Raw genomic sequence first — 56,577 nt, 5'->3', positions numbered from 1 at the left:
GGCTTCCGAGATCAGGATGCCGAGACCGGCGAGTCCTGTCGGGTGGAACTGGTGGAACTCCATGTCCTCGAGGGGCAGGCCCTTGCGGAAGATGATGCCCATGCCGTCACCGGTGAGGGTGTGCGCGTTGGACGTCGTCTTGTACATGCGTCCCGAGCCGCCGGTCGCGAAGACGATCGACTTGGCGTGGAAGATGTGCAGCTCGCCGGTCGAGAGCTCGTAGCAGATGACACCGGTGGCAACCGGGCCGTCCTCGGTCTCGGTGATGGCGATGTCGAGCGCGTAGAACTCGTTGAAGAACTCGACGTCGTGCTTGACGCAGTTCTGGTAGAGCGTCTGCAGGATCATGTGACCGGTGCGGTCGGCGGCGTAACACGCACGGCGGACGGGTGCCTTGCCGTGGTCGCGTGTGTGGCCACCGAATCGACGCTGGTCGATCTTGCCTTCGGGCGTGCGGTTGAACGGCAGACCCATCTTCTCGAGGTCGAGCACCGCATCGATGGCCTCCTTGGCCATGATCTCGACGGCGTCCTGGTCGGCGAGGTAGTCGCCGCCCTTGACGGTGTCGAAGGTGTGCCACTCCCAGTTGTCTTCCTCCACGTTCGCCAGTGCGGCACACATGCCGCCCTGGGCCGCGCCGGTGTGGCTGCGGGTGGGGTAGAGCTTGGTCAGTACGGCCGTGCGGGCACGGGGGCCAGCTTCGATTGCCGCACGCATGCCTGCGCCACCGGCGCCGACGATGACCACGTCATAACGATGTTCCTGCATGAAGTCTGTGCTCCCCTAGCTCGCCGAGATATTGGGGTCGAAGGTGAAGATGACGTACGTGCCCAGGCCCATGATCAGGATCATCGAGAGAACGAGGATCGTGGTCAGCCAGAAGCGCGTGGAGTCCTTGCGGGAGTAGTCCGCGATGACCGTGCGCAGACCGTTACCGCCGTGCAGCTGTGCCAGCCACAACATCGTCAGATCCCAGAACTGCCAGAACGGGCTGGACCAGCGACCTGCGACGAACGCGAAGTTCAGACGGTGAACGCCACCGTCGAGCATCAGCATGATGAACATGTGGCCCAGGACCAGAACGATCAGGGCGACGCCGGAGAAGCGCATGAACAGCCATGCGTACAACTCGAAGTTGTTCCGAGCCTTCGCGCGCGGGGACCGCGGGTTGTCCAGGCTTGCGGGACGGTCGTATGAGGTGCCCAGGCTCTTGGCTTCGGGTCCGTGAGTAGTCGCCATGTCAGTGCTCCGCAAACATGTTGATGAGGATGCGTCCGGCGCCTGGGATCATCACCAGGAACCAGATCGTCAGAATGGTCCAGAGCATGACGCGCTGGTACTTCGGGCCCTTCGACCAGAAGTCCACCAACATCACGCGCACGCCGTTGAGGGCGTGGTAGAGGACTACGCCGACGAGGCCGATCTCCATGAGGCCGACGAGGGGGTTCTTGTACGTGTCGATGACGGCGTCGTACGTATCGGGATTGACCCGAACGAGTGCCGTATCGAGAACGTGTACGAATAGGAAGAAGAAAGTAGCGACGCCTGTGATCCGGTGTAGAACCCAGGACCACATTCCGGGGTCGCCCCGGTAAAGCGACCTCGTGCGCTCCTTCTGAGGAGCGGCTTCAGTCGTAGTACTCATCGAGTGCTGTGCCTCCAACGTCATTGGTGGACGCGTCGAGCCTGCAGAGAGCTTCGATGTACCTCAGCCCGGGCTCGACGGGATCCTGAACCGACTTGACTCAGACTCTAAACCTATGTGAAACCGGGAACTAATCAGATGCGGGATTCGTACGCGTACCAAACTCTTTGTAAGGTTTGCCTTTCCAATCTCACCTAGCCGGTTTCGGCGTGGTTTCTGCATCCATTCAGTCGGCGTGATTGGATAACGAACCATGGGTGACATCGACTGGAAGTTGTTGCGGCACAACGCGCAAGTGGTCATGCGGCAGGCTTATGCACCGTACTCGGGCTATGCAGTGGGTGCAGCTGCCCTGGTAGACGATGGTCGGATCGTCTCAGGATGCAATGTGGAAAATGTCTCATACGGTTTGAGCCTGTGTGCCGAATGCGGACTCGTCGGTAACTTAGCCGCCACCGGGGGCGGGCGGCTGGTTGCCTTCACGTGCTGCGACGCGAAGGGCTCGATTCTGATGCCATGCGGCAGGTGCAGACAGCTTCTTCTCGAGCACGGCGGGGGTGAGATGCTTGTCGACACGAGCAGTGGGTTCAAGCCGCTGAGCGAGCTGTTGCCTGATGCTTTCGGGCCGGAACAAGCAGAGGGGCTCCGCCATGTTTGACGCAGTTTCCATCATCGGCGCCAAGCGTGACGGCCGCGAGTTGTCGGGAACCGAGATCGACTGGATAGTTCAGGCGTTCACACAGGGGATCGTCGGCGACGAGCAGATGTCGGCGCTCGCGATGGCGATCTATTTCCGAGGAATGTCACGAGCAGAGACCGGCCGATGGACCGAGGCGATGATCGAATCCGGCGGGAGGATGGACTTTTCGGACTTGCCGCTGCCCACCGTCGACAAGCATTCGACCGGTGGAGTGGGGGACAAGATCACCCTTCCGCTTGCACCCCTCGTCGCTGCCTGTGGTCTTGCAGTCCCGCAGTTGTCGGGCCGCGGACTCGGCCACACCGGTGGAACTCTCGACAAGCTCGAGGCCATTCCAGGTTGGCGAGCCGAGCTCACGGCGACGGAGATGGTCGACATTCTCTCGGATCCGAAAATCGGCGCGGTGATCTGCGCTGCCGGAGCGAATCTGGCCCCCGCGGACAAGAAGCTCTACGCGCTGCGCGACGTGACCGGAACGGTGGAATCCATTCCGCTGATCGCAAGTTCGATCATGAGCAAGAAGATTGCCGAGGGAACCGGCGCCCTGGTACTCGACGTCAAAGTCGGTTCCGGAGCGTTCATGAAGGACCTCGGCGACGCGCGAAAGTTGGCACGCACGATGGTCGAGTTGGGCAACGACGCCGGCGTGCGTACAAGTGCTCTCATCACCGGGATGGACACCCCGCTGGGATTGACGGCTGGCAACGCTCTCGAGGTGCGTGAATCCGTCGAGGTGCTGGCAGGCGGCGGGCCGTCGGACGTCGTCGAGCTGACCCTGGTCCTGGCTCGGGAGATGCTGTCCGCGGCTGGGATCGACGGTATCGACCCCGCAGACAAACTGTCCGACGGCACAGCCATGGACCGGTGGCGCGCGATGATCGCCGCCCAAGGTGGGGACCCGCACGCAGCACTGCCGGTGGCCCGGCACAGCGACGTCGTCACCGCGGACCGAGACGGCGTACTGACCCGACTCGACGCCATGGCGGTCGGCATCGCAGCCTGGAAACTGGGAGCCGGACGCGAACGGCAGGGCGAAGCCGTTCAGGCCGGTGCCGGCATCGAGATGCACGCGAAGCCCGGCGACGTGGTCCGCGCCGGACAGAAGCTGATGACACTGCACACCGACACTCCCGAGAGATTTGATGCAGCGCGACGAAGCCTCGGCGGTGGATGGTCGATCGGGACCGATTCCGACACCGTTTCGCGACCGTTGCTCATCGAGCGAATTGTGGGTGATTCGCGTTAGCGTTGGCGAATGAACGCACCGGAGTTGACCACGATCCGCAGCGCACCCAAAGTTCTTCTCCACGATCATCTCGACGGAGGACTCCGACCCGAGACCGTTCTCGAACTGGCCGAGCAATGTGGCTACGACGAGCTGCCGGCGAATACGGCTTCCGAACTGGCGCAATGGTTCCGAACTGCCGCTGACAGTGGATCGCTCGAGCTCTACCTCGAAACGTTCGCGCACACAGTCGCCGTGATGCAGACCCCCGAAGGGCTCGCACGGGTGGCACGTGAGTGTGCCGAGGATCTGGCCGACGACAACGTCGTCTATGCCGAGGTCCGTTTTGCGCCCGAGCAGCACCTGGAACAAGGCCTGAGTTTGGACGAGGTCGTCGAGCACGTTCTCGAAGGTTTCCGGGCCGGCGAATCCGCTGCCAGGGTCGCGGGACGGGAGATCCGCATCGGCTGTCTCCTGACGGCGATGAGGCATGCCGCCCGGTCGCGGGAGATCGCCGAACTCGCGGTGCGATTCCGGGACCGCGGAGTGGTCGGGTTCGACATCGCCGGCGCCGAGGCCGGAAACCCACCGAGCCGGCACCTCGACGCGTTCGAGTACATGCGTGACGCGAACGCCCACTTCACGATTCACGCGGGTGAGGCTTTCGGGTTGCCGTCGATCCACGAAGCCATCGCCTTCTGCGGAGCGGATCGGTTGGGCCACGGCGTGCGGATCGTGGACGACATCGACGTAGGCGTGCAAGGTGGGGCAGAGTTGGGTCGGCTCGCGAACTACGTCCGTGACATGCGCATTCCCCTGGAACTGTGCCCGAGTTCGAACGTGCAGACCGGAGCCGTAGCCGCCCTGGCGGACCATCCGTTCGGACTCTTGGCGGACTTGCGCTTCCGAGTGACCGTCAACACCGACAACAGGCTGATGAGCGACACCACCATGAGCCGGGAAATGGCCGCGTTGGTCGAGACCTTCGGTTACGGATGGACCGATCTCGAACGCTTCACCATCAACGCGATGAAGTCGGCCTTCATCCCGTTCGACGAGCGCCTCGCGTTGATCGACGACGTCATCAAGCCGGGCTACGCCGTGCTCATCGGCTAGATGACGTGCGCCCGACTACTCAGATCGAAGCCGGGCCTCGAACTCGCGCTCGAGTTCGCGCCAGGCCTCGGATTCCTTGGTGAACGGCGCACTCGGAGCCATCCGCGACGGATCGGGGTTGAGGAGGTACGAGACGTACCAACCCAGCTCGTTCGACGCGGACAGAGCCTCCTCGGTGGAGTCGTCGTCGGCGAAATCTGCTGCATCGGTGAACAATTCGACTGCGAGTTCCAGCTGCTCGGCATCTACGACGTCCGGGCCCTGGGCGAGGTCGTCGGCGATACCGGGCAGAACGTAGACGTTCTCGTCCGTGACCTCGATTTCGAGTGAACCGTCGACGGCCGCATTCTGAATTTCGCCGTACGTACTGACCTGCGAGAGATCGTGTTCGTGGTTGTCGGCGAGGTAGCGAGCGAGTGCGCGCTCGCTACGGAAGACGGTGATCAGTCCGTCCTTGCCGAGGAAGATCGCCTGATCTCCCATGTAGCAGCGCAGAGTGTAGAACGTCTCGGCCGAGGTGATGATGCGGATCGGGTCGACACCGACCTCACCCCAGAAGGTCTCGACTTCGTCTTCGTCCTCTTCGAGGTCGTCTTCGTCGAATTCCTCGTCCTCGCCCTCCTCGGCGACATCGTCGGCGTCGACGGTGTTCTCGGCGGCAGCGAGCAGTTCAGCTTCGGCGACCGCCACAGCAGCTGCATCGACCTTCGGGGAGGTGACCACCTTGTCGATGGCGTCGAGAACGGCGTCCCAGTCCTTGACGATCGCAGCGCCGACCTGGTCCCACAGCTCCAGGCCTTCGCGGCCTTCGAAGGTGCCGGCGCCGGTGGCAAGCGCGCCGAGTACCGGATGGCCGCTGAAGAAGCGGATGACCGCGTCGAGTTCGCACACCTCACCGATGTTGCGAGCCATGTTCAGGGTGTCCTCGAGTTCCGAGACCACCAATGCCTCAGGGTCACCTGCGGCCAGTTCCGGCACGCCGACGAAGTCGAACGTGAAGTTCTCTTCCGGTTCCAACTCGGCTGCCGACAGTCCGGAGACGACGGCCCACGCCGGATGCTCGACCAGGTCGTTGTCGGAGTCCGTTCGGATGAAGGCCGCGAGTTCCGCGACGGAGGAGAACCCGTAGAGGTCTTCCTCATGGCCGAGAAACGCTTCCCACTCGTCGTCGCCCTCGCGCCAGCGAGGTGCCCACAAAGTGACGAGGTCTCCGTCGGTGAGTCCGATTTCGATAGGGACGATGTCTCCAGCCATGGGCGGAAGCCTATCCACCGCAGCGCGAAAGGCATAGCGGGGGTTCGTCACGTTTGTTTCAGGGCTACTCGGAGCTCACTGACCAGTCGCTCGCGTTCGTCGTTGGACTGTTGAACTGCCTGGTGAATCGTGGCCACCGTCAATGCGGCCACCGTCTGAGAATTCATCGCGGTGATTGCGTCGGTGATCCGTAGGTCGACCAGAGCGCCCAGCCCGTCGACAGTCGCCGTGACTATCCCACCCTCGCTCGAGACGACTACCCGAAGAGCGCCGACCCCGTCGACGGCGTCCTGCAAGAGTCCCGTCCGGTGTTTCGCCAGCTCCATGATTCGATCAATCTCGCTCATATCGAACGCATCCAGCTCGACGGAAGGTTCTGGCCCTCGGCGGCGTCGACATCGGCCAGTTCGTCTCGGGTCGGTAGACCGAGCCGATCGAGGATCGCTGCCGGGACTCCGGTCTCCTCGAGCTCCACACGATGGCGGGCGCCGGCTTCGATTGCTGCATGTGAGCACAGCGTGAGTATCTGCTGCGCCAACCGCTGCCCGCCGTACCGCAGTTCGTCCTGGCTGATCCGCAGGTCCACGGGCACGGCGTGCTCCGTGGCGCGGACCGCGATGGTTCTGGCGCGGTTGACGGCTACGGCTGTGATGATCGGCGGTGATTCGCGCTTGTTCTCGGGCATGATTCCCTGTCATTCCGTCGGACGGTAGAAGCCGTGAAAGCCCATGCCGCTGTTCGTGGTTCGGATGGCGCTGATCTCGACAGGATCGCCGGCTTCGACCATCTGACCGTTGCCGATCACCATGGCGACGTGTCCGTCCCAGACCGCGAGGTCGCCCGGCATCAGATTGTTCTGATCGACCTGGTTCCCGATTCCCTGTTCCTGAGCCAACCTCGGAATATCGACTCCGGCCTGGCCGTACGCCCATTGAGTCAGCCCGCTGCAGTCCAGACCGACTCCCGGCGTCGTGCCTCCCCAGGCGTACGGGACACCCTGTTGAGTGAGCGCGTTGCGTACGGCAGCAGCGGCCTCGGCGTTCGGTGCGGTGGCAATCGAGCCGTCGGGAAGTTCGACCTCAACGCCACCGACGGAACCGGAACCACTTGCGGAACCGGAACCACTTGCGGAACCGGAACCACTTGCGGAACCGGAACCACCCGCCGACTCGGAGACCCCAGGTGCGGGATCGGGTATCGGGACGGACGGGACGAGTGCGGACATCTTGTCGGTCGACCCGGCCAACTCACCGCGTACCCGCTCGATAACCGATACCGCGCGTCCGAGGTGCTCCAACGCGGCCGACAACAACATCAATTGGCCCGTCGGTGTCATCAGCGTCGGCCCGGCCTTGATCGCGAGTGTCAGAAAGGACTGGAGAATCTCACCGAGTTCGGTCATTCCCGCGTACACGGACGTTGTCGCTTCGTCCACGACGCCGGCGATGTCGGTCCCACGATCGGCGAGGTTTCGCGTCGACGTCTGCGTCTGCTCGGTTTTGGTCACCGCAGCGGTGAGTGCCGTGGACGAGCTCTGAGAGGACGCCAGTTCGCTCAGAGCAGCGCTTCCCAATTGGTATGCGATCTCGAGGGCGTCCGTGGCGATTCGGATGCCGACGTCGGGTCCACTTGCGCTGGGGGCACCAGTCCCGACAGTGTCGACCAGATCGATGATCGGTCGTGCGAGTGCGTCGACGTCGATCATGAGCGTGCGGCTTCGGTGAGAGCCCTTCGTACCGATTCCTCGGAGTCGAGATAGACGGCATGAGCGTCGAGGGCGGCCGACCGGACACTGGAAATTACAGTGGACAGTCGATCGATGTCGTCGATGTGCGCTTGTTGTGCCCGGCCCGCGACGCCGACGAAGTCGCCGCCGATCAGCCCGAGCACAGCGGACAGAGCCATGTGATCGCCACCCGCTGCGTCCTGTCGAGCTTGCGCGACGTTGTCGGCAACAGTGCCCAACCGCGTGGCGAACTCCGCGATGCTTTCAGTGTCCAGATCCAGATTTGTCAACTTGTCTTCCCCCCGTTGCGCTTACTCCTTCTTGGACGCCGCGCGGGGTGCTCCGGTTCCCGAGGAACTATTCTGATGGTCATGCAAACGCACGTAGTCGACCATCCGCTCGCGGCGGCCCTCTTGACGACAATGCGTGATGCACGCAGTGAGAACGCGACTTTTCGTTCCGCACTTCGCAGGCTCACGCACATGCTGGTCTACGAGGCCATGCGTGACGCGGAGGTCGAGGAGTTCCCGGTCGACACCCCGGTGGCAGCGACGACGGGCATCCGGCTCGCGAAGCCGCCGTTGTTGGTACCCGTGCTGCGGGCCGGTCTGGGCATGGTCGAACAGGCGAGTGCGCTGATTCCGTCGGCCGGCGTCGGCTTTGTCGGAATGGCACGTGACGAAGAGACTCATCAGCCGGTTCCGTACCTCGAATCCCTGCCAGCGGATCTGTCCGGGATCCCGGTGTTCGTGCTCGATCCGATGCTCGCCACCGGTGGTTCGATGGTGCACACCATCGACTTGCTGGTTGCGCGTGGCGCGACGGATGTCACGGCAGTGTGCGTCGTGGCCGCTCCGGCCGGCGTCGACGCGCTGGCAGCGTCCGGCCACCCGGTTCGTCTGGTCATCGCGAGCATCGACGACGGACTCGACGAGAACGCTTTCATCGTCCCCGGTCTCGGTGACGCCGGCGATCGGCAGTTCGGACCCCGCTAGAGCGAAAGGGCGAAGGTTCGGAGTTCGGCCAGCCGGGCCTTCGCCTGCTCTACTGCGTTCGCGAGATCGTCGCGGTTCGCCACCGGGACGACAACTTCGAGATAGCACTTGAGCTTGGGCTCGGTTCCGGACGGTCGCACCACCAGGCGGATCGACGGCCCGTCGAATATCACTGCGTCCGTGCGCATACCAGCGCGAACCTCGGCCAAGTCCTCGACGGTGACCGGCTCGCCCGCGAGTTGGCTTGGCGGATCGGCGCGTAGTCGTTTCATCATTTCGGCGATGTCGCTCGAATCCTCGACGCGGCGGGATACTTGGTCCCCACGATGCAGTCCGAATTCGACGGCATAGTCGCCTAGAACGTCCAACAGGGTTCTGTTGCTGCCCGCGAGGGTGGCAGCCAAGTCGGCCACCAGTACGGCAGCCGAGATTCCGTCCTTGTCCCGCACCACATCCGGATCGACGCAGTGCCCGATCGCTTCCTCGTAGGCGTAGACGAGTCCGTCGCCGGCGCGCGTGAGCCACTTGAATCCGGTGAGTGTCTGCGCAAACCTGGCTCCGCGGGCTTTCGCCAACTTCGAGAGCAGGGTCGAGGAGACGATCGTCGTCGCCACCAACGAATCTTCGGGCGCCGTGCTCAGTACGTGGTCGGCCAGGAGCACCCCGGTTTCGTCGCCGCGCAACATGCGCCACTGATCACCGTCGCGAACTCCGACGGCGCAGCGGTCGGCATCCGGGTCGAGTGCGATCGCCAGATCCGCGTCGACACTTCGGGCAAGGGCGAGCAGGCGGTCTGCGGCGCCGGGCTCTTCGGGATTGGGGAACTCGACGGTCGGAAACGTGGGGTCGGGATCGAACTGCTCCGCCACGACGTGCAGGTCCTCGAATCCTGCTGCTCGCAGAGCCGCGGTCGCAGTCTCACCCCCGACGCCGTGCATTGCCGTGAGCGCAATCCGGATCGAGCGGGCGTCGCCGTGCGGGAGGGTCGCGATGCGGGCGATGTACTCCTCGACCAGAGAATCGTCGGCCGGAATCACCGATGCTCGCGCGACGTCGGCGGCACTACCGATGCGAGCGATCTCGCTCTCGATTTCACGATCGGCGGGGGAGACGAGTTGCGCTCCGCCCGAGAGATACACCTTGTAACCGTTGTCGGCGGCAGGATTGTGGGAGGCGGTGATCTGGATACCTGCCGCTGCCCCGAGCCTGCGCACCGCGAACGCCACCAGCGGTGTCGGCAGTGGGCGGGGGAGCAGGGTCACCTCGAACCCGGCCGCTGCCATGACCTCGGCGGCGGCCAGAGCAAATGCCTCTGAACCGAGCCGGGCGTCGCGGCCGACCACAACGTGGGACCCGCCCTGGCAGCGAGCTGTCAGCCAGGCCGCCAGACCGGCCGTGGTCCGGATGACGACCGCGAGGTTCATGCCGTTGGGTCCGCCGCGTACCGGCCCGCGAAGCCCAGCAGTGCCGAACGTCAGCGGTGAGGAAAAGCGTTCGGCCAGTTCATGTTCGGAAAGGGCGGCTAATTCTGCGCGGGTAACCGGGTCCGGATCGGCGTCGATCCACTCGTTGACGTTCAGTGGTGTCACAGCTGCTCGACCAGTTGGCGCAGCAGCACTCCCATCCGGGCCGCCGAAGCTTTGCCTGCCGCCAGCACCTCCTGATGGTCCAGTGGGGCGCCCGTGATTCCGGCGGCCAGATTGGTGACCATGGAGATGCCGAGAACGCGGGCGCCGAGCGCGCGGGCCGCGATGGTCTCGTGAACCGTCGACATGCCGACCAGATCGGCGCCGAGTGTACGAAGCATTCGAATCTCGGCCGGAGTCTCGTAATGCGGACCGGGAAGCCCGGCGTAAACACCCTCGGCAAGGTCCGGGTCGATCGAGCGAGCCAGCGCACGCAGTTCCGGCGAGTAGGCGTCGACCAGGTCGACGAACTCTGCGCCGACGAGGGGAGAGCGGGCCGTCAGGTTCAGGTGGTCACTGATCAGCACTGGTTGTCCCACTGCGTAGTCCTCGCGGATACCGCCGGCCGCATTGGTGAGGATGACGGTGTCGGCGCCGGCAGCAATGGCTGTCCGGACCGGGTGGACGACGGTACCGAGATCGTGGCCCTCGTATGCGTGCGCGCGCCCGAGCAGCAGCAGGACTTCGGTGTTTCCGACGCGCACCGAACGAATGGTGCCCGCATGGCCGAGGGCGGACGGTGGGGCGAAGCCAGGAAGATCCGCCATCGAGACTTCGGCTGTCACGTCCGCACCGGCGTCGCCGAACACGTCTGCGGCATCGGTCCACCCCGACCCGAGCACGATGGCGACTGACGGTGACGAAGAGCCAGTCATGGCGGACAGAGCAGCGGCGGCGGCCTCGGCGATCGTTCCCATGTGAGCAACCCTACTGAGGAGTCGGGTCGGTTCGCCGGGTGAGTTGGCGGGCGTTACTCTCCCATCCATGCCTTATCTCGAACGCGACGGCGACGTATTCATCCTGTACCTCGGCAACGAGGGCGAAACGGACAACGAGAACCGCTTCGGCCCCGAGTGGATCGACGCTGTTCACAGCAAGTTGGACGAGGTCGAAGCGCACGAGGGTCCCGCAGCCCTGGTGACGACGGCGACGGGCAAGTTCTACACGAACGGCCTGGACACGACGTGGATCTTCGGCAATCTCGACGGTCTGCCCGGCTACCTGGACAAGGTCCACACCATCTACAGCCGTTTGCTGACCTTCCCGATGGCCACGGTCGCGGCCGTGCAGGGGCACGCGTTCGGCGCCGGCGCCATGCTCGCGTCCTCGCACGATTTCCAGATCATGCGCGCGGACCGCGGCTTCTACTGCCTCCCCGAGGTCGGACTGAACATGCCGTTCACTGTCGGCATGTCAGCACTGTTGAACAGTCGTCTGCCCAAGCAGACGGCAGTCGACGCGATGACGACGGGGCGTCGCTTCGGCGGTGCCGACGCACTTGCTGCGGGCATCGTGCAGGAAACGGTCGACGGAGACGGAGTGCTCGCCGCTGCTGTGGCCAAGGCGTCGGCACTTACGTCGACTCACGGCAAGAACTTGGCGGGAATCAAGGCAGGCATCCACCGCGATGCTCTTGCAGACCTCGCTCAGGTGACTGACAAGAGCAACTTCTCCTTCGGGTGAGACAATGATCGCGTGAACCAGAATGTCGACAGCGCAGTCAGGTCCGTAGAGGCCGATCTGATTGCGCTGTCGCATTCGATTCACAGCGACCCGGAACTCGCCTTCGAGGAGTTCCGCAGCGCTGCCAAAGTGTCGGACCTGCTGGCGCAGCACGGTTTCGCGGTCACTCACGGGATCGTCGATCTGCCGACGGCCTTCGATGCCACCTACGGCAGCGGAGAGTTGGTCATCGCGATCTGCGCCGAGTACGACGCGTTGCCCGAGATCGGTCATGCCTGTGGGCACAACATCATTGCCGCCGCCGCGGTCGGGGCCGGCATCGCGTTGGCTACCGTGGCCGACGAACTGGGTATCACAGTCCGAGTGATCGGTACTCCCGCGGAGGAAACCGGTGGCGGCAAGGTCCTGATGCTCGAGCGTGGTGCCTTCGACGGCGTCGGCGCTGCCATGATGGTTCATCCAGGGCCGATCGACATCATCGGTGCGACCTCGCTGGCCTTGGCGGACATCGCCGTGAGTTATCACGGTCGCGAGGCGCATGCGTCTGCTGCGCCGGAGTTCGGTCGTAACGCCGCCGACGCAGCGACGCTCGCTCAGGTGGCGGTCGGACTGTTGCGTCAGCACCTGCAGCCAGGTCAACAGATTCACGGAATCGTCAGTGACGGCGGCACGGCTCCCAACATCGTTCCGGCTCGGTCCGAATTGCTCTACTACCTGCGTGCCGAAACGGCCGCGTCGTTGGCCAATCTGTCCGAGCGTGCCGACGCGTGCTTCGCCTCGGGTGCACTCGGCACCGGGTGCACCCACGAAATCCGCACGGTATCGCCTACTTACACCGAGCTGACCCCCGATCCGTGGCTGGCGGCGGCGTACCGTGAACAGATCGTCGATCTCGGGCGGGTGCCACTGGCAGCGGAATGGGAGCGCTCCCGTCCACTGGGTAGTACGGATATGGGTAATGTGACCAATGTGATTCCGGGAATTCACCCGGTCATAGGCTTGGATTCATCGGGGGCAGTGACACATCAGCCGGAGTTCGCGGCTGCGTGTATCACCACCTCCGCAGATCGAGCGGTAGTCGACGGTGCAATTGCGTTGGCCCGCACTGCTGTCCGGGTAGCGTCCGATCCAGAACAACGCGCCCGTCTGTTGGAAGGGGTAGATCGCCGGTGAACGCGGCAATCGACACGTGGATTCACGCGCACACCGACGACCTCGTCGCGTGGCGTCGACACATCCATGCCAACCCGGAGTTGGCTCGCCGCGAATACGCGACCACCGAATTCGTCGCCACCCGCCTCACTGCCGCTGGATTGTCGCCGAAGATCCTTCCCGGTGGCACCGGTCTCACGTGCGATATCGGACCGGAGGGTCCACGAATCGCACTGCGCGCCGACATGGACGCTTTGCCGATGCAGGAGGCGACCGGAGCGACGTACTCGTCCACAGTCCCCGGTGTGTCCCATGCGTGCGGGCACGACGCCCACACCACCATCTTGCTCGGCGCCGGATTGGCTCTGGCCACGCTGCCCGAACTTCCCGTCGGGGTTCGGCTGATATTCCAGCCCGCCGAGGAAGTCATGCCTGGCGGAGCACTCGACGTCATCGCCGCGGGCGCGCTCGACGGTGTGTCCAGAATCTTTGCTCTGCACTGCGATCCGCGACTCGAGGCAGGCCAGGTGGGAATGCGCCTGGGTGCGATCACCTCTGCTGCCGACACGATCGAGGTCGTCCTCGACTCTCCGGGTGGGCACACGTCGCGGCCGCATTTGACCACGGATCTGATCTACGCGCTCGGCACCGTCGTGACCGGGCTGCCGGGAATGCTCAGCCGTCGTATCGATCCGCGTACCGGAACCGTCATGGTGTGGGGCGCGGTCAGCGCAGGTCAGGCGCCCAACGCGATTCCGCAGACCGGCATGATGACGGGCACGGTACGTACCGGCGATCACGACACGTGGGAGTTGCTCGAACCGCTCGTGGAAGAAATCGTCCACGGACTGCTCGCACCCACCGGCGTTCGCTACCAACTCAACTATCGTCGCGGAGTGCCTCCGGTCGTCAACGACGAGGTGTCCACTCGGATGTTCGAGGACGCCATCGCGACCGTCGGACAAGATGCTTTGGCGGACACCCCGCAATCCGGTGGTGGCGAAGACTTTTCGTGGTACCTCGAAACGGTGCCGGGTGCCATGGCGCGGCTCGGCGTGTGGTCGGGTGAAGGCGATCAGCTCGACATCCACCAACCCACTTTCGATCTCGACGAGCGAGCACTCGGCGTCGGTGTGAAGGTTCTGACGAGCCTGGTTCTGGGATAGTTCCGGTTCCCGTCGGGGGTACCGTTTTTCGTGTCGTTCGAGTGAAGGTACGGGCATGTCCATAGGTGTGGGAGTGCGAATCGGCACATTGGTGTCGACGGCTGTCGTTGCGTCGAACGATCCGGGTTCGGCCGATCCGGTGGTATTGGTTCGGGACACGATCCTCAATCAACGCAAGGACGGAACGACGGTGCTCGGTGGCACCGAGCAACTGGGTGCCGGCCGTGAGTTCGCCGAGAGCTGGTCGGGCTTTGTCGGTCGCGTCGGGGACCCGAGTGGCGTCGCGGGAACTGCCGATACTCGTTACCGCGCCGAGGATTTGGTGGCGACCTCGATTCGCTGTCTGTTGCAGGAATGCGAGCCGCTGCCCGATCGTGGTGGTCGAAGCGGGGGAGCGCCCGACATCGTCGCGACCTACCCGTCACGCTGGGACTCGTCGACAGCGGCCCTCATGCAGGATTCGCTGGTCTACGCGGGCCTCGAACGGGTCACACTCGTCTCGGATGCCGAGGCCGTGTCGGCGTGGTTCGAGTCGGAAATCGCGGCACTCGCCGGCACGCTCATCGGCATCTATCACGTGGACGACACCGGGGCAGCGGTCACCCTCGTGCGTTCTGGTGTCGCGGCCGGCCGTGCATTCGGCTTTGCCGGCGACGGGAGTTCGCCGAGTTCACGCCTCGCGACGGCTCTGGGTGCGTTCGGTTGGATGCCGGAGAACCTGGACGCCGTAGTCGTCACCGGTGACGGCGAACCGGCGACAGACAAAGCGGCCATGATGTCCATAGCGGCCGGGATTGCCGAAAAGCTCGGTGTCAGATGTGAACTCGGTCCCGGACCTGAGCAGTCGGCTGCGCTGGGAGCCGCAATTCTGGCTGCCGGATTCACCTCGACGTCGCACACTATCGTGCCGATCGGATTGCCGCCTTCACACGACGTGACCGAGGTGTTCGACACCCTGGGACGCGAGAAGGTGGCGGCAGAAACCGCTGCCGGGGTGGCGACCGCCGAGCCGGAAACTGCAGTTGTCGCAGGCGAATCGGAGTCGCGCGGTTCCAAGCGTGTGCTCATCGGCGTGACGGTTGTGGTGGTGCTCGCAGCACTGGCAGTGCTCGCGTATTTCCTGCTGCTTTGAGCAGGACAGCTATCTAATCGGTAACACCGTTACCCGGACCGACATTGCGGCTGTTTCTCGTCCGCAACTCTCGTACGTACTCGGCCGGCGCTCCGGCAATCTCGGCGGCGTCGGCCATCACACCGATGTAGCGGGCCGACGGCAGCCCGCCTTCGTACGCATCCATGACGTAGAGCCACGCAAGTACCGCGTCGCCGGCGGTGTCGACCCGCACGCGGATCTTGCGGTGCAGACCCAGTTCGGCACCTTCCCAGCGGTCCAGACTCACTTCGTCCTCTTCCGGGACGTCGTAGAGCACCACGAAAACACTGGAATCGGGATCTTCGACCACGGTGGCGAGAGCACCCTCCCAGCCGAGGTCCTCGCCGCTGAAGGTCAGGCGCCAGCCTCGCAGCCACCCTGTCCCGGACATGGGGGAGTGTGGGCAGCGCAACAACATCTGCTCGGGATGCATGTTGGAACCGTAGGCGGCATAAATCGACACGGGCGCAAGCCTAAACCGTGGTCCGAGGGTGTGGCGAAGCGGACCACCGGACGCAAGTAATCTGGTACAAGCACTGCGCGACACGTGGTGCTCGAATAGCGTGACATTGGTCGACGGGAGACCCCTGCCGGCCACGCGAGGACTTGGAGGACACATGACCCGGATCGTGATCATCGGTGGCGGACCCGCCGGCTACGAGGCGGCACTGGTAGCCGCGCAGCACGGGGCCACGGTCACCCTGGTCGATTCGGACGGCGTCGGCGGTGCGTGTGTGCTGTTCGACTGTGTCCCGTCGAAGACGTTCATCGCGTCCACCGGAATCCGCACCGACATGCGTCGTGCATCCGACCTCGGCATTACTCTGGATCCGGAGCAGGCTTCGGTGTCACTGCCGAAGATCCACTCCCGAGTCAAGAGTCTCGCGTTGTCCCAGTCCTCGGACATTCGCGCACGGTTGCAGACGGTAGGCGTCGAGGTTCTCTCCGGCACCGCCGAACTGACCGATCCACTCCTCGGCATGGCAGCACACCAGGTTCGCGCGACGCTCGGAAGCGGCGAGCAGAAGACCATCGACGCAGACGTCGTGTTGATCGCCACCGGCGCCAGCCCCCGCATCATCCCGGGAGCCGAGCCCGACGGTGAGCGAATCATGACGTGGCGCCAGCTCTACGACTTGGACGAGCTTCCCGAGCACCTGGTCGTGGTCGGTTCCGGTGTCACCGGTGCCGAGTTCGTCTCCGCGTACACCGAGATGGGCGTCAAGGTCACGCTCGTGTCCAGTCGCGACCGTGTTCTGCCCGGCGAGGATGCCGATGCGGCGCTCGTGCTCGAGGACGCCCTCGCCGAGCGCGGTGTCACCCTCGTCAAGCATGCCCGCGCGGACGCCGTCGAGCGCACCGAGAAGGGCATCGTCGTCAAGCTCTCCGACGGCCGCACGGTCGAAGGAAGCCACGCTCTGATGACCGTCGGTTCCGTCCCCAACACCAACGGTCTCGGCCTGGAGCGGGTCGGCATCGAGTTGGACAAGGGTGGATACCTGCGTGTCGACCGGGTCTCGCGCACCACGGTTTCCGGTATCTACGCTGCCGGTGACTGCACCGGACTGCTCCCGCTCGCGTCGGTGGCTGCGATGCAGGGACGTATCGCGATGTACCACGCACTGGGTGAAGGCGTCAGCCCGATCAAGTTGAAGACCGTCGCGTCGGCCGTCTTCACACGCCCCGAAATTGCAACGGTGGGTGTTTCGCAGGCAGCGATCGACAACGGAGAGGTGCCTGCGCGCACCGTCATGTTGCCGCTCAACACCAACCCGCGCGCCAAGATGTCCGGTTTGCGTCGCGGATTCGTGAAGATTTTCTGCCGCCCGGCTACCGGCGTGGTCATCGGCGGTGTTGTGGTCGCACCCACTGCTTCGGAATTGATCCTGCCGATCGCGATCGCCGTACAGAACAACCTGACGGTCAACGACCTGGCGCAGACGTTCTCGGTGTACCCGTCGCTGACCGGATCGATCACCGAGGCTGCTCGTCAGCTCATGCGTCACGACGACCTGGACTGACAACCGACCAGAGTCTTCTTACAATGTGGGAACTCTGTTTCACATACTGAAGTATTGGTGGGATAGTCGAGATACCGACCGAATCAAGGGTCGGTATCTCGGCGCTCTCCCGCCCCGTTGACCCAGGACGGCTCAGGGTGTTTTTCCTCTGACCTTCATTCTGCGTGCCTGGGAGCTTCATATGACACACGCCGCGCTGTCCGCTCGCATGGACGGACTCCGTAGTTCTGCAATTCGCGATCTGCTCACCCTGACTGCCCGGCCCGACGTCATCAGCTTGGCCGGCGGACTGCCCGATCCCGATTTCATTCCGCGGGAGCGAATCTCGAAGGCAGCCCACGACGCACTCGGTGACCCCTCGTCCGTTCAGTACGGCGAGACCTCCGGCCTGCTGCGCCTCCGTGAGGTGATCGCCGAGCGCGAATCATCCAAGATCGGGCGGACACTCGACGTGTCCGAAGTCGTGATCACCCACGGTTCTCAGCAAGGTTTGAGCTTGCTCGCGCAGGTCCTCCTCGACGCCGGTGACGTCGTGGTCGTGGAGGAACCGGCATATACCGGTGCGCTGCAGGTCTTTCGAACGGCGCAGGCCCGTCTCGTTCCCGTCCAGCTCGACGAGGACGGAATGGACACCGACGCGCTCGAAGCGAAACTCGACGCCGGTCTTCGGCCCAAAGTTGTTCACACCGTGAGCAATTTCCACAACCCGCGCGGCGCGGTGCTTTCGGCGCAGCGGCGAGCGCACTTGGCGGCACTGGCGGACCGATACGGGTTCTGGGTTCTCGAGGACGACCCGTACGGCGAACTGTACTTCGGCGAGAAACCGCCGGCACCGCTGGCGGCGTTGTCGGACAGGGTGATTCGGCTGTCCAGTGCTTCCAAAGTGTTGGCACCGGCGCTGCGCGTCGGCTGGCTGCACGGCGACCGAAAGGTCTGCGAGGCGGTCGAACTGATCAAGCAAGGCGCTGACCTGTGCGGGTCTTCGCTCACCCAGCAGATCGCCGCAGACCTCTTCTCCGACGTCGAATGGTTCGACGCGCATCTCGACGTGCTTCGAGCGGGGTACGGCGCGAGGGCGAAGGCGTTGGTCACGGCCGCCGAGACGGAATTGAGTGGGCGTGCACGCTTTTCCGAGGTCCGCGGCGGGATGTTCTGTTGGATGGATTTCCTCGACGACGTCGACACCACCGAACTCCTGGGTGCCGCGCTCGCGCATGGCGTGGCATTTGTCCCAGGTTCGGCCTTCGCGGTCGAAGCGGACCTTGGTCGAAGCGCTCGACTGTGTTTCGCGACGTATCCCGAAGCCGTGCTGGTCGACGCCGTCGGCAGGCTCCGGGACAGTGTCACCGCAGGTACAGCCTGACTTTGTCGATAGTGTTGCGGAGCAGATCGATCTCCGTACCGGACGGCGGGGTGGTGACGGTGACGTGGTCGGCGACGGCCAGATCCCATCCCGTCGCCTCTCGCACCTGATCGACCGAGATGCCTTCGTGGACACTGGTCAGCTCCAACTCGCCGCCGGGGCCCTGGTGTGTCAGGACACCGAGGTTGGTGAACACCTTTGTCACCCCTGCACCTGCCGGCATGATGCCCTTTCCGCTGGCGTGGGCGCGGGCGGGGCTGGGTGAGGTGCAGAAGTCGAGCTCGGCCGGAAAGGAACTGAGGTCGTGGCGACGCATCACGACGAAGATCTCGGCGGCGTTCGCGATGATCTCGACGGCCCCGCCTGCGCCGGGCAGTCTGACCGTCGGGTTCTTCCAGTCACCGATGAAACTTGTGTTCAGGCTTCCCGTTCGATCGATTTGAGCGGCCCCGAGAAATCCGACGTCGACGTTGCCACCTTGCAGGACATAACCGAAGAGCGCGGCCATACTGAGCACGGATTCGGCACCGGAGACCACGACGGAGTCGGCGATACCTTCGGCCATCGCCGACGGATGCGCGCCGCACACTCCGGATTCGTAGATCAGTTCTACGTCCGGATTCGACGTGTGGCGCGCGAGATCGACTGCGAGCGTGGGGAGCCCGACTCCGGCGAAAACACGGCGCTTACCCGCCAACTCGCGTGCCGCGACGGCGACGATCGTTTCGGTGGAGGTGGTGTTACCGCTGACAATCGTGGTGGTCACAGTCTGCTCCCGTAGTCGACAGGTGTGGAGAGTTTTGATTCGACCTCGAGATCCGACCAGTAGTCAGCTCCGAGCTTGGCGAGATATTCGTCGTGATCGCCGAGTGTGTACACCCATTCGTCGAGCCAATTTCTCAGCAACGAAGGGTCTTTGGAAATCTCGGTCCAGCGTCGGTAGAAGCCGCAATCGCGGTCGTAGTATCCCTGTGCGTACGACGGGTGCGCGCCGCGCGGGCAGACGACAACCGCGTCGACTGCATGCGAGGGAATCAGAGTTCGGCTCGGATCTGACCTGATGACCTCGTCGTCGACCAGCTCTTCCACAACGACGATCGCCTTCTTCGCGGCGTAAACGGCTTCTTGCTGCACCCCGGCGATGCCCCAGATCTGTGCGTTCCCGGACGTGTCCGCTCGCTGTGCGCCGATGATCGTCACATCCGGATTCAACGGCGGCACAACGTAGACGCTCCCGCCGCCGTACGGATCCTCGACGAGTCTCAGTTGTGGGTTGAGTGCGGGTAGATCACTACCGGCGTACGACCGCAGCGGGAAGAAGGGAAGCCTGGCCGCTCCCGCCTGATACCGGCACACCATGCCGTAATGACTGTATTCCTCGACTTCGAGGGGGAGCGGGTCCTGGTTCTCGATGCGTCTGCGTAACTCGTACAGAGAACCTGCGGAGCCGCTGGCGAAGAACGAGGCAACCAGCTTTCGGACGCAGCCGGCGGCGACGAGTTGATCGGAAACGATGTCCGGCGTCATCCGGCAGAGCGTGAGGTCCTTTCTGCCCTGCCGGATGATCTCGTGTGCCGCGGCAAAAGGAATGAGATGTGAAAATCCCTCCAGCGCAACGGTCATCCCGTCTTCGACGTATCGGCCGACGGCCTCTTTCATCGAGAGGGTCTTGTCCACGTGTGTACCTCTTCTTGTTCTTTCGCGCACTCGGTCGGTTTCGGAACTTGACATGTTCGGCCGGTGTGGCGCAACAATGTCGGGTGGAAATTCATCAGATCAACGCATTTCTCGCGGTGGCTGAGGAGCTACATTTCGGCCGTGCGGCGCAGCGGCTTCGGATTGCGCAACCGCCGCTGAGTCGAACGATCAGGCAATTCGAGAAACAGCTCGGTTCGCCGTTGTTCGATCGGAGCACTCGAACTGTGCGGCTCACTGCTGCCGGTGAAGCGCTGCTGCTTCCGGCGCGCGAGATTCTGGACGCGTGCCGGATGGCCGAGATCGCGGTGTCTGCGGCAGGCAAGGGAACGACAGGTCGCGTTCGCCTGGGTTTCGCGGGGACTTCTTCGCATCTGCTCGTCGGGCGGTGGGCGAAATTGGTGAGAAAGACCAATCCCGGTATCGAATTCGTGCTCGACAGTTCTGCTTTCGCGAACGAGGCGTTGTTGATGCTGCTCGATCGACGACTCGACATCGGGATGGTGCGGTGGACCGTACCGCCGCTCGGGATCACGTCGAGATTGATCGCCGAGGAGAACTTTCTGGTGGCCATGTCCAAAGACCACCCGTTGGCGTCGAGGGACTCGGTTCGGTTGATCGAATTGGAGTCCGAGAATTGGGTGACGCTTCCGGCGGAGCCAGGTTCGATTCTGCGGGAGTCTCTGCTCACTGCCTCGAAGAACGCAGGGTTCCTGGCTCGCATCGTGCAGACGGCACCGGATTCGATGTCGTTGATCGCGCTGGTGTCCGCGGAAATCGGATGCTCGTTGACCATTTCCTCGGTGGCCCAGAGCATCGTGAATCCTGATGTTGTCTTTGTTCCGGTCATGGACCCACCTCCTCCTCTTCAACTGCGTATCGCCTGGCGAGAGGGAGACGACAGACCTGCACTTCTCGAAGTGTTGAAATTGTCCGAGCAGGCGCTGCCGTCCCTGGCCTAGACGGTTGCCCGACCGGTAGGAATCTCACCCGCTTCGGACTTCGGCGAGTTCGCAATATCGACAAGAGTGTTTTCGAGTTCGAGTTCGTCGTAGTCCGCTTGTTCGGCCGTCGAGAGTTCGCCCGCGTTGTAGCCGGTACGTCGGAGCAGGAGCAGGGTGCAGATCAGCGAGACAAGGGCGTACAGCCCGGATACGATCGCGACCCCGACGATATTGCCTGACGTGTTGAGCATCCACTGCGCCAGTACGGGAGTTCCGCCGCCGACGACAAGGGAACACAATTGGTACGCCGTCGACAGACCGGTGTAACGGATGTTGGCGGGGAAGGCCCGAGCGAGAACGCCGGCGATGGCGCCGTAGAACATCGAGTGCGGGATCGTGGCCAGACACATCGCGACGACTGCGATGGTGAAGTTCCCGGTTCGGATCGCGAAGAACATGGCGGGCATGAGGACGAACTCCGGTATCACCATCAGGCACATGGCTTTTCGCATGTCGATCTTGGAGACCAGGACGGCACCGAAAGGTTGGACGATGAACTGCACGACGAGCGCGATCGCGATGGCGGCCAGGAAGGTTCCTCGATCGTATCCGAGTTCTTTTGTAGCCCAGGACAATGCGAAGGTGTTCTTGAAATAGGTGACCTGGGCGAGGGGGAGTGCGCCGGCGCCGAGGAGAACCAGTACCCAGTGCTTGCGCAAGACTTCGGCGAGCGGAAGCTTGACGACCTTCTTGCGTGCGAGAACGGCCTTCATCTCGTCCGACTCTTCGAGTTTGAGGCGAATGATCATCCCGAGAATGACCAGCACCGCCGAGATGATGAACGGGATGCGCCATCCGTACAGGAGGAACGACGGCGTCGGCATCGAGGACAGAAGGAAGAACGCGATGGTGGCCAACAGATTTCCGGCGGGTGAGCCCTGTTGGGCGAACGCGGAGTAGAGGATGCTCTTGCCCTTCGGTGCATTCTCGCTGGCAATGAGCACTGCGCCGCCCCACTCGCCACCGACCGCGACTCCTTGGATGACGCGAAGGGTGACCAGACCGATCGGCGCCCAGATCCCGACCTGTGCGTAGGTGGGGAGGAGTCCGATGCCTACCGTGGCGACACCCATCATCATCAAGGTGATGACGAGAGTGTTCTTGCGTCCGATCCGGTCGCCGAGGTGACCGAAGATGATCCCGCCGATCGGCCTGGCGAGGAAGCCTGCCCAGAGTGTGATGAAGGCGAGGAGAGTTCCGACTCCGTTCGGGAGAGTGTCGGAGAAGAAGATGTCGCCGAATACCAGGGCAGCGGCAGTGCCGTAGATGTAGAAGTCGTACCACTCGATAGTGGTTCCGATGAACGAAGCGATACCGGCTCTTCGCGCCTTGGCGTTGATCTCCTCGGAACTGCGAGTGGGTGAACTCATGCGTGGCGACCTTTCTCTGCAACATTCGCGGCGCCGAAACGTGGCGTGCCTGAATGAGATTCGCAGAGTGGTGTAGGTCACGTCCAATACCAACTTGGTCGCCTATTGATACCTCAGGAGTATCAATGGGCGACCATGATCAGCTCTTCCGGTATGGAAGGATCGGGGTGATTACTCGGACCAGTTGTACGTCCGCTCGACGGCCTTGTTCCACTCCGTGTACAGCCGTGACCTTTCGGACTCGTCCATCGCCGGTTCCCAGGTTTGGCCGACGGCCCAGTTGTTGCGGATGTCTTCGGTGTCGGCCCAATAACCGATGGCGAGGCCCGCTGCGTATGCAGCACCGAGAGCTGTCGTTTCGTTGACCACCGGGCGGATGACGGGAACTCCGAGGATGTCCGACTGGAACTGCATCAGGGTTTCGTTGACCACCATGCCGCCGTCGACCTTCAGTGCGGACAGTTCGACTCCCGAATCCGCTCGCATGGCGTCGATGACCTCGCGGGTCTGGTATGCCGTCGCCTCGAGCGCTGCGCGGGCCAGGTGTCCCTTGTTGACGAAGCGCGTCAGACCGACGATGACACCCCGGGCATCCGGTCGCCACCGAGGTGCGAACAGCCCGGAGAACGCGGGCACGAAGTAGGCGCCGCCGTTGTCGTCGACACTTGCGGCGAGCGGCTCGATGTCCTTGGCGTTCTGAATGATTCCGAGATTGTCTCGAAGCCACTGGACCAAGGAACCCGTCACGGCGACGGAACCTTCGAGTGCGTACACGGCAGGGGCTTCGCCGAGTTTGTAGCAGACGGTCGTCAGTAGTCCGTGCTTGCTGTGCACCGGCTTCGTGCCAGTATTGAGAAGCATGAAATTGCCGGTGCCGTAGGTGTTCTTGGCTTCACCCTCGGAGAGGCAGGCCTGGCCGAATGTGGCTGCCTGCTGGTCACCGAGGATTCCGGCGACCGGCACACCGGCGAGATTGCCGCGTGGACGTCCTGTGCCGTAGACCTCTGAGGAACTACGGATTTCCGGGAGCATCGACATCGGGATTCCGAAGTCCGCACAGATCGATTCGTCCCACTGGAGGGTCTCGAGATCCATCAGCATCGTGCGTGACGCATTGGTGACATCTGTCACGTGGACGCCCTCGGTCAGGTTCCACACGATCCACGTGTCGACAGTGCCGAAGCACAATTCGCCGGCCTCCGCTTTTGCTTTCGCACCGTCGACGTTGTCGAGAATCCAGCGGATCTTCGGCCCGGCGAAGTAGGTCGAGAGTGGTAGTCCGGTCTTGTCTCGATACTTGTCCGGACCCTCGTCGCCGCCCAGTTCGACACACAGTTGATCCGTGCGCGTGTCCTGCCACACGATCGCGTTGTAGATCGGCTTACCCGTCGAACGTTCCCAAACGACGGTCGTCTCACGCTGATTCGTGATTCCGACGGCAGCGATGTCGGCCCGCGTGAGATCGACCTTCGCGAGAGCGCCGGCCACCACCTCCCGAGTGTTGATCCACAGCGCCACCGGATCGTGCTCGACCCAACCTGCTCGCGGGAAAATCTGCTCGTGTTCTTTCTGCGCAACGCTCACCACGGCGCCGTCGTGATCGAAGATCATGCAGCGGCTCGACGTCGTGCCTTGGTCGATGGCGGCGATGTATTGATTCACTGTGCTCCTAGGTTCGGGCGTGTTCGCAGTAATCCGTGCGCTGTCGCAGTATGTGGATCAAGCTACTAGCCTGTAAACGGATTCGTCGTCGACTTACAGGAGACCGGGTTGAGTAAGCAGCAAGGTGCGCAGTTTCTCGGCCCGCAGCAGCGCGAAGCTGCTTGGGAACAACTTCAGACCGAGCAATTCGACGTCGTCGTGGTGGGCGGTGGTGTCGTCGGTGTCGGAGCGGCCCTCGATGCGGCCACCCGCGGGCTGAAGGTTGCGTTGGTCGAGGCCCGTGACTACGCATCCGGTACGTCCAGTCGCTCGTCGAAGATGTTCCACGGCGGTCTCCGCTATCTCGAGCAACTAGAATTCGGCCTCGTTCGTGAGGCGTTGCGTGAGCGCGAACTCTCGCTGACCACGCTCGCTCCGCACCTGGTCAAGCCGCTGAAGTTTCTGTTCCCCTTGGCTCACCGAGTGTGGGAACGCCCGTACATGGCCGCGGGAATCTTCCTCTACGACCGGATGGGCGGCGCCAAATCGGTCCCCTCCCAGAAGCACTTGACGCGGGCGGGCGCACTGCGCATGTCGCCGAGCCTCAAGCGCAGTTCACTGACCGGTGGCATCCAGTACTACGACACCGTCGTCGACGACGCTCGGCACACCATGACCGTTGCACGGACCGCCGCCCACTACGGCGCGGTTGTCCGAACGTCGACGCAGGTCGTGGGATTTCTGCGTGAAGCGGACCGGGTCTCGGGAGTTCGTGTTCGCGACTGCGAAGACGGCCGTACCGCGGAGGTCAAGGGTCACGTCGTCATCAATGCAACCGGTGTCTGGACGGACGAAATCCAGGCCCTCTCACGTCAGCGCGGACGGTTCCGGGTGCGAGCGTCGAAGGGCGTACACATCGTCGTCCCACGCGATCGCATCGTCAGTGAAGCCGCCATCATCCTGCGTACCGAGAAGTCGGTGCTGTTCGTCATTCCGTGGGGCAGTCACTGGATAATCGGCACCACCGACACCGACTGGAACTTGGATCTCGCACATCCAGCGGCAACCAAAGCAGATATCGACTACATCCTCGGTCACGTGAACTCCGTCCTGGTCACGCCGCTGACGCACGCCGACATCGACGGTGTCTACGCAGGCCTGCGTCCGCTGCTTGCCGGTGAGAGCGACGAGACGTCGAAGCTCTCGCGCGAGCACGCCGTTGCCCGTGTGGCTCCAGGCCTGGTCGCCATCGCCGGTGGAAAGTACACGACGTATCGGGTCATGGCGGAAGACGCCGTCGATGTCGCAGCAGAAGACATTCCGGCGCGAGTGGCGTCGTCGATCACGGAGAAGGTGCCGCTCGTCGGCGCCGACGGATACTTCGCGTTGATCAATCAGACTGTGCAACTGGGCGAGCAGTACGGCTTGCATCCGTATCGCGTCAAGCACTTGCTCGACCGCTACGGTTCACTCATCACGGAGGTCCTCGAACTCGGCCGACAGACGCCGGAGTTGTTGCAGCCCATCACAGATGCCCCCGATTACCTTCAGGTCGAGGCTGTGTACGCCGCCGCGGCCGAGGGTGCATTGCACCTCGACGACATCCTGGCTCGTCGCATGCGCATCGCAATCGAGTACCCGCATCGTGGTGTCAACTGTGCGCAACAGGTTGCCGGATTGGTTGCCCCGATTCTCGGTTGGGATGCCGCCACCGTCGAGCGCGAGGTCGACACGTACCGAGCGCGCGTCGAAGCGGAGATCGAGTCGCAGACCCAGCCGGACGACGAGTCGGCCGACGCCTTGCGCGCCGCAGCGCCGGAGTCTCGGGCCGAGATCCTCGAACCCGTCGTCGTGGTGCCGGATCGGGTCTGAGTCGCCCGTCGTTTGTTCTCGGTCTGTCGCGGGTAGGCGGATGTCGAATCACCACCCGTGTCAGCACAGACCGGTCGAGCGTCGCCCAGGAGGATCCCAATGTTCGGTAGTCGGTCGAGATCTGCTGAGGAACACATAGCCACTGCTTATCTGGTCACTCACCTGTGCGGAGCGATGGTAGGGCTGCAACTCTCGCGGTCACTCTCGGACTCGTACGGCGCGTGGGCCGACGGTGAGCTGGACTCGTTGCCGGGTGAGCTCGAGTACGAGATCGAGCAGCTGCTGCAACTGATCGAGGACACCCAGGGCATATCTCTGCCGCGGTACTCCAAGATCGACGCGACGGTCAATCGGATCAGGCGCCTCGTCCATGTCGACGCCATCTGGCGCAACCGTCTCGTGAAGCTGGCAACTCTCGAGATCATGCGGACCGCTCTGTGCGGCAAGAGTGCGATGTGGGAGGTCCTGAGAGACATTCCGGCCGGGGAGACGGAGGAGCAGTACCGCGAGCTCAACGACCTGGTGTCCAAGCAGATCACCACCGTCACGGCTCTGCATCACCGCGCGGCCACGGAAGCTTTTCAGGGGACGGACGGGCGGGAATCGGCGAGCGGCGGCGACCCCATCCGCTCGAGTAAGTAAGGTTTGTACCGTTCGGTGAAGAATTCGATGAACGGTAGACCCCGAGGTGTATGGAGATGGCTGAGCGCGACCAAGCACTGACAGAACCCACGGCAGTGTTCGCGGCGTTGGCGGAGATCCTCTACTCCGCCGCAGACAGCGCCGAGGTGTACTCCGCGATCTGTTCGGCGGCTGTCGAGTTGATTCCCGGTTGCGATCACGCAAGCCTGATGCTGCGACGGGGAAACACCAACGTCACGGTAGCGGCAAGCGACGAGATCGCCGAGTATGCAGACGATCTCGAACGTGCGACTGGCGAGGGGCCGTGCATCGACGCCCTCGACACGGAGGCGCCGCAGCTCGAGTCAGATCTTCGCACTCCGAATCAGTGGCCCGAGTTCGCTCGGAAAGTCGTGGCAGAGACACCCATTCGTGGCTCGATGGGGTTCCGACTGATGGTCGATCGTCAGAAGTTCGGTGCCCTCAACCTCTTCTCCGACACTCCGGGAGCGTTCACGGAAACTGTTGCCGACCACGCGATCATGTTGGCATCGTTTGCATCCGTGGCCGTCACCGCGCTGAACCGAGGAGAGGATGCCGACTCGCTGCGGCGCGGCCTGGCGAGCAGTCGCGAAATCGGTCAGGCCGTCGGTCTGCTGATGGCTTTGCATCGGGTGTCCGACGACGAGGCCTTCGACATTCTGGTGCGAACCTCGCAGAACATGAACGTCAAGATCGCCGAGTTGGCGCGCAAGGTCATCGTCCAGCATCGTTCGACTCTGGACTGAGCGCTTCGTTCGCCCCGGGCGAGCCGAGGAGTTGAGATCGCTTGAGATCCACCGTCTCTCGAAGTGCCGTCACCACCGCTGCGACTTCCGGTCGGCGCAAGGATTCAGAACGAGCCACCAACCAGTACGAAAGTCTGACTTCGATGTGAGCCGGCAGCACGCGAATAAGATCGTCGTGCTGCTCGGCCATGAAGCAGGGGAGCAGGCCGATGCCGGCACCCGCGCGCGTTGCCTCGATGTGGACGAACACGTTGGTGGACGTGACGGCCTCGCGCATGGAAACCGTGAGCTTGCGGGCCAGATCGAGTTCGTCGACCTGCAGCATCGAGTCGATGAAATACACGAGCGAGTGTTCGGCCAGATCTTCGGCACTTTCGGGAACTGCATTCTGACGTAGATACTCTCGGGAGGCGTACAAACCCAGCGCGTAGTCGGCCAGATGGACGGCCTCGGCGCGGTGAACTTGAGGTTTGCCGACAACAACCTCGATGTCGAGCCCCGAGCGTATCTGCGACGCCTTTCTGGTCGCGACGACTATCTCCACGCTCACGCGAGGATGGCGTCTGCGAACCGCTGCGCCGGCGGGGGCCGCGATGTATGCGCTGAAGCCGTCGGTGGCCGAGACCCGCACGACGCCGTCGAGTTGCTGCTGACCGGTGGAGTCGAGCGCCAGTTCGTTCACCGCGGCCTCGATGCGCTCGGCCGCGCTGAGGGCTTGTCTGCCCAGGTCGGTCAACTCCCAGCCGCCGGACGAGCGGACCAGTACACGGCCGCCGAGGCTCTTCTCGAGCGAGGCGATGCGGCGCGAAATGGTGGTGTGGTTGAGGCCCAGGTCGTCGGCGGCGGTGTTGAAGCGGCCGGTGCGACCGACCGCGAGAAGCACCAGTAGGTCGTCCGGGCTCAGTCCGAGTGTCATATCTGCATTTTTGCACCTGTATGGTGCGAGATTTGTCATTGTCGTGCCAAGAATCTGCACCGATACTCATCGAGTCACAAAAAATGTGCGAGCGGTCACATTCCTGATCGTGAAGAGCAGGCGAATCGCGAACTGAAGACGAGGGAGTCCACGATGAGCGTCGACAACATGCCGAAACCCGAGAGCCAAGCCCCACCATCGGGGCTGAAGAAGGTGGTCGGCGCCTCGATGGCGGGCACCGTGGTCGAGTGGTACGAGTTCTTTCTGTACGGCACGGCGGCCACTCTGGTCTTCAGCAAAGTCTTCTTTCCTGGCGGCGGCAACGAGCTGGATGCGATCATCGCGGCTTTCATCACCTACGCCGTCGGATTCGCCGCCCGGCCACTCGGCGGAATCGTCTTCGGATATTTCGGAGATAAGTTCGGCCGGAAGCAGTTGTTGCAGTTCAGTTTGCTGCTGGTCGGTGCCGCGACCTTCCTGATGGGCTGTCTACCGACATACGGTCAGATCGGCTACTGGGCGCCGGCACTGCTGGTCACGCTGCGCTTCATCCAAGGATTTGCTGTCGGCGGCGAATGGGGTGGGGCGGTACTCCTTGTCGCCGAGCACAGCCCGAATCGATCTCGCGGGTTCTGGTCGTCCTGGCCTCAGGCCGGCGTGCCGATGGGCAACCTGGTGGCCACTGTCGTGCTGTTGATCCTGACGTCGACGCTCTCGGACGAATCCTTCATGAGTTGGGGCTGGCGCGTTGCCTTCTGGCTCTCCGCGGTGATCGTTCTGGTCGGGTACTACGTTCGGACCAAGGTCACCGACGCTCCCATTTTCGTTGCGGCGCAGAAGGAAGCAGAACTGGTCAAGGCAACCTCGTACAGCGTTTTCGAGGTGGTCAAGCGTTACCCGCGCGGAGTGTTGACCGCGATGGGCCTGCGTTTCGCCGAAAACGTCATGTACTACCTCGTGGTGACCTTCTCGATCACCTACCTCAAGGTCGTCGTGCATGCGGACACGGCGCACATCCTCTGGTGGATGCTGATGGCACATGCCGTGCACTTCGCAGTGATTCCGTTGGTAGGCAAACTGTCCGACACGATCGGTCGACGCCCGGTGTACATGATCGGCGCCGTCACCGCTGGAACATGGGGATTCTTCGCCTTTCCGATGATGAACAGCGGGCACAATGCAGTCATCTTGTCGGCAATCATCATCGGGCTTGTGTTCCACGCGTTCATGCACGCCGGCCAACCCGCGATCATGGCCGAGATGTTCCCGACCCGGATGCGCTATTCCGGTGTCTCCCTGGGATATCAGGTCACGTCGATCGTGGCAGGTTCACTGGCTCCGATCATCGCGACCGGACTGCTGAGCAAGTTCGACTCCTCGGTTCCTATCGCGATCTATCTCCTGTTGGCATCCCTGGTCACCATCGTCGCAGTCGTTTTCGCGCGGGAGACCAAGGGAATCTCGCTCGAGTCCGTCGATGCTGCCGACGCACGAGTGCTCGCCGACGAGCGGGCCGGTGTTTCCGCATGACGCTCTCCGGCAAAACGGCACTGGTCACCGGTGGTGCCAGCGGTATCGGCGAGGCGTGTGCTCGACTCCTTGCCGCCCGCGGCGCCCACGTCACCGTCGCTGATCTCGACGACGTCGCCGCGAAGGCGCTGGCCGACGAGATCGACGGCACTGCGTGGGCCGTCGATCTCCTCGACACCGACCAACTCGTGGATCTGGCACTCGAGACGGACGTACTTGTCAACAACGCCGGCATTCAACGGGTCAGTCCCATCGAGGATTTCGACGTCGAGGACTTCCGGAAGATTCAACGCCTCATGGTCGAAGCGCCGTTCCTCCTGGTCAGAGCGGCCCTGCCGTACATGTACCGCAAAGGATTCGGGCGCATCGTCAACATTTCCTCGGTCCACGGGCTCCGCGCTTCGGCATTCAAGAGTGCGTACGTCACGGCAAAGCACGGACTCGAAGGGCTGTCGAAAGTTGTTGCGCTCGAAGGTGCCCCACACGGTGTCACCAGTAACTGCGTCAATCCGGGCTACGTCCTGACGCCACTCGTGCGATCCCAGATCTCCGACCAGGCAAAGGTTCACGGAATCAGTGAATCCGAGGTTGTCGAAAAGGTGATGCTCACTGAGAGCGCGATCAAACGGATGGTCGAGCCCGCAGAAGTGGCATCGCTGGTGGGGTGGCTGGCATCGACCGAGGCGTCGATGGTGACGGGGGCTTCGTACACCATCGACGGCGGGTGGAGCGCCAGCTAGATCACTCGGTCTGCTGTGTTGTTCAAGCTGCCGGGTTTCAGGCTTCGGGAATCTCGATTCCGAACTTCTCGCGGGTGATGACCTCGGGTTCGGGACCGCCGCGAACTCCGGTGTCGAGTGCGTCGATTGCGGAGAGTTCTTCGGCGGTGAGTTCGAAGTCGAACACGTCGAAGTTCTCCGCGATCCGCGAGGGAGTCACCGACTTGGGGATCACCTGGCGGCCCTGCTGGAGGTGCCAGCGCAGCATCACCTGTGCAGGCGACTTGCCGTGAGCGGTCGCGATGGCGCCGATGGTGGCGTCCTCGAGGGTCGAGCCGTGGGAGCCGTCGCGGTAGAACGTGATTCCGCCGATCGGTGACCATGCCTGAGACAGAATCCCGCGATCGGCGTCGGCCTCGAGCAAAGTCGACTGCCTGAAGTACGGATGAACCTCGATCTGGTTGACCGCCGGCACCACGGACGTTGCGTCCAGGAGTCGGGTGAGGTGATCCGGCATGAAGTTACTGACTCCGATGGCGCGGACCTTGCCGTCGGCCAGAAGCGTTTCCAACGCCCTGTACGCGTCGATCGTGCGCTCGAACTCGCTCGGCAACGCCTGATGGAGGATCAGAAGGTCGAGTTGTTCGACACCGAGTTTGCCTGCGCTCTTGTCGAAGGCATGCAGAGTCTCGTCGTATCCGTAGTCGGTGATCCAGACCTTCGACTCGACGAAGATGTCCGCGCGATCGAGTCCGGATCGCCGGATCGCCTCACCGACGCCCTTCTCGTTGCCGTAGGCCGCCGCAGTGTCGATATGGCGATAACCCGTCGACAGCGCGGACTCGACGGCGGCGACCGTTTCGTCCGGCGGCGTCTGGTACACGCCGAAACCCAGCGCGGGGATGTCGACGCCGTTGTTCAGTTTCAGGCTCGGGATGCTCATGTCGTCCACGGTAGCGGCGGCCGGGGGTTCGGCGGGAGTGACTGCTCAGCCGGGTAACGGCAGTACCCCTTCAGGCCTGGGGATTCGCGATCGGGGGACTCGTCAATGAGTGAGCACTATCTTCAACCCGACTATGAGGGTGGCGACGGCAGCGAGGCCGAAGGCTGCCAGATGTGTGTTCGTACTGACTTTCTCGCCGTGCAGTCGGCTGATCACGTAACTGGTGGAACCGATCCGCAGGATCAAGACGATTTCCGCGATCAACTGCGCCGTCCGTGGTTCCAGGAAGTTGAACCACGCCGTCGCGAGAATGACGACAGGAACAACCGCAGAGGTGAGGATCGGGACGGAATCGCGAAGAGAGTCGATTCTCTCCGCGGTCGTCAGTCGGCGATCGTTGCGAATGCTCTCGCCGACGCCCTCGGCAAATGTGTGGGCGATGTATGTCGACAATGCCGTGCCGACCACAATCGCGGCGCCGAGCGATTCCTGAGATTTCGTCACCGGTATGAGTGCGGCGAGGACAAGAATGTTGCCGTAGATGTACGCGGTGGTCCTCGCCGCCACACGTTCTTGTCCCAGCGGCGCACCGTGAGACGTGATCGGACGGTTCAGCAGGGTTCGCAGGTCCCACTCCATGTTCAGAGCATGGCAGATCAGACCCTGGGGCTGTAGTGCATCGGGTTATCTCGCTGCTCGAGCGGGGGCAGGTTGCGCGCCGGTGTGTGGACCAGTGGTGCATCGGCGGGGATTCGCCCGTCAGCTCGATCCCATCCCGCGCGAGCACGTGGCTGATACCGGTATCGCCACGGCACCAGACGGAAGACGGCGTTGACGGTGCGGCCGACAGCGTTGTGAATTTTCTGATCGCGACTGGTCCACGAGTAGCCGAGTAGGTCTCGAACCGGTTGGTCGTACATTCCGACCGTCAGCCACACGAATCCGCAGGCGAGGGGGATTCGGGCGAGCCGCCACAACGGATCGGGTAGCCACGTCATGTACGGGGGCTTGCCGAGTCCCGACAGGTCGAGGACGTCGCGGGTCGCCTTGTTGTCTTCGAGTACGTTGCGGCACATGTGGTCCCAGTACTCCTGAAATGCTTCCCAGGTCTCGGGAACAGGGCGCATGCTCATCCCGTACAGGCGGTACCACTGAATGTGCTCGGTGAAGAGCTGACGTTTCTGGGCCTCGGTCAAGCCACCGGAGAAGTTCTCGGCAGTGACGATGGTGCCCATGAAGAACGTTGCGTGCGCCCAGTAGAAAGTATCGGGATCGAGTGCGTGATACCGACGCCCCAACTTGTCGACGCCCTTGATTCGTGTGTGATAGCCGCGGACTTCTTCGGCTGTCTGCTGCGCGCGATCGCCGTCGAAGACCACGCCTGCAATGGGATACAGCGAGCGGTACAGCCGTTCCCACCGCTCGTCGAAGAATTGCGAATGCTCCTCGACTCCGGCGCCGAGGCCGGGGTGCATGTTCTGCATCGAACCGGCCCAGACGCCTTGCAGCATCCCGCGCCAGTCGCCGAAATACTTCCACGTCAGGGAATCCGGACCGAGGGGAACCGGGGTGCTGCTGTCGTCAAGTTGACTACGCATGTTGTCAGATTAGGATCGACAACAGCGGTAGTCAAGGATCGAATGCCGGGTGCATTGAAGATCAAGTGTCGGCGAAGTGGGGAAGTTGTGAGCATCGAAGAACGCAGGGCCACTCGAAAGGCGACGTTGTTCGACGTCGGAGTGACACTGCTCGGTGCGGTCGACGGTCCGGCCGTCAACGTGCGTGCGGTCTGCAAGGCTGCCGGTCTGACCGAGCGGTACTTCTACGAAAGCTTCACCGATCGCGATCAGTACGTTGTCGCGGTCCACACGTTTGTCGCCGAGCGCGCGCAGTCGGCGCTTGCGTCGGCAGTGGAGTCGGAGACGACATCCGAGGCCGTCGCCACCGCTGCGGTCGACGCTTTCGTCAAGCTGATGGTCGACGATCCGGCGATGGGGAGAGTGCTCCTGATCGCCCCGCTCTCGGAACCCGTCCTGAGCGGCCGCGGTATCGAATCGATGCCGGCGTTCGTCGACCTGGTGTACGACCAGTTGTCCGAGATCGCTGATCCCGTGGACAAGCAACTGGTGGCAGTCGGACTGGTCGGGGCGTTGTTCACACTGTTCATCGGTTATCTGGACGGCACGATCGTCGTGGACCGTGATCGATTTGTCCGCCACTGCGTCAGGCTGCTGATCAACGCTAACCAGGCGTGAAGGGCTGGCAGGCCGGGCAGAAGAAGATATTTCGCTCGGTGAGCTGATCCGGTCCGAGGATGTCTTCTCTGATGCGAGTTCCGCAACGGCGGCATGGTTTTCCGCGTCTGCCGTACACCCATGTCTGCCTACCGGGGCGGGTGTCGCCGGTGGTGACCCGGATGCGACGTGACTTGTTGACGTTGATGGTGCGAAAAGACAGATCCACTATCGCGTCGAGATTCCCCGCGAGATGTGTCGGCGTTTTCGGGTGAATACCTCGTAGGAAGCAGATCTCGTTTCGGTACACGTTGCCCAGTCCGGCCATCACCCGCTGATCCAGGAGCGCGATTCCGATCGGTACGGAGTCGGCGGCCCGTAGATTTCGGGCGGCCACGGAACTGTCCCAATCGGTCCCGAGCAGATCCGGTCCGAGATGTCCGACGGCCTCCTGTTCCTGCCCGAGTTCGAGGATCTCGGTGATTCCCAGTGAAAAGCCAACTGCTACAGAGTCTTCGGTGGCCAAGATGATGCGCGCTTGATGGGCGGGTCGGCGCCAGCGCTCGCCGGGGCGATAAATCTGCCACTGACCTTCCATCTTCAGATGCGTGTGAATGGACGCTTCGCCCACTCGGATCAGGAGATGTTTTCCGCGGCTGGCGACGGAATCCACGCGGTGGCCCGAGAGATCAACCGTGGCGTAACGAGGAACGCGGACGTCGCAGGTGGTGAGTACCTTCTCGGCCAGGGCAGCGCGCAGTTCATTGGCGGCCCGCCACACGGTATCGCCCTCAGGCATGGTCGCCGCACCCACACTTCAGGATCTCAACTTCCACGATCTCAATCATCATGACCCCAATCCTCATGACCGCAACCGGAATCCGCGAGGGGTGGCCGCGAAGCCGGCTTCGACCAGGACCGGAGCAAAATCGTTGCCGTGGATGGTCTCTCCGTCGACCTTCTCCACTACCAACTTGTCGATGGCGCGAGAAGTCACCTTCTGAGCAAGTGACAGTGCTGCCAGGCGCAACGTTCCGCCGTCGTCGGTGAATGTCAGGATCGTGCGACCGCCGCGCTCGACGAACAGAACCAACTCACCCTCCACCAGAACTACCAGTGCGCCGGCTTTTCGTCCGGGTCGGTGTCCTGGTGACTCTTCGCCCCCCGACGCCGGCCACGGCAGCGCCGCGCCGTACGGGTTTGCCGAGTCGCACGCCGCGAGAGTGACTGCAGCCGAGGAGGTGTGGCGCCCCTCGATGGAATCACCGAACGTCCGCAAGCGGTCCACCATGGGAGGCGTGGAGAATTGAGCGCCGCCCAGGGTGTCCACGAAGTATCCGCGTCGAGCGCGCCCGTTGTCCTCGAACGTGCTCAGTACCTTGTAGATCAACGCGAAACCGCCCGGCACGTTCTCGCTCATCACCGAACCGCGGGTGACGACGCCGTATCGTTCGAGCAGCAGATCAGCCGTGGCGTGCGCCCGGATAGTGGGGTCAGGTTCGATACCTGGCAGCTGGAACCACCGACCGGAGGCAGTTGCCGGTCCCGTGCGCGCGGGCGTGGAAGCGCGGGCCATTCCGCGGTACGGACGGGCCCGCGGAACACGGCGAGGTGATCGGTGACTGGTTGTTGTTCTGGTGGTGTCGGAGAGAAGTGCGCGCAGCGGTGCAACGGTGTCGTTACCGATGTGTCCGAGCCACACCAACTCCCACAGCGCCGTCGTCACCGCACTGTCGACCGTGTCCGCAGCCGACTCCGTAGTTCGCAACGCGTCGACCAACTGGCGGAAGAAGTAGGCACCGCCGCCGGACAGCAGGTCGAGGATGCGCTTCTGCAGTTCCGAGACGTCGGTGTCGGCGGGTGAATTGAGCGTGATCGGTGCCAGGTCGGCGGGGTGCAGCACTACCCACCCGTCCTTGCCCGAGATAGCTCCCGATCCGGACCACAGGACTTCACCCGTCGACGTGAGTTCGTCCAACATCGCGGGAGAGTAGTCGGCAACTCGGCTCGGCAGGATCAACGATTCGAGAGCGGACGCCGGAATCGGAACGCCGGCAAGTTGATCGACCACCGTTGCAACACCGTCGATTCCTCGCAGCGTGCCGCCCACGTGCTGCCAACTGGGAAGGAATCGCCCGAGGGTCGCGGTGCTGACCGGCTCGACCTCCTGCCGTGCCGCGGCGAGCGAGCGACGCCGCAAGCGACGCAGGACCTCGGCGTCGCACCATTCGCTCCCGGTTGCAGACGGGCGGAATTCACCTTCCAGGACCCGCTTTTCGAGCGCGAGCCGACCGAGAACGTCACGCGCGACTGATACTCCGAGACCGAAGCGTGCAGCCGCGTCGGCGAGAGTGAAGGGACCGTGGGTGCGGGCGTACCGGCTCAGGAGGTCGTCGAGTGGTTGATCGACCGGCTCGATGAACGCGGCCGGAACGCCGATGGGTAGGGGAACGCCGAGTCCATCGCGAAGCCGCGCTGCATCTTCGACGACGGTCCACCAGCTCTCGCCCGCATACGAGACGTGGAGGGCGCGTTTGTCCGTAACCAACTTCTCGAGCCATGAGACCGGGTCCTCGAGACAGCGTTCGGTGACTTCTTCGGTGGTCAGCGGGCCGAGCATGCGGAGGAGGTCGGCAACACCCTCGAGGTCCTTGGCCTTTCGGTCAGGGACGAGCCGTTGCAGTTCACGTTCGGCCTGCTCGATCACTCCGGCGTCGAGGAGCTCGCGCAGTTCGACGCGGCCGAGGAGTTCGGCCAACAGCGTGGAGTCCAAGGACAAAGCGGCGGCGCGTCGCTCGGCGAGGGGGCTGTCGCCCTCGTACATGAACGCACCCACGTAGTTGAACAGGAGCGCACTGGCGAACGGAGACGGAGAGGCCGTCTCCACCTCGACGATTCGAATCTGCCTTTTCTCGATCTTGCCGAACAATTCCTTCAGTGCAGGCAGGTCGTAAACGTCCTGCAAGCACTCGCGTACGGTCTCGAGCAGGATCGGGAAGGTCGGGAACTTGCGGGCGACGTCCAGCAGTTGCGCCGACCGCTGACGCTGCTGCCACAGTGGTGCACGTTTTCCGGGATTGCGGCGGGGGAGAAGCAGTGCGCGGGCGGCACATTCGCGGAATCGGGAAGCGAAGAGCGCGGAGCCGCCCACCTCTTGGGTGACCAGATCTTCGATGTCCTCGACGTCGAAGGTGAACAGTTCGGCGCCGGGAGGTTCGTTCTCGGTGTCGGGGAGACGGATGATGATGCCGTCGTCGGAGGCCGTCGGACTGGAATCGACGCCGTATCGTTCCTGCAGGCGCGCCCCGATGGCGAGGGCCCACGGTGCGTGAACCCGTTGGCCGTACGGGGAATGCAGCACCAGACGCCAGTCACCGAGTTCGTCGCGGAAGCGTTCGACCACCAGGGTTCGATCCGACGGCACCTGCCCGGTGGCATTCTTCTGCTCACCGACGAGTTGGATCAGGTTGGTAGTCGCGTTGTGATCGAGCCCGCCCACGCGGCAACGCTCGACGACGTCGGCTTCGTTGCCGAGAGCCGTTTCGCGGACGAACTGCCCCAACGCCTGTCCGAGTTCGGCGGGGCGACCGAGTCCGTCGCCGTGCCAGAAGGGCAAACGACCCGGCATGCCGTAGGCGGGGCTGACCAGAACCCGATCGAAGGTGATCTCCTCGATCCGCCAACTGGTGGCGCCGAGCGCGAAGACGTCGCCGACCCGGGATTCGTAGACCATTTCCTCGTCGAGTTCGCCGACGCGGGACGCTTTCTCGCCAACCATGTAGACGGTGAAGAGGCCGCGGTCGGGGATTGCGCCGCCGGAAGTGACGGCCAAACGCTGCGAACCCGGGCGGCCCGTGAGCGTGTTGGACTCACGATCCCAGACAAGGCGAGGACGTAATTCGGCGAACTCGTCCGAGGGGTACCGCCCCGCCAGCAAGTCCAGAGTCGATTCGTACGCCGAACGGGGAAGCGTTGCAAAGGAACCGCTTCGGCGCACGGTCTCGAACCAGTCGTCGACGTCGATCGGTTCGAGAGCGGTGGCCGCAACAGTTTGCTGAGCGAGGATGTCGAGGGGATTGGCCGGAACGGCCATCGCTTCGATCTTGCCTTCGACCATGCGCTCGACCGTCACCGCGCAATGAATCAGGTCGGTGCGATGCTTGGGGAAGACGACGCCTCGCGATATCTCACCGACCTGGTGGCCGGCGCGGCCGACACGTTGCAGGCCGCTGGCAACCGAAGGCGGTGCCTCCACCTGGATGACCAAGTCGACGGCGCCCATGTCGATTCCGAGTTCGAGACTGCTGGTGGCGACGACGCATCGCAATCGACCCGATTTGAGGTCGTCTTCGATGAGGGCTCGCTGGTCTTTGCTGACCGATCCGTGGTGGGCGCGAGCAAGGAGGGATTCTGCGCCGTAGTTGACCTCGGTGGGAGCCCCGATCTGCGCGGGCGGGCGAGATGTTTTCTCGACGGCCAGACCGATGCGTTCTGCATGAATCTCGTTGAGCCTGGCTGTCAATCGTTCGGCGAGGCGGCGAGAGTTGGCGAACACGATGGACGATCGGTGGTCGAGAACGAGGTCGACGATCTGTTCCTCGACGTGGGGCCAGATCGAACCGGCTTGCGGGGTGGGAGATTCGGAACCGTCTTCCGGCGTCGCGATCCCCAGTTCGGTCATGTCCTCGACGGGAACACGGACCGTGAGGTCGAAGGTCTTGGCGGCAGGCGGTGCCACGATCCGGATGGGTGCCGAACCGGCGAGGAACCGCCCGATCTCCTCGTGCGGACGGACAGTGGCCGACAATCCGATGCGTTGCGCCGGACGCTCGAGCAAGCCGTCCAGGCGTTCCAGTGAGAGCGCGAGGTGAGAGCCGCGCTTGGTGCCCGCCACCGCGTGAACCTCGTCGACGATCACGGTGTCGACACCGACCAGTGTTTCCCGGGCAGCGGAGGTGAGCATCAGGAACAACGACTCAGGCGTGGTGATCAGGATGTCCGGAGGACATTTGATCAACGAGCGTCGATCGGCCTGGGACGTATCGCCGGAACGGACACCGACGGTGATCTCGGGCGGGGTGAGGCCCAGACGTTTCGCAGTTTGTGTGATGCCGACCAGCGGCGCGCGAAGGTTCCGCTCGACGTCCACACCCAGCGCTTTGAGCGGCGATATGTAGAGGACTTTGGTGGCGCGTTCGCCTTCGTCCTTGGCGGCGAGTTGATCGAGCGCCCACAGGAACGCCGACAATGTCTTGCCGGAGCCGGTGGGTGCGACGACAAGAGTGTGAGAGCCACTCGCGATGGATTCCCAGGCACCGAGCTGCGCAGCAGTCGGCGCGCTGAAAGCCCCGCCGAACCACTCGCGTGTGGCGGGCGAGAACCTACCGAGGACGTTGGTCACGACCACCATATTGCCCCTTCCCACCGACAGCGTGTTCGTGCCTGCAGCCGAAGTGCAGAGCATACTATTTGCCCTGTTATAGCGATTCTCTTGTTATCGAGAAGGCGAGTGCCTGATGGAAGCAGTCAAGATTGTCCTCGAGCTGGCGGTAGTGCTCGGGGCGATTGTCATGGGTACCAGATCGAGCGGTGTCGCTCTCGGTCTGTGGGGCGGCGCAGGTGTTGCCGTCCTCGTGTTCGTCTTCGGAGAGGACGTCGGCAGTCCGCCGGTCGACGCTCTCCTCATCGTCCTGTCCGTCGTCCTCGCGTCGTCGATGATGCAGGCGGCCGGTGGTATCGATTGGATGGTCACCATCGCGGCCAAGTTGATCGAATCTCGCCCGAAACAGATCACGCTGATCGCACCGTTGGTGTCATTCCTGTTCTCGGTCGGTGCCGGCACGTCCAACATCCTCTACCCGCTGCTCCCCGTCATCTACGACGTCTCGTACAAGAACGGTGTGCGGCCGTCACGACCGCTGTCGCTGTCAGTTGTCTCGACCGGTGTGGCGCTCGCGTGTAGTCCGGTGTCCGCGGCAATGGCGGCAATGGTCACGCTGACCGACGTGCCGCCCTACGATTTCGAACTCATCGACATCATCAAGATCACCTTCCCGGCTGCTGTTGTCGGCATCGTCCTTTCCTCAATCGCGGTCAACCGACTCGGCAAAGACCTCGACGACGACCCGGAGATACAGGCAAAGATGAAGTCGGGCGAATTGGCCGGACCTGGTGCAGCTTCCAAGACCGAACTCGTCTCGACGAAGACCGGACGAAACGCGGCACTGATCTTCCTGGCCGGCGTCCTGGCTATCGTGATCTTCGGCCTGTTCAAGGGGATTCGTCCCGAAGCTGCCGACGGTACTCCGATGGGGATGACACCGATCATCGAAATGCTGATGTTCGTCGTGGGTACGTTGATCCTGCTGGTGTGCCGCCCGAATGTCGCCGACGTGCCGTCGTCGACGGTGTTCCGTGCCGGTATGGTCTCGGCCATCGCGCTGTTCGGTCTGGCATGGCTGACGGACACGTTCATCAGCGCCCATTCCGAGCTGATCACGAGCACCGTCGGCGACTGGGTCAACGCCGCGCCGTGGATCTTCGCGCTCGGTGTCTTCCTGGTCTGTGTACTGACGACCAGTCAGTCGACCGCTACGAGGACCATCGTGCCGATCGGTCTCGCTGCCGGGATTGCACCCGGTCTGGTGAGCGGAATGTGGGCCGGAGCGTTTGCCGGCGTCTATCTGTTGCCGACAAACGGTTCGCAGATCGCGGCTGCGAACTTCGACCTCTCGGGCAGCACGAAGCTCGGTTCCAAGCTCGTCGACCACTCGTTCTTCCTGCCGACCATCATCTTGGCCGTCACGACGATTGCGGCCGGCGCGTTGTTCGGAGTGGTGCTCGGTTGAGTATTGCGGCTGAGTCAGCCCTGAGTGACAGCGCTGAGTCAGCTGTTGCGGTAGTGGTCCCAGCTCGCCTTGCACGCGTGGGCGAGCTGGTCCACCCGTTCGGCGTCGGGTGTCGGCCAGTCGACGCCGGGTTCCATGATGTAGGCGGCCAGTTCGTCTCCCAGTAGGAACTCTCGTTTGAATTCGGCCTGAACCGCGCTCAACGTGATCCCGGCTTCGGCGGCGCGGGCGCTCAATTCGGCGAATCTGGCTCCGGCTCGAATGATTTCGAAACTGCCGAGGTACGGCTGATTGAGAGCGACGGCATCCGGATCGTCGACCTGAAATCCCTTGCGATGTGAGATCGCAAGTGTGCGTATGAGCTCCGGATCCATCGTCACGGGATTGTCGCCGCGTCGATTGCCGTCGTGGTCGCCACGATTGGAGAGCGCGACGACGTCGGGGAGCCGATCTGCTTCCGGCCGTTCGACATTGACGGCGCCGTCCTGCCGGGTGGTGTGGTTCATCGTGTCGTGGAACGACAAGGTCGTGAACGATCGACCGAGTTCGAAGCTCTTCGCCACCATGGCTTCGATCAGTGCGTCGCGAGTTCTCTCGTAGACGCCCAAACCGTGTTCAGCTGTCTCGGTGAAGGTCTCGGCGAGGTCCTTCCAACCCGCGTCGTCGGTAGGCTCGAGCAGCAGGGGGTAGAACGAGAAGGTGACAGGGCGAACTGCGTCGACACCGGCGAGGTCCGCTTTGTTGCCGGCACCGGCCTCGTGGACGCGGGCGAAGGCCTCGCGCAGTGACGCTTCCAGGTTTTCGGGCTTCGCACGGTTGGGATCGCGAATCATGCGAGGGTGCGGATTCTCGACGTACACGATGCGCGAATCGATTTCGGCCCAACGGCGCACGATGGGACTGGTGGACATGTCGGTGAAGTCGAACTGCAGCCGCTGTGTGAACTCGGGTGCGAGAAAGCGTGAGAGTTCTGCTGGAATCGCGGAACCCGAGTGTGGGCAACTGACAAGAAGGTCGGCGTCGGCGATGGCGTCGTCGAGACTGCGGGAGTCACGATCGGCATAGAACGTCAGGTCCTCCGCCGTGAACACGGTTCCGGCCGGGATGAGTACTGGTTCTCCGCTGGTCATGAATCCCAGCGTAATCGAGTACAACCGTGCGTACTCAGTATCCGGTGAGTCGTTCCACGAGAGCCGTTTTGATCTCCGGGCGACCAGCCGCGACAAGAGTGAAGGTGGCTTCACGCATGAGCCGCTCGGGGGTGTTGCTGCCGACCAGAGCGCGGCTTCCGGTCGCAGTCACGAGTGCGGCCGACGCGCGTATCGCAAGTTCCGACGCTCGGGCGCGGGCGGCCGACATGTCGCCGCCGTCGCGCAGTGCTGCATCGAGATCGGCGCGCGCCCGGGTGGCTTGTTCCTCGAACGCGTCGGTGTCGACTCCCAGATCCGCGAGTTCGGTGACAGCACGGCGGGTGATGCCCATGGCCATCGCGCCGTTGAGCCACAAGCCGGGGAGCTGGGTGCTCTGGAATTGTTCGTCGCTGACGACAGCACAGACGTCGGTATCGGGAATTTCGAAAGCGTCGAACACGATTCGGACGGTGTTGCTCCCGCGCGCCGCGATCAGTGGAAGCTCCTCGATCGTCAGACCCGGGGCCTCGCCCACCGGTACGACGGAATGAACGATGGAATTGTCGAACTCGTCGCGCGCCGACACCAAGAGAACATCGACGATGCCCCAACCGGTGACGAAGGGTGCGATCCCGTCGAGGACGTAGCCGTCGTTCACCCGCTTCGCCCACAGGAGCGGTGGGCGGGGGATGGCGCCGGCATAGGCAACCCCACCGCGAATCGTGCCGGAAACCAGACCGTCCCAGTATTGTTCGCGCAGAGACGTATTGGTACTCGCTGCCAGGGCTCCGACGACGCCGTGATGCTGCATCCAGGTGAACGTCGTCGCGAGGCAACCGCCGCACAAGGTTTCGAGGACCTCGACCAGTTCTTCGCTGCTGGGGCCACCCTCACCGAGGGCGGCGATGCCGTAGAAGCCGTCGGCGGCGAGCGCGTCGAAATGGCTGCTGGGGATTTCTCCGTCGGCGTCGACGCTGTCGGCGACGGGAAACAGAACGGTATCGGCGATTTCGCGCGCAAGTTCCGGCCACATGGTCACGCTGTCAGGGTAAGCCGTGAGCGGGGGGTTGTGGTGTGGAACCTCAGCCGCGCATCTAGAACGAGGGCGGCGAACTCACGATGAGGAACCTCGCGACCGCATCGGTGCGATTGAACCACCGGTGCGGGATGGTCGAGGTGTAGAGGAGGGTGTCGCCTACGTGAAGAACGTGATGCTCGTCCAGTCCCACCTCGACCTCGACAGATCCTTCGAGAACATGAATGAACTCTTCGCCGGCGTGCTCGGTGTGCTCACCTGCCTCGGAATGAGGTGCTGCCGTGATCTCGTTGGGTTCCATGGTCCGTGAGCCGGTGGAGCAGAATCGAATCACCGAATCGTGTGCCAGTTCGAAGGTTCGCCCCTCGCCGGCGCGGACGAGGCTGGACGGAGTTCGCTCACCCTGTGCCAAGAGTGCGTGCGCCGTGGTGCCGAGCGATTGCGCGAGGCGATGAAGGTTCATGACACTGGGTACTGCGTGGCCGTTTTCGGTCTGGCTCAGGAAGGGCTGGGACAAGCCCGACTTCACGGCAACCTCGCGCAACGTCAGTCCGGCTTCTTTTCGCGCCGTCCGCACGGCAGCCCCGATTGCGGTCGCTATCGCCTTCTGGTCGTCGTCCATGTGCCGAAGATAGCAGTGCTCTGGTGAAAGTTTTGATTACACAGACGAAACAAATTCGACCACGGTAAGAAATTATCGACGTGCTGAATAGTCCCGTACACGAAACACTTCCAGCTTCGGACGGAGATCGGCGCATGGCCATCCATCCTGTCGACCAGCGGCTCCCATTTGCCCGCCAGTCTGCTTTTGCTCTTCAGCACGTCCTCATCATGTACACCGGCTGCATCACGGTTCCGCTGGTTTTCGGTGCCGCCGTAGGGCTGGACCGCAGCACAGTCGCGATGCTGATCAGCGCGGACCTGCTCGTTGCAGGCATCATCACGATCATTCAGAGCCTGGGCGTCGGGAAGGTCGCCGGTGTCCGGCTGCCGATCGTCTGCGGGGCGACCTTCGCCGGGCTGACGCCGATGATTCTGATTGCCAAGGAGTACGGCCTGCAGGCGGTGTACGGGTCCATGCTGGTCGGTGGCGTGGTCGGCATAGCCTTGGCCGTGCCGTTCGCCAAGATCGTCCGATACTTCCCACCCCTGGTTACCGGCGTCGTCCTCACAGTCATCGGCATCTCGTTGATCGGTGTCGCAGGAGGGCTGATCGTCGGAAACGACCCCACCTCCCCGTCGTTCGCCGACCCGAAGAATCTGGCGCTGGCTGCCGCAGTCGTTGTGGTCGCGGTGGCCTTCATCTGCCTCGGCCGCGGGATGTGGACGCAGCTCGGTGTACTGATGGCACTGGTGATCGGCACCGTGATCGCCATCCCGATGGGCCTGATCGATCTGAGTGGCGTCGGCGGCTCGGCCTGGGTGGGCTTCCCGATGCCGTTCCACTTCGGCGCTCCGGAGTTTCCCGTCACCGCCGTGGTGGCGATGAGTATCGTCATGGCAGTCGTCTTCGCAGAATCGACGGCGAGCATGCTGGCAGTCAGCGAGATCACCGGAAAGCCTTTGAAGAAAGCAGATCTCGCACGAGGGCTGGTGGCCGACGGGATGTCGGGAGTTCTGGGCGGAATCTTCAATGCCTTTGTCGACACCGTCTTCTCGCAGAATGTCGGCGCCGTTGCCACGACCCGGGTGTACAGCCGGTACGTGACCGCTACCAGCGGTGCCATTCTGATCGTCCTCGGCCTCATCCCGCGAATGGGTGAAGTGGTTGCAGCCCTGCCTGATCCGGTGGTCGGCGGCGTCGGAATCATCTTGTTCTCCACTGTCGCCGTGGTCGGAATCAACACGCTGCGCAAGGTCGATCTCAGCGACCCGATCAACACCACGATCGCCGCTGTATCGGTGGGGATCGGTATTCTTCCGGAATTTGCGGAGGGGATGTTCGAGCGATTCCCCTCCTCGGCTCAGATCCTCCTCGGTAGCGGCATCACCTTGGCTGCGGCCTCGGCCTTTTCGCTCAATCTGCTGTTCAATCACACCCGACTCGGTGAACTCGCGAGGCGATCGCGAGAGAGCCTCCATGCCACTGCAAAATCTGAACCCGCCACCAGCTCTGCAGGAGACGCCAGTGTCACAGTCCCAGTCTGATCCCTTCGAAGTGCCCGTCGTCGACATCTCGCCTTACGTGCTCGGTGGTGCCGACCAGGACAAGGCGCGAGTGGCTGCCGAAGTCGACCATGCTTGTCGGACTGTAGGTTTCATGCAGATTCGGGGCCACGGTGTTCCGGCCGCTGTTTCTTCCGGCCTCGCCGAAGCGATGGACGACTTCTTCGGGCTGCCGATGGAGACGAAGTCGGGCTACCGAATCGAGGGCGCGAATCGTGGGTACAGCCCACCCAAGAGCGAGTCGCTGAGCCTGAGCCTCGGCGTCGAATCCGCGACCAGAATGAACGACTTTTTCGAGGCCTTCAACGTCGGAACCGAAGCCCGATCATTCACCGAACTCGAACTGTCGGAGGACGATTACGGAATCAACCTGTGGCCCGCAGTGTCCGGTTTCACGGAGCGGGTGGAGAATTACTACGCCCATGGCGAGCGGGTGGCACGCACACTGACCGCCATTTTCGAAGACGCGCTCGGGCTGACCCCAGGATTCTTCGAGTCGATCACCGACCACTCCATCGACGTACTGCGGATGAACAACTACGCGTTACCCGAAGGGACGGTGACGTTGGACGGTGAGTTGAAGGGGATGGGTGAACATACCGATTTCGGGCTGGTCACCGTGCTGTGGGCGGATCAGGTCGAAGGTTTGCAAGTGCTCGGGACCGACCGACGCTGGCACGATGTCTGGCCGCACGACGGCGCGCTACTGGTCAACCTCGGGGATCTCACCGCGCGACTGACCAACGACAGGTGGATGTCCACGCTGCACCGAGTTGCGCCTCCGGTGGTGAACGGCACCATCAAGCGCCGGCGATCGGCGGCCTTCTTCCATGACGGAAACGTCGACGCGGTGATTGCGACCTTGCCGAGTTTTCAGGACGACTCCGGCTTGGAGTACGAACCCATTACCGTTCGCGATCACATCAAGGCCAAATTGGCCGGGTCGAGGCAGGGGAAGTCCAACGCCGCCGCAGGTCGTGAGGCGGCTCGGGTACTTTCGGCTGCAGAGCTCGAGGTCAAGCAGTGAGTGCACGGAACATCGTCCTGATCCACGGAGCGTGGGCCGGCGGGTGGGTCTGGGATCGTGTGTGTGGCCCACTGAAATCGGCCGGCTTCAATCCCGTTGTGGTGGAGCTTCCCGGCTCGGGAAGTTGGAACCCAGACGACGTGATCGATCTCGATGTCGTTGCCGAACATGTTGTGGCAGTTGTCGAGTCCTTGGACGGACAGTGCGCCCTCGTCGGTCACTCCGGCGGTGGCATCGTGGCCTCACAGGTGGCTGAGTTGCTGCCTTCGCGGGTAACGGGTCTTGTGTACGTCGCAGGGATGATGCTTCCATCGCAGACGGACTTCGGGATGCTCTGCATCGAACTCGGTCTGGAAAGTCCGGTCGGGATCTCACGTTGGTTGGTCCCCGCCGACGACGGGGATGCGACGGCTGTTCCGCCCGAAGCCGGTGCCGCTGTGTTCTTCCACGAAGCGCCGGTGGCTGATGCGATCTTCGCCGCGCGCATGCTCGTTCCACAACTGGAGTCAGCCCGCCTGATGGCACCGGTCTGGACGGAAGAGCGATTCGGAACCGTGCCGAGGTTGTATGTCGAATGCACGCTGGATCGAACCGTGCCGATCGAGGCTCAACGCGCCATGCAGAGACTTGTCCCCGGTGCCCAGGTGGTCAGCCTGGGCACCGACCATGCACCGCAGTTGTCGGCGCTCCCGGAGTTGATCGACGCGATCACCGATTTCGCCCGGCAGGTGTTCAGCCGAACTCGACCCCTTGAGCCAGCGGAAGCTGGTCCGAGTAATTGACGGTATTGGTGGCTCGGCGCATGTATGCCTTCCACGAATCCGAACCCGATTCGCGTCCGCCGCCAGTCTCCTTCTCCCCGCCGAATGCGCCGCCGATCTCCGCACCGGACGTTCCGATGTTCACGTTCGCGATGCCGCAATCGGAGCCGTCGGCGGCGAGGAAGCGCTCTGCTTCTCGCTGATCGAGTGTGAAGATCGAGGACGAAAGTCCTTGAGGCACGCCGTTGTGCAGCGCAATGGCGTCGTCGAAGTCGGTGTATGTCAAGACGTAGAGGATGGGTGCAAAAGTCTCCGCCCGCACCACCTCGGTCTGTGCGGGCATACGAACGAGAGCGGGCGTCACGTAGAACCCGGAATCGCCGACGCGGTCGCCGCCGCACACCACGGTGCCGCCGTCGGCGCGCGCGGCCGAGAGGGACTTCTGCATCGCTTCGAATGCAGCCTCGTTGATCAGCGGCCCGACCAGAACACCGGAATCGAAGGGGCTACCGACCTGGAGTTGCGCGTACGCGGACGCAACGCGGTCGACGACGTTGTCGGCGATCGACTCGTGAACGATGAGCCGGCGCAGTGAGGTGCAGCGCTGCCCGGCAGTTCCAGCGGCGGAGAAGACAATTCCGCGCACGGCAAGCTCGAGATCCGCCGACGGCGTGACGACTGCGGCGTTGTTTCCACCCAGCTCCAGGAGACTTCGTCCGAAGCGCTCGGCGACCCGCGGAGCCACGGCGCGGCCCATCCTCACGGAACCGGTGGCGCTGACCAAGGCCACGAGTGGGTTGTCCACGAGAGCCTCACCGACGTCACGTCCGCCGACGACCAACTGGTGAACGTCGATCGGTGCTTGACAATCCGCGAGCGCACGTCGCAGGAGCGCGTCACATGCCAGCGCGGTCAACGGAGTGGTTTCCGAAGGCTTCCAGACGACGGCGTCGCCGCACACGAGAGCAATGGCGGTATTCCACGACCACACCGCGACGGGAAAGTTGAACGCGGAGATGACTCCGACAACGCCGAGAGGGTGCCACGTTTCCGTCAACCGGTGTCCGGGACGCTCGGACGGCATGGTGCGTCCGTAGAGCTGCCGGGAGAGACCGACGGCGAACTCGCAGATGTCGATCATCTCCTGTACCTCGCCGAGAGCCTCCGAGGTGACCTTCCCGGCCTCCAACGTCACGATTTCCGCGAGGTCATCCTTGTGCTCGGTCAGTAGGCTGCCCAGCCGGCGTACGACCGCGCCGCGCGCCGGAGCGGGAACGGTTCGCCAGGTGAGGAACGCTCGATGAGCCGCCTCGACGGCGTCGTCGACCTCTCGGCCGGAGTGCTGCCGAACGGTACGCAGTTGCGTACCGGTGATGGGGGTTCGTGCGCTCAGGTCGCCGGCGGGCCACTCGACACCGCACGCGGCAAGGGCGCTTTCGGCGCGATCGGCGAGGCTCGAAGAATCAGGCAGGTTCACTGGGGAGTCCTCTGTTGTTGTGGGCGGGAGGCAGCACCGCACGTGACGCCTCTTGTTGTGCGCGGTACAGCTCGAACGGATCTTCGATGGTGCGGTCGATGGCGCCCTCCAATCGATCCTGCCCGTATTCGGCGCCGGGCGCATCGGAAACGAATCCGGTCACGGAATCGAGATTGGATGCGAAGATCCCGGCCGCGGAGGCAGGTAGGAAGTCCTCGTAGACGATCGGGTCGAGGACGACAACAGTTCCTTCGTTTCGGTACGTGAAGTACGCCAACCCCGCGGCATCGAGTTCGCTTTCGGAGTGCGGAAATTCGCTGTCCCAGTCGGCGTCCTCGGGCGTGGCGATCAGTCGGTCGTAGATCGCTCGCCCGCTGCGGGTCAACGCGATTCCGCGTGCCTCCACCTCGCCGAATCTGACGCGGACGGGCTCAGTGGTGACCGATCCGTCGTGCTGACGGAAGAGTCTGTCTTCGGCCAATGCACGAAACGACGTCTGCCGCAGAAGTAGTGGTGGTCCGCTCCATCTCGGCGGGCCTTGGATGCGGTCGATCATGGTGATACCGCGCTCGGTCATGCGGCGGTACAACTCGTCGATGTCGAGCACTCGCGGGGTGAGGTGATTGACGTGGGTCGAGCCCTGCCCCGCAATGTCTGCAGCGACAGGCGAGATTGCGGCGAGTTCGCGGTACCAGCCCGCGTCGATGGGATCGGTGCCGAGCCGAAACGCCGAGGTCGCTGCATCGACGAACTGTGTCGCCTCGGGCTCCGTCAGGCCGCCCTCGCGACTCGATTGACGTGCCCACTGCAGAAGTTCGGGAGAGAACAGGGTCCGGCGACGCAGAAACCCGGTGATCCGACGCTCGAGGTCGGTGTCGAAGAACCTGGAATCGGAACTGGTCAGCACCGAGGTGAAAACGCGGAACGGGTTCCGGGCGAGTTCGGCGGGATCGGTGGGGCGAAATGCCGTCGAGACAACGGGAATGGGGGAGTCGGTGAGCCGGAGGTCGTAATAGCCGACCGGAAACATACCGAATCCGCCGAAGACGGTGGCTACGTCACGTAGTTCGTCGAGAGTCCCCAGTCTGATGGCGCCGTGACGCTCGGCGCTGACTCTCGCCAGGCTGCCCAGGCGCTCCGCAGAATCCGGATGTTCGGCGGCAAAATCACGGTTCACCTGCATCGTTACATCTACCAAGGTGTTGTAAGCGGGGACCTCGTCGCCATACATCTTGGCGAGGGCCGCTGCGAACCGTGCACGTAGCTCCCAGGTTTCAACCATACGAATGTCCGATTGCGTTAGCCTGCGCAGGTGCGAGAAACAGAAACCAGTGACGTTGCCGGTGTTCCGGTCGACGAAACCGATCGACTCTTGATGCGTGAATTGGTCTTGGACGGCCGTGCCACTCTCGCGAGTCTTGCTGAGAAGGCTGGACTCTCGATCTCCGCAGTCCAGTCGCGAGTGCGTCGTTTGGAATCTCGCAAGGTGATCCGTGGGTACTCCGCGAAGATCGATCCGGAGGCACTCGGTCACAATCTGTCCGCATTTGTCGCCATCACTCCTCTCGATCCCTCGCAGCCCGACGATGCGCCTGCCCGCTTGCGTCATCTGCCGGCGGTCGTCTCGTGTCACTCGGTAGCCGGGAGCGAAAGCTACGTCCTCCTGGTCCGGGTGGCGTCACCTCGGGCGTTGGAGCGATTGCTGCAGGAGATCCGTACGGCAGCCAACGTCAACACACGAAGCACCATCATCCTACAAACTTTTTACGACGAATGACGCTTGTTCAATAACTTTTACGGTCCTCTATCGACACTCCCGGAAAATTGACATAGCCTTCGCGTATGAGTACTGCGATGCGAGACTTCGGTGACAGTGCGCTCTTTCCGGTCTACGACGTGTTGAAGGCCAGCATCCTCGTCGACGGATTCGATCTGATTCTCGACGTCGAAGGGTCGCGGGGTTCCTATCTCCGTGACCTGCGAGACGGAACCGAGTATCTGGACATGTTCGGTTTCTTCGGCTCTTCGGCCCTGGGTATGAATCACCCTGCGATCGCAGGCGACGAGGAGTTTCAACAGGAGTTGGCTGTCGTGGCCTCCAACAAGCCGAGTAACTCCGACATCTACACCGAACCCATGGCGCGCTTCGTTGCGGCTTTCGCTCGGGTACTGGGGGATTCGGCACTCCCGCACTTGTTCTTCGTCGACGGCGGAGCCCTGGCGGTGGAAAATGCACTCAAGGTTGCCTTCGACTGGAAGAGTCGGTGGAACGAAAGCCGTGGGTTGTCAGCAGATCTGGGGACAAAGGTCCTGCACCTGACCGAGGCTTTTCACGGCCGCAGTGGCTACACGATGTCGCTCACCAACACCGAACCGGGCAAGGTCGCGCGATTCCCCAAGTTCGACTGGCCACGTATCGACTCGCCGTACCTGGCAGACGGCCGCGATGTCGAAGCTGCGGAGAGGCAAGCTCTCGATCAAGCGCGCCGAGCTTTCGCCGACAACCCCGACGACATTGCCTGTTTCATCGCCGAGCCGATCCAGGGCGAGGGCGGCGACCATCACCTCAGGCCGGAATTTCTGCAGGCGATGCAGGAGTTGTGCCACGAAAACGACGCCCTCTTCATTCTCGACGAAGTACAGACCGGTTGCGGAATCACCGGAACTGCCTGGGCCTACCAACAATTGGGTCTGAGTCCGGATGTGGTGGCGTTCGGCAAGAAAACGCAGGTGTGCGGAATCATGGCCGGCGGGCGCGTGGATGAAGTGCATGACAACGTGTTTCACGTCAGTTCTCGGATCAATTCGACGTGGGGTGGCAACCTCACCGACATGGTTCGTGCCCGGCGGATACTCGAAGTCGTCGAGCAGGACCGACTGATCGACCGCGTGCGATTCACGGGTGCGCATCTCCTTGCCCGGTTGACCGAAGTCTGCGGGCGGTACGCGGCGGCAACCGAGCCGCGCGGTCGTGGCCTCATGTGCGCGATCACTCTGGAAGACAGTGACCTTCGCGATCGCGTCGCACAGCGACTGCGTGAAGACGAGCACGTGATGATACTGCCCACCGGGAAGAGGGGAATCAGATTCCGGCCCGCGCTGACGGTGACCACCAGTGAGCTGGACGACGCGGTCGACGCGGTCGAGCGCGTGCTCGCACGCGAGACCTAGGGCCTCTGTAGCTGTTCCCACACTCGATCCGGTGTCATCGGTGTGGAGTACATACGCACTCCACACGCGTTGGCAATCGCGTTTGCCAACGCCGGTGCTACAGGATTGAAGGGGGCCTCACTCATCGATTTCGCGCCGAAAGGCCCGAGCTTGTCGTACGTGTCGGCAAACAGTACTTCGGTGATCGGCAGATCCCCGATCTGGGGAACGTGATAATTGCGCAACTGCGGATTGATCACCCGACCTTCTTCGATGACGATCTCCTCCGACAGCGCAGCGCCGAGCGCTTGTCCCACACCGCCTTCCACCTGCCCTCGCAGTTGTGTCGGGTTCATGACGGTGCCGGCATCGGCGGCCTGAACCGACTGCAGGATCTTCACCCGGCCGGTGTTCGTGTCGACGGCAACGCGAAAACCGTGAACATTGAACGAGACCGAGCGCGGTGTACCGTCGTGGCGACCGTCAGCGGCGAGCGGGCCACCTTCGAGTAGCGTCGCGAAATCGAGGCAACCGTGGGACGTTTCGACACCGTCCGGCGAAAGGTCGTCGATCTGCGCGCCGCGACCGCTCGATCGCACCGCACGGGTCAGTATCCGCTCGCGAAGGCGCTCGCAGGCGATCAGGAGCGCCTTTCCGGCGACCACCGTTCCCGTCGACCCGAACGCCCCGGTGTCGTATCCGCCGGCATCGGTGTCGGATTGAACAATCGTGATGCGATCGACTGTCGTCCGCAATTCGGTGGCCGCGATCTGTTGGTGAATCGTAGTGGTTCCGTTGCCGAACTCAGCGGTGCCGATGTTCACGACGTACCGACCGTCGGCCTCGAGTGCGACGGTGGTGTCGGAGAAGTGACCACGCGGCGGGATCGTCGCGATCATGGCAATTGCCATGCCCCGACCGATCTGCCAACGCGACCCAGCCGGTGCAGCCTCTCCGCGCCCGCTCGACAGTGCACTGTCGACGAGGTCGATGCACTGGTCCAGTCCGTAGCTGCCGAATTCGAGATCACCGTCTTCGACGTGCCAGTCGACAAAATCGTCTCCGGGAACGACGACGTTGCGCCGCCGAAACTCGAAGGGGTCCATGCCGAGACGATCCGCGAGCTGATCCATGGCCGACTCGACGGCGAAGATGATCTGGCCGAGCCCGTAACCACGAAAGGCCCCGGAGGGAACGTTGTTCGTGTAGACCGCTTCGGCGTCGACGCGTTTGGTCGCAGCGCGATAGACCGCCATGGATTCGGCGCACCCATGGAACATGACTCCGATCGAATGGTTCCCGTACGCCCCCGCGTCGGAAAGGACGTCGATAGCGAGCGCAGTGAGAGTTCCGTCGGCGTCGGCGCCCGCACGCACCGATACTCGCATCGGATGCCGTGACGGTGCGATGGTGAACTGATCGCTTCGGCTGAACTCGTAGGCTACGGGCTTGCCGGTCTTCAAGACGGCCAGTGCGACCAGATCCTCGGTGAGTAGTTCCTGCTTCCCGCCGAAACCCCCGCCTACCCGTTTTGCGAACACCCGGATTCGGCTGCGATCGAGATCGAAGATGTGGGCCAATTCGTCCCGAACCAGAAACGGCACCTGTGTGCTGCTTCTGATGACGAGACGGCCCTCCTCGTCGAGCCACCCCACTGCGCCGTGAGTTTCCAAGGCCACGTGTTGGACTCGCGCAGTTTTCCACGTACCTTCGACGACTGCAGTCGCATCCGCGAGCGCACGGTCCAGATCGCCGACGCCATCGTGAAGCGCGGCAACCACGTTGCGAGGGGCCTCGGCGATCCGCGAGCTCTCGTCCTTGTCGCCGTGCAGGAGTGGAGCGCCGGGGGAACGCGCCAGATCTGGTTCGAATACCGCGTCGCGTACCTCGTAGTCGACTTCGATCAGCGAGAGTGCACGTTCCGCCTGCGTCGGGGATTCGGCGATGACCGCGGCTACGCGCTGGCCGCGGAAACGGAGGGTGCTGTCGAACACGCGCGTGTCGTCCGGATCGTCGTTGCGGTCCTCGTGCCGGGCGGTCGAGAACAGCACGTCCGGACTGTCATGAAAAGTGAGGACCGCGGCGACGCCCGGCGCCGCTTCGGCTGCTGCCGTGTCTATCCGCGTTATGTGTGCGTGTGCGTGCGGACTGCCGAGTACTGCGACGTGAAGCAGGTCGACCGGCTTCTCACCCGGGGAGAAGTCCATGGTGTACTGCTCGGTTCCCGTGACGATGCGCGCGGACGCCGGTGCTGCGATCGAACATCCTTGTGCCCCACCTATTTTGGCAGTCTCCGTATTGGATGTACCGGCGAGAGCGTCACGAATGGACCGATAACCGGTGCAGCGGCACAGGTTACCTTTCATCGAGCACGCGAGATCGGATTTTTGCTCGACCGACAACGCTGATGCGGTGACTACCATTCCCGCTGTACAGAAACCACATTGGAATCCGCCCGCGTCCACGAATGCCTGTTGAATGGGGTGAAGTTTCTCCGGTGTTCCGAGACCGGAGGCGGTGACGACGTCGCGGCCGTCGATGCGATGGGCGGGAAATATGCACGAATGGGTGGGGTGTCCGTCGACCAGCACCGAGCAGGCGCCGCAGTCCCCGGCATCGCACCCCTTCTTGACGGAGTTCGCTCCGTGCTCGCGGAGGAAAGTTCGCAGGCACTGTCCTGGGCGGGGCTGGTCGTCGCGCGGAACTCCGTCCACCGAGTACTTCATTCCAGTTCACCTCGGATTTCTTCGGCAAGAAGCTCGGTCATCGCCTTCCGCCACGGCGCAGTTCCATGGACATCGGTGAAGTAGGCGTCTTCCGGAATCCTGCTGCGCAACGCATCCGCAAGTGCTGTGGCGTCGGGGAGTTCGTCGAATTTGAGAGCGTACGGACGGCGGGTCGCGGCGGTGATCGCCAGCGTGAAACCGTCGGCGCCGCAGCGTCCGGCCACGGCTACGGCCGATCGCCCGAGTGACGTCTGAGCCAGCTTTCGCATCGCGGTACGTGCAGTCAATGCATGCACGGGAATCCGGATACTGCGGATGATCTCGCCGGACCTGAGTACGTTTCGAGAATCGTCGATAACGAAATCGACTACGGGGAACGAGTATTCGGTACCGTCCGGACGCCAGATCGTCAGTTCGGCATCGAGAGCGGTACACAGAGTCGTCATCGCTCCGGCCGGGAAGGAGAGCGCGATGTTGCCGCCGACTGTCGCGTATCGCAACACCTTCCACGATGTGAGTAGTGCGTCAGCGCAGTGTTGGAACAGCGCTGCGGCGCGCCAGGATGCGGGAAGTTCGGCGCGGCACAGTTCCTCGATGGTGCAGGTGGCCGCGATCTCGAGACCGAGATCGCCGACCGCCACAGCTTCCCAGTCGACGCCCGCAAGGTCGACAAGGGTGGTCAGGTGCGGCTGCGGTTCCGAGTACAGCCAGGTGCCGCCACCGATGAACCCGATGCCGGGTGACGCACAGGGGAGTTCGGCGCGGGTCCGCGGCACCAGAACTTCGTCGACGCTGTGCAGGTCCATCGCGACCTCAAGCCTTTCCGAGTAGATCGCGGTGTGCGCGTGCGACATCCGAGGCCACGACGTCCTCGTCGACGGTGGTAACTCGTCCGTCGGCAACTACGATTCGTCCGTTGACGAGCAGTAACTTCAGCGGGGGAGTCGAGCCGAGTACGAGCGCCGCCACCGGATCGGTGATGCCGGCATGCGCGACGGTGTCGAGTTTCCACACCGCCAGGTCGGCAAGTTTTCCGACCTCGATCGATCCGATTTCGCCCTCGCGGCCCAGAACTCGTGCGCCGCCGATCGTTCCCAATTCCAAGGCTTTTCGCACCGTCATCGTCTGCGGTCCGCCCTTCGCGCGAGCAAACAGAAGTGCATGACGAGACTCCTCGATCAGGCTGCAAGCTTCATTGCTCGCCGCGCCGTCCACGCCGAGCCCCACGGTGACCCCGCCGTTCACCAGATCGGCGGCACGGGCGATACCGGCTCCCAGGCGCGCATTGGAGGTCGGGCAGTGCGCCGCCGCAGTTCCGGTTCGCGCCATCGTCTCGATACCGGCGTCGTCGAGATGGACTGCGTGGGCGTACCAGACGTCCGGGCCCACCCAGCCGACTCGTTCCATGTATTCGACCGGCGTGCAACCGAAATGCTCGCGGCAGAATCTCTCCTCGTCCAGTGTCTCGGCCAGATGCGTGTGCATACGCACGCCGTTTTCGCGGGCCAGCGTCGCGGACTCGCGGAGCAATGCCTCCGTCACCGAGAAGGGTGAGCAGGGAGCTACCGCGATCTGCAGCATCGATCCGGGATTCGGGTCGTGCCAACGGTCGATCACCGACTGCGTGCCGGTCAGGATGTCATCGAGTTTTTCCACGACGTGATCCGGTGGCAGGCCGCCGGAACTCTGGCCGAGATCCATCGACCCACGGCACGGGTGGAATCGAAGGCCGACCTGCGCAGCCGCGGTGATCTCGGCCTCGAAAACGTCGCCGGCGTCGCGGGGAACGACGTAGTGGTGGTCGGTGGTGGTCGTACATCCGGTTTTCGCCAACCACGTGAGGCCGCCGGTGGCCGCCGCGTGGACGGCGTCGGCGTCGATACCCGCCCAGACGGGGTACAGGGTGGTCAGCCACTCGAAAAGCGTCGAGTCCGCGGCCAGGCCTCGGGTGATCCATTGGTAGAGATGATGATGTGTGTTGACCAGACCCGGCGTGATCAGGCAACCACTCCCGTCGATCACTTGCGCACCCGGGTATTCGGGTGGCGTTCCGGCGCCGACGTCGACGATCTTGTTGCCCGAGATCACCACATAGCCGTCTGAGTACTCGGAGCGGTCGCCGTCCATCGTGACCACATGAGCGCCCGCCACGACGAGTGTTGCCCCGAGAGCTGATTCGGTCACGACAACCAACCGGCGTAGGTGGTCCACGACGGTCCCGCGTCTGGTGCGTCGGATCGGCTGACCGCAGCTTGGAT

General features: G+C 63.1%; 53 protein-coding genes (2 of these 53 running past the window's edge). 23 read left to right on the top strand and 30 right to left on the bottom strand.

The genetic code is table 11. The features are described from left to right. The 3 genes in view from sdhA to sdhC are tightly spaced (at most 15 nt apart) and all read right to left on the bottom strand, a layout consistent with a single transcriptional unit that may run on beyond the window. On the bottom strand, nucleotides 1-768 hold the beginning of the coding sequence (gene sdhA / locus RhoBH5_RS05270) for a succinate dehydrogenase flavoprotein subunit (protein WP_003941011.1). 984 nt of this gene lie to the left of the window's left edge; 768 of the gene's 1,752 nt are visible here — the first part of the coding sequence; the start codon lies at nucleotides 766-768; its stop codon lies off the left edge, out of view. A gap of 15 nt (nucleotides 769-783) precedes the next feature. Continuing rightward, the gene (locus RhoBH5_RS05265; protein ID WP_003940699.1) at nucleotides 784-1,239 is read right to left on the bottom strand and encodes a succinate dehydrogenase hydrophobic membrane anchor subunit; all 456 of its coding nucleotides are present in this window, start codon (nucleotides 1,237-1,239) and stop codon (nucleotides 784-786) included. Between the two features lies 1 nt (nucleotide 1,240). Beyond that, the gene (gene sdhC, locus RhoBH5_RS05260) at nucleotides 1,241-1,645 is read right to left on the bottom strand and encodes a succinate dehydrogenase, cytochrome b556 subunit (RefSeq protein ID WP_020969155.1); all 405 of its coding nucleotides are present in this window, start codon (nucleotides 1,643-1,645) and stop codon (nucleotides 1,241-1,243) included. 253 nt (nucleotides 1,646-1,898) lie between these two features. Between sdhC and RhoBH5_RS05255 the strand changes: the two genes are divergently transcribed. Genes RhoBH5_RS05255 through RhoBH5_RS05245 form a run of 3 tightly spaced genes read left to right on the top strand, consistent with a single transcriptional unit; the run spans nucleotide 1,899 to nucleotide 4,686 of the window. Further along, nucleotides 1,899-2,303 (top strand): cytidine deaminase, encoded by a 405-nt coding sequence (locus RhoBH5_RS05255; RefSeq protein WP_019747693.1) that lies wholly within the window; start codon nucleotides 1,899-1,901, stop codon nucleotides 2,301-2,303. After that, on the top strand, nucleotides 2,296-3,591 hold the full coding sequence (locus RhoBH5_RS05250) for a thymidine phosphorylase (RefSeq protein ID WP_214514467.1): 1,296 nt from the start codon (nucleotides 2,296-2,298) through the stop codon (nucleotides 3,589-3,591). Before RhoBH5_RS05255 ends, RhoBH5_RS05250 begins: the two co-directional genes overlap by 8 nt. A 9-nt stretch (nucleotides 3,592-3,600) precedes the next feature. Beyond that, the gene (locus RhoBH5_RS05245) at nucleotides 3,601-4,686 is read left to right on the top strand and encodes an adenosine deaminase (protein WP_050654872.1); all 1,086 of its coding nucleotides are present in this window, start codon (nucleotides 3,601-3,603) and stop codon (nucleotides 4,684-4,686) included. Between the two features lie 15 nt (nucleotides 4,687-4,701). Here the strand turns inward: RhoBH5_RS05245 and RhoBH5_RS05240 are convergent, their stop codons facing one another. The 5 genes from RhoBH5_RS05240 to RhoBH5_RS05220 are packed head-to-tail and all read right to left on the bottom strand — an operon-like array spanning nucleotide 4,702 to nucleotide 7,956. Then, nucleotides 4,702-5,940: a hypothetical protein gene (locus tag RhoBH5_RS05240; RefSeq protein WP_003940713.1), complete on the bottom strand. Its 1,239-nt coding sequence runs from the start codon at nucleotides 5,938-5,940 to the stop codon at nucleotides 4,702-4,704. 47 nt (nucleotides 5,941-5,987) lie between these two features. Continuing rightward, a complete protein-coding gene (locus tag RhoBH5_RS05235) occupies nucleotides 5,988-6,287 on the bottom strand; it encodes a YbaB/EbfC family nucleoid-associated protein (protein ID WP_007727324.1) in 300 nt (99 codons plus the stop codon). Continuing rightward, nucleotides 6,284-6,625, bottom strand: a complete 342-nt coding sequence (locus RhoBH5_RS05230) for a hypothetical protein (protein ID WP_065352208.1) — start codon at nucleotides 6,623-6,625, stop codon at nucleotides 6,284-6,286. The genes RhoBH5_RS05235 and RhoBH5_RS05230 overlap by 4 nt, the downstream gene beginning before the upstream one ends. Before the next feature lie 9 nt (nucleotides 6,626-6,634). Then, nucleotides 6,635-7,645 (bottom strand): C40 family peptidase, encoded by a 1,011-nt coding sequence (locus RhoBH5_RS05225; protein WP_065352209.1) that lies wholly within the window; start codon nucleotides 7,643-7,645, stop codon nucleotides 6,635-6,637. Then, nucleotides 7,642-7,956 carry a type VII secretion target gene (locus tag RhoBH5_RS05220; protein WP_042449627.1) on the bottom strand — a complete coding sequence of 105 codons (315 nt, stop codon included), beginning with the start codon at nucleotides 7,954-7,956 and terminating at the stop codon, nucleotides 7,642-7,644. Before RhoBH5_RS05220 ends, RhoBH5_RS05225 begins: the two co-directional genes overlap by 4 nt. Nucleotides 7,957-8,037: 81 nt before the next feature. On the opposite strand from RhoBH5_RS05220, the gene upp reads away from it, so the two are divergent. Further along, complete coding sequence (gene upp / locus RhoBH5_RS05215; protein WP_007727319.1) at nucleotides 8,038-8,661, top strand: uracil phosphoribosyltransferase; 624 nt, start codon at nucleotides 8,038-8,040, stop codon at nucleotides 8,659-8,661. Here the strand turns inward: upp and RhoBH5_RS05210 are convergent. Together RhoBH5_RS05210 and RhoBH5_RS05205 are read right to left on the bottom strand one after the other, a co-directional pair. Then, nucleotides 8,658-10,250, bottom strand: coding sequence for a phospho-sugar mutase (locus RhoBH5_RS05210; RefSeq protein WP_270008006.1), 1,593 nt, complete (start codon nucleotides 10,248-10,250; stop codon nucleotides 8,658-8,660). The genes upp and RhoBH5_RS05210 overlap by 4 nt on opposite strands. Continuing rightward, the gene (locus RhoBH5_RS05205; RefSeq protein WP_007727315.1) at nucleotides 10,247-11,044 is read right to left on the bottom strand and encodes a purine-nucleoside phosphorylase; all 798 of its coding nucleotides are present in this window, start codon (nucleotides 11,042-11,044) and stop codon (nucleotides 10,247-10,249) included. Before RhoBH5_RS05205 ends, RhoBH5_RS05210 begins: the two co-directional genes overlap by 4 nt. A 67-nt stretch (nucleotides 11,045-11,111) precedes the next feature. On the opposite strand from RhoBH5_RS05205, the gene RhoBH5_RS05200 reads away from it, so the two are divergent. From RhoBH5_RS05200 to RhoBH5_RS05185, 4 genes are read left to right on the top strand one after another with little or no spacing between them, the layout of a single operon-like run. Beyond that, nucleotides 11,112-11,810, top strand: coding sequence for an enoyl-CoA hydratase-related protein (locus tag RhoBH5_RS05200; protein ID WP_003940710.1), 699 nt, complete (start codon nucleotides 11,112-11,114; stop codon nucleotides 11,808-11,810). Nucleotides 11,811-11,822: 12 nt separating this feature from the next. Further along, a complete protein-coding gene (locus RhoBH5_RS05195; protein ID WP_003940688.1) occupies nucleotides 11,823-12,983 on the top strand; it encodes a M20 family metallopeptidase in 1,161 nt (386 codons plus the stop codon). Then, nucleotides 12,980-14,128, top strand: coding sequence for a M20 family metallopeptidase (locus RhoBH5_RS05190; RefSeq protein ID WP_003940741.1), 1,149 nt, complete (start codon nucleotides 12,980-12,982; stop codon nucleotides 14,126-14,128). Before RhoBH5_RS05195 ends, RhoBH5_RS05190 begins: the two co-directional genes overlap by 4 nt. 55 nt (nucleotides 14,129-14,183) lie before the next feature. Continuing rightward, nucleotides 14,184-15,260: a hypothetical protein gene (locus tag RhoBH5_RS05185; RefSeq protein ID WP_030535059.1), complete on the top strand. Its 1,077-nt coding sequence runs from the start codon at nucleotides 14,184-14,186 to the stop codon at nucleotides 15,258-15,260. Nucleotides 15,261-15,273: 13 nt separating this feature from the next. Here the strand turns inward: RhoBH5_RS05185 and RhoBH5_RS05180 are convergent, their stop codons facing one another. After that, nucleotides 15,274-15,744 carry a gamma-glutamylcyclotransferase gene (locus RhoBH5_RS05180; RefSeq protein WP_003940753.1) on the bottom strand — a complete coding sequence of 157 codons (471 nt, stop codon included), beginning with the start codon at nucleotides 15,742-15,744 and terminating at the stop codon, nucleotides 15,274-15,276. A 154-nt stretch (nucleotides 15,745-15,898) separates the two neighbouring features. On the opposite strand from RhoBH5_RS05180, the gene RhoBH5_RS05175 reads away from it, so the two are divergent. Together RhoBH5_RS05175 and RhoBH5_RS05170 are read left to right on the top strand one after the other, a co-directional pair. Beyond that, a complete protein-coding gene (locus RhoBH5_RS05175; protein ID WP_003940987.1) occupies nucleotides 15,899-17,302 on the top strand; it encodes an NAD(P)H-quinone dehydrogenase in 1,404 nt (467 codons plus the stop codon). A gap of 181 nt (nucleotides 17,303-17,483) precedes the next feature. Then, a complete protein-coding gene (locus RhoBH5_RS05170; RefSeq protein WP_007727308.1) occupies nucleotides 17,484-18,665 on the top strand; it encodes an aminotransferase-like domain-containing protein in 1,182 nt (393 codons plus the stop codon). Here RhoBH5_RS05170 and RhoBH5_RS05165 read toward each other — a convergent pair. After that, complete coding sequence (locus RhoBH5_RS05165; RefSeq protein WP_063316654.1) at nucleotides 18,646-19,431, bottom strand: CoA-transferase subunit beta; 786 nt, start codon at nucleotides 19,429-19,431, stop codon at nucleotides 18,646-18,648. The genes RhoBH5_RS05170 and RhoBH5_RS05165 overlap by 20 nt on opposite strands. After that, nucleotides 19,428-20,342 carry a CoA transferase subunit A gene (locus tag RhoBH5_RS05160; protein WP_007727305.1) on the bottom strand — a complete coding sequence of 305 codons (915 nt, stop codon included), beginning with the start codon at nucleotides 20,340-20,342 and terminating at the stop codon, nucleotides 19,428-19,430. The genes RhoBH5_RS05165 and RhoBH5_RS05160 overlap by 4 nt, the downstream gene beginning before the upstream one ends. Nucleotides 20,343-20,425: 83 nt before the next feature. On the opposite strand from RhoBH5_RS05160, the gene RhoBH5_RS05155 reads away from it, so the two are divergent. Continuing rightward, the gene (locus tag RhoBH5_RS05155) at nucleotides 20,426-21,322 is read left to right on the top strand and encodes a LysR substrate-binding domain-containing protein (protein ID WP_030535055.1); all 897 of its coding nucleotides are present in this window, start codon (nucleotides 20,426-20,428) and stop codon (nucleotides 21,320-21,322) included. On the opposite strand, the gene RhoBH5_RS05150 is transcribed toward RhoBH5_RS05155, so the two are convergent. Beyond that, nucleotides 21,319-22,734, bottom strand: a complete 1,416-nt coding sequence (locus tag RhoBH5_RS05150; protein ID WP_042449618.1) for an MFS transporter — start codon at nucleotides 22,732-22,734, stop codon at nucleotides 21,319-21,321. The genes RhoBH5_RS05155 and RhoBH5_RS05150 overlap by 4 nt on opposite strands. A gap of 171 nt (nucleotides 22,735-22,905) precedes the next feature. Next, nucleotides 22,906-24,396 (bottom strand): glycerol kinase GlpK, encoded by a 1,491-nt coding sequence (glpK, locus tag RhoBH5_RS05145; RefSeq protein ID WP_065455145.1) that lies wholly within the window; start codon nucleotides 24,394-24,396, stop codon nucleotides 22,906-22,908. A 108-nt stretch (nucleotides 24,397-24,504) separates the two neighbouring features. On the opposite strand from glpK, the gene RhoBH5_RS05140 reads away from it, so the two are divergent. The 3 genes from RhoBH5_RS05140 to RhoBH5_RS05130 all read left to right on the top strand — a co-directional run bounded on the left by RhoBH5_RS05140 (nucleotide 24,505) and on the right by RhoBH5_RS05130 (nucleotide 27,656). Then, a complete protein-coding gene (locus RhoBH5_RS05140) occupies nucleotides 24,505-26,247 on the top strand; it encodes a glycerol-3-phosphate dehydrogenase/oxidase (protein ID WP_003940825.1) in 1,743 nt (580 codons plus the stop codon). 174 nt (nucleotides 26,248-26,421) lie between these two features. Further along, nucleotides 26,422-26,889: a hypothetical protein gene (locus tag RhoBH5_RS05135; protein WP_228232568.1), complete on the top strand. Its 468-nt coding sequence runs from the start codon at nucleotides 26,422-26,424 to the stop codon at nucleotides 26,887-26,889. A 50-nt stretch (nucleotides 26,890-26,939) separates the two neighbouring features. After that, nucleotides 26,940-27,656 (top strand): GAF and ANTAR domain-containing protein, encoded by a 717-nt coding sequence (locus tag RhoBH5_RS05130; protein WP_030535052.1) that lies wholly within the window; start codon nucleotides 26,940-26,942, stop codon nucleotides 27,654-27,656. Here the strand turns inward: RhoBH5_RS05130 and RhoBH5_RS05125 are convergent. Next, nucleotides 27,625-28,572, bottom strand: a complete 948-nt coding sequence (locus RhoBH5_RS05125) for a LysR family transcriptional regulator (protein WP_270008005.1) — start codon at nucleotides 28,570-28,572, stop codon at nucleotides 27,625-27,627. The genes RhoBH5_RS05130 and RhoBH5_RS05125 overlap by 32 nt on opposite strands. 153 nt (nucleotides 28,573-28,725) lie before the next feature. Between RhoBH5_RS05125 and RhoBH5_RS05120 the strand changes: the two genes are divergently transcribed. Beyond that, nucleotides 28,726-30,102 (top strand): MFS transporter, encoded by a 1,377-nt coding sequence (locus RhoBH5_RS05120; protein ID WP_270008004.1) that lies wholly within the window; start codon nucleotides 28,726-28,728, stop codon nucleotides 30,100-30,102. Continuing rightward, a complete protein-coding gene (locus tag RhoBH5_RS05115) occupies nucleotides 30,099-30,842 on the top strand; it encodes a 3-hydroxybutyrate dehydrogenase (RefSeq protein ID WP_054188164.1) in 744 nt (247 codons plus the stop codon). The genes RhoBH5_RS05120 and RhoBH5_RS05115 overlap by 4 nt, the downstream gene beginning before the upstream one ends. Before the next feature lie 37 nt (nucleotides 30,843-30,879). On the opposite strand, the gene RhoBH5_RS05110 is transcribed toward RhoBH5_RS05115, so the two are convergent. The 3 genes from RhoBH5_RS05110 to RhoBH5_RS05100 form a co-directional block, all read right to left on the bottom strand. Next, nucleotides 30,880-31,764, bottom strand: coding sequence for an aldo/keto reductase (locus tag RhoBH5_RS05110; RefSeq protein ID WP_270008003.1), 885 nt, complete (start codon nucleotides 31,762-31,764; stop codon nucleotides 30,880-30,882). A gap of 102 nt (nucleotides 31,765-31,866) precedes the next feature. Next, nucleotides 31,867-32,403 (bottom strand): hypothetical protein, encoded by a 537-nt coding sequence (locus tag RhoBH5_RS05105; protein WP_003940745.1) that lies wholly within the window; start codon nucleotides 32,401-32,403, stop codon nucleotides 31,867-31,869. Nucleotides 32,404-32,420: 17 nt separating this feature from the next. Continuing rightward, nucleotides 32,421-33,362: an oxygenase MpaB family protein gene (locus RhoBH5_RS05100; RefSeq protein ID WP_270008002.1), complete on the bottom strand. Its 942-nt coding sequence runs from the start codon at nucleotides 33,360-33,362 to the stop codon at nucleotides 32,421-32,423. Between the two features lie 87 nt (nucleotides 33,363-33,449). Here RhoBH5_RS05100 and RhoBH5_RS05095 point away from each other — a divergent pair, with 87 nt between their 5' ends. Continuing rightward, on the top strand, nucleotides 33,450-34,019 hold the full coding sequence (locus RhoBH5_RS05095; protein ID WP_007727263.1) for a TetR/AcrR family transcriptional regulator: 570 nt from the start codon (nucleotides 33,450-33,452) through the stop codon (nucleotides 34,017-34,019). Here the strand turns inward: RhoBH5_RS05095 and RhoBH5_RS05090 are convergent. Further along, nucleotides 34,006-34,797 carry a DNA-formamidopyrimidine glycosylase family protein gene (locus RhoBH5_RS05090; protein ID WP_064688929.1) on the bottom strand — a complete coding sequence of 264 codons (792 nt, stop codon included), beginning with the start codon at nucleotides 34,795-34,797 and terminating at the stop codon, nucleotides 34,006-34,008. The two genes, RhoBH5_RS05095 and RhoBH5_RS05090, sit on opposite strands and share 14 nt — an antisense overlap. Before the next feature lie 63 nt (nucleotides 34,798-34,860). Then, nucleotides 34,861-39,408 carry an ATP-dependent helicase gene (locus RhoBH5_RS05085; RefSeq protein WP_270008001.1) on the bottom strand — a complete coding sequence of 1,516 codons (4,548 nt, stop codon included), beginning with the start codon at nucleotides 39,406-39,408 and terminating at the stop codon, nucleotides 34,861-34,863. A 106-nt stretch (nucleotides 39,409-39,514) separates the two neighbouring features. Between RhoBH5_RS05085 and RhoBH5_RS05080 the strand changes: the two genes are divergently transcribed. After that, nucleotides 39,515-40,846 (top strand): anaerobic C4-dicarboxylate transporter family protein, encoded by a 1,332-nt coding sequence (locus tag RhoBH5_RS05080; protein WP_003940851.1) that lies wholly within the window; start codon nucleotides 39,515-39,517, stop codon nucleotides 40,844-40,846. A gap of 38 nt (nucleotides 40,847-40,884) precedes the next feature. Here RhoBH5_RS05080 and RhoBH5_RS05075 read toward each other — a convergent pair whose 3' ends face one another. From RhoBH5_RS05075 to RhoBH5_RS05065, 3 genes are read right to left on the bottom strand one after another with little or no spacing between them, the layout of a single operon-like run. Then, entirely contained in the window at nucleotides 40,885-41,976 is a 1,092-nt protein-coding gene (locus tag RhoBH5_RS05075; RefSeq protein WP_047271740.1) for an N-formylglutamate amidohydrolase, read from the bottom strand. A 34-nt stretch (nucleotides 41,977-42,010) separates the two neighbouring features. Continuing rightward, on the bottom strand, nucleotides 42,011-43,015 hold the full coding sequence (locus RhoBH5_RS05070) for an acyl-CoA dehydrogenase family protein (protein ID WP_080961237.1): 1,005 nt from the start codon (nucleotides 43,013-43,015) through the stop codon (nucleotides 42,011-42,013). Nucleotides 43,016-43,070: 55 nt separating this feature from the next. After that, nucleotides 43,071-43,634 (bottom strand): helix-turn-helix domain-containing protein, encoded by a 564-nt coding sequence (locus RhoBH5_RS05065; protein ID WP_007727247.1) that lies wholly within the window; start codon nucleotides 43,632-43,634, stop codon nucleotides 43,071-43,073. A gap of 134 nt (nucleotides 43,635-43,768) precedes the next feature. Here RhoBH5_RS05065 and RhoBH5_RS05060 point away from each other — a divergent pair, with 134 nt between their 5' ends. From RhoBH5_RS05060 to RhoBH5_RS05050, 3 genes are read left to right on the top strand one after another with little or no spacing between them, the layout of a single operon-like run. After that, a complete protein-coding gene (locus tag RhoBH5_RS05060; protein ID WP_007727244.1) occupies nucleotides 43,769-45,160 on the top strand; it encodes a uracil-xanthine permease family protein in 1,392 nt (463 codons plus the stop codon). Then, nucleotides 45,141-46,205, top strand: a complete 1,065-nt coding sequence (locus RhoBH5_RS05055) for an isopenicillin N synthase family dioxygenase (RefSeq protein WP_058039072.1) — start codon at nucleotides 45,141-45,143, stop codon at nucleotides 46,203-46,205. Before RhoBH5_RS05060 ends, RhoBH5_RS05055 begins: the two co-directional genes overlap by 20 nt. Beyond that, nucleotides 46,202-46,987, top strand: a complete 786-nt coding sequence (locus RhoBH5_RS05050) for an alpha/beta fold hydrolase (protein WP_058039073.1) — start codon at nucleotides 46,202-46,204, stop codon at nucleotides 46,985-46,987. Before RhoBH5_RS05055 ends, RhoBH5_RS05050 begins: the two co-directional genes overlap by 4 nt. Here the strand turns inward: RhoBH5_RS05050 and amaB are convergent. Continuing rightward, nucleotides 46,938-48,443: an L-piperidine-6-carboxylate dehydrogenase gene (gene amaB / locus RhoBH5_RS05045; protein ID WP_270008000.1), complete on the bottom strand. Its 1,506-nt coding sequence runs from the start codon at nucleotides 48,441-48,443 to the stop codon at nucleotides 46,938-46,940. The genes RhoBH5_RS05050 and amaB overlap by 50 nt on opposite strands. After that, nucleotides 48,430-49,725, bottom strand: a complete 1,296-nt coding sequence (gene hglS, locus RhoBH5_RS05040) for a 2-oxoadipate dioxygenase/decarboxylase (protein ID WP_054825827.1) — start codon at nucleotides 49,723-49,725, stop codon at nucleotides 48,430-48,432. Before hglS ends, amaB begins: the two co-directional genes overlap by 14 nt. Before the next feature lie 30 nt (nucleotides 49,726-49,755). Here hglS and RhoBH5_RS05035 point away from each other — a divergent pair, with 30 nt between their 5' ends. Next, on the top strand, nucleotides 49,756-50,220 hold the full coding sequence (locus tag RhoBH5_RS05035) for an Lrp/AsnC family transcriptional regulator (RefSeq protein ID WP_003940830.1): 465 nt from the start codon (nucleotides 49,756-49,758) through the stop codon (nucleotides 50,218-50,220). A gap of 65 nt (nucleotides 50,221-50,285) precedes the next feature. Then, on the top strand, nucleotides 50,286-51,614 hold the full coding sequence (gene lat / locus RhoBH5_RS05030; protein ID WP_270007999.1) for an L-lysine 6-transaminase: 1,329 nt from the start codon (nucleotides 50,286-50,288) through the stop codon (nucleotides 51,612-51,614). On the opposite strand, the gene RhoBH5_RS05025 is transcribed toward lat, so the two are convergent. The 4 genes in view from RhoBH5_RS05025 to pucL are tightly spaced (at most 53 nt apart) and all read right to left on the bottom strand, a layout consistent with a single transcriptional unit that may run on beyond the window. Then, nucleotides 51,611-54,319: a molybdopterin-dependent oxidoreductase gene (locus RhoBH5_RS05025; RefSeq protein ID WP_270007998.1), complete on the bottom strand. Its 2,709-nt coding sequence runs from the start codon at nucleotides 54,317-54,319 to the stop codon at nucleotides 51,611-51,613. The genes lat and RhoBH5_RS05025 overlap by 4 nt on opposite strands. Beyond that, nucleotides 54,316-55,125 carry an FAD binding domain-containing protein gene (locus tag RhoBH5_RS05020; protein WP_270007997.1) on the bottom strand — a complete coding sequence of 270 codons (810 nt, stop codon included), beginning with the start codon at nucleotides 55,123-55,125 and terminating at the stop codon, nucleotides 54,316-54,318. The genes RhoBH5_RS05025 and RhoBH5_RS05020 overlap by 4 nt, the downstream gene beginning before the upstream one ends. A gap of 7 nt (nucleotides 55,126-55,132) precedes the next feature. Then, on the bottom strand, nucleotides 55,133-56,446 hold the full coding sequence (locus RhoBH5_RS05015; protein WP_270008067.1) for an 8-oxoguanine deaminase: 1,314 nt from the start codon (nucleotides 56,444-56,446) through the stop codon (nucleotides 55,133-55,135). 53 nt (nucleotides 56,447-56,499) lie between these two features. Continuing rightward, nucleotides 56,500-56,577 carry the end of a factor-independent urate hydroxylase gene (pucL, locus tag RhoBH5_RS05010; RefSeq protein ID WP_030535035.1) on the bottom strand. 825 nt of this gene lie beyond the right edge of the window, so the window shows 78 of its 903 coding nt (coding positions 826-903); its start codon lies beyond the right edge, outside the window; the stop codon is at nucleotides 56,500-56,502.

Source organism: Rhodococcus sp. BH5 (assembly GCF_027583855.1).
GTDB classification, from domain to species: Bacteria; Actinomycetota; Actinomycetes; order Mycobacteriales; family Mycobacteriaceae; genus Rhodococcus_F; species Rhodococcus_F qingshengii.
This window is presented reverse-complemented; position numbering and strand designations above follow the sequence as displayed.

Coding starts and splice junctions, on each gene's coding strand:
- sdhC (WP_020969155.1), bottom strand. CDS start 1,645: ATGAGTACTACGACTGAAGCCGCTCCTCAGAAGGAGCGCACGAGGTCG.
- RhoBH5_RS05065 (WP_007727247.1), bottom strand. CDS start 43,634: ATGGACGACGACCAGAAGGCGATAGCGACCGCAATCGGGGCTGCCGTG.
- RhoBH5_RS05265 (WP_003940699.1), bottom strand. CDS start 1,239: ATGGCGACTACTCACGGACCCGAAGCCAAGAGCCTGGGCACCTCATAC.
- RhoBH5_RS05230 (WP_065352208.1), bottom strand. CDS start 6,625: ATGCCCGAGAACAAGCGCGAATCACCGCCGATCATCACAGCCGTAGCC.
- RhoBH5_RS05015 (WP_270008067.1), bottom strand. CDS start 56,446: ATGGACGGCGACCGCTCCGAGTACTCAGACGGCTATGTGGTGATCTCG.
- RhoBH5_RS05105 (WP_003940745.1), bottom strand. CDS start 32,403: ATGGAGTGGGACCTGCGAACCCTGCTGAACCGTCCGATCACGTCTCAC.
- RhoBH5_RS05110 (WP_270008003.1), bottom strand. CDS start 31,764: ATGAGCATCCCGAGCCTGAAACTGAACAACGGCGTCGACATCCCCGCG.
- RhoBH5_RS05120 (WP_270008004.1), top strand. CDS start 28,726: ATGAGCGTCGACAACATGCCGAAACCCGAGAGCCAAGCCCCACCATCG.
- RhoBH5_RS05115 (WP_054188164.1), top strand. CDS start 30,099: ATGACGCTCTCCGGCAAAACGGCACTGGTCACCGGTGGTGCCAGCGGT.
- RhoBH5_RS05125 (WP_270008005.1), bottom strand. CDS start 28,572: ATGACACTCGGACTGAGCCCGGACGACCTACTGGTGCTTCTCGCGGTC.
- RhoBH5_RS05200 (WP_003940710.1), top strand. CDS start 11,112: ATGCCTTATCTCGAACGCGACGGCGACGTATTCATCCTGTACCTCGGC.
- hglS (WP_054825827.1), bottom strand. CDS start 49,725: ATGGTTGAAACCTGGGAGCTACGTGCACGGTTCGCAGCGGCCCTCGCC.
- RhoBH5_RS05135 (WP_228232568.1), top strand. CDS start 26,422: ATGGTAGGGCTGCAACTCTCGCGGTCACTCTCGGACTCGTACGGCGCG.
- RhoBH5_RS05100 (WP_270008002.1), bottom strand. CDS start 33,362: ATGCGTAGTCAACTTGACGACAGCAGCACCCCGGTTCCCCTCGGTCCG.
- lat (WP_270007999.1), top strand. CDS start 50,286: ATGAGTACTGCGATGCGAGACTTCGGTGACAGTGCGCTCTTTCCGGTC.
- RhoBH5_RS05170 (WP_007727308.1), top strand. CDS start 17,484: ATGACACACGCCGCGCTGTCCGCTCGCATGGACGGACTCCGTAGTTCT.
- RhoBH5_RS05185 (WP_030535059.1), top strand. CDS start 14,184: ATGTCCATAGGTGTGGGAGTGCGAATCGGCACATTGGTGTCGACGGCT.
- RhoBH5_RS05060 (WP_007727244.1), top strand. CDS start 43,769: ATGGCCATCCATCCTGTCGACCAGCGGCTCCCATTTGCCCGCCAGTCT.
- RhoBH5_RS05080 (WP_003940851.1), top strand. CDS start 39,515: ATGGAAGCAGTCAAGATTGTCCTCGAGCTGGCGGTAGTGCTCGGGGCG.
- RhoBH5_RS05130 (WP_030535052.1), top strand. CDS start 26,940: ATGGAGATGGCTGAGCGCGACCAAGCACTGACAGAACCCACGGCAGTG.
- RhoBH5_RS05255 (WP_019747693.1), top strand. CDS start 1,899: ATGGGTGACATCGACTGGAAGTTGTTGCGGCACAACGCGCAAGTGGTC.
- RhoBH5_RS05090 (WP_064688929.1), bottom strand. CDS start 34,797: ATGCCTGAGGGCGATACCGTGTGGCGGGCCGCCAATGAACTGCGCGCT.
- upp (WP_007727319.1), top strand. CDS start 8,038: ATGCAAACGCACGTAGTCGACCATCCGCTCGCGGCGGCCCTCTTGACG.
- RhoBH5_RS05245 (WP_050654872.1), top strand. CDS start 3,601: ATGAACGCACCGGAGTTGACCACGATCCGCAGCGCACCCAAAGTTCTT.
- RhoBH5_RS05025 (WP_270007998.1), bottom strand. CDS start 54,319: ATGAAGTACTCGGTGGACGGAGTTCCGCGCGACGACCAGCCCCGCCCA.
- RhoBH5_RS05075 (WP_047271740.1), bottom strand. CDS start 41,976: ATGACCAGCGGAGAACCAGTACTCATCCCGGCCGGAACCGTGTTCACG.
- RhoBH5_RS05150 (WP_042449618.1), bottom strand. CDS start 22,734: ATGAGTTCACCCACTCGCAGTTCCGAGGAGATCAACGCCAAGGCGCGA.
- RhoBH5_RS05020 (WP_270007997.1), bottom strand. CDS start 55,125: ATGGACCTGCACAGCGTCGACGAAGTTCTGGTGCCGCGGACCCGCGCC.
- RhoBH5_RS05250 (WP_214514467.1), top strand. CDS start 2,296: ATGTTTGACGCAGTTTCCATCATCGGCGCCAAGCGTGACGGCCGCGAG.
- RhoBH5_RS05205 (WP_007727315.1), bottom strand. CDS start 11,044: ATGGGAACGATCGCCGAGGCCGCCGCCGCTGCTCTGTCCGCCATGACT.
- RhoBH5_RS05175 (WP_003940987.1), top strand. CDS start 15,899: ATGACCCGGATCGTGATCATCGGTGGCGGACCCGCCGGCTACGAGGCG.
- RhoBH5_RS05225 (WP_065352209.1), bottom strand. CDS start 7,645: ATGATCGACGTCGACGCACTCGCACGACCGATCATCGATCTGGTCGAC.
- RhoBH5_RS05240 (WP_003940713.1), bottom strand. CDS start 5,940: ATGGCTGGAGACATCGTCCCTATCGAAATCGGACTCACCGACGGAGAC.
- RhoBH5_RS05085 (WP_270008001.1), bottom strand. CDS start 39,408: ATGGTGGTCGTGACCAACGTCCTCGGTAGGTTCTCGCCCGCCACACGC.
- RhoBH5_RS05235 (WP_007727324.1), bottom strand. CDS start 6,287: ATGAGCGAGATTGATCGAATCATGGAGCTGGCGAAACACCGGACGGGA.